We start from the raw sequence: 43,801 nt of genomic DNA on the forward strand, positions 1-43,801 counted from the left end.
GCAGGATTTATGTCCAGTGACACCACTGTCATCATAGGACGCAAGCTCCGTCAGTTCTGCTTTCAGGATCAGTTCTTCACTTGCTCCGGGCTTCAGTTCTTCCGTCTTGGCATAAGCTGCCAGCTGACGCAGCGGCTTTCCCAGCTTTCCCTGAGGAGCCTCCACATAGACCTGTATGGTCTCTCTGCCGGACATACTGCCAACATTTGTCACTTTCTCAATGACAGTTGCCTCGGTACCCTGCACTGCCAGTCCCATGCTCTCTGTCTGGAACCGGGTATAGGACAGTCCAAAGCCAAAGGGATATTTTACCTTGTCTCTGGCAAAGGTCTCAAAATAGCGATAACCTACATAGATGTCCTCGGTATAAAAATTCTCCACCGGATCCCCGAAATTCTCCGTGGAAGGATAATCCTCAATATCTTCCGCAATAGTATCGCTGAGCTTACCACCGGGATTCACTTTTCCTGTCAGGACATCTACTGTAGCTCTGCCGCCCTCCTGGCCGCCCTGCCATACATAGAGCACAGCCTGTGGCTGATACCGGTCGACCCACTTCATATCCATGATATTACCCACATTCAGCACAACGATCGTCCTGGCAAATGCATTGCAGACATTACGAAGAATTTCTTCCTCCGCAGCTGTCAGCAGATAACTGCCTTCCGCAGCACTATTATCCTTGTCTTCTCCTGCGGTTCGGCCGAGAACCACAAGCGCCAGATCCGACTGTTCCGCCGCCTGTCTCGCCAGTTCTTCGCTGACGGGCATTTCTTCCTGGTTCCAGGGCTCCATAGCCCATCCCTCTCCTATATCAAAAGGATGATCCTTCAGCCATTCCCGGTACTGTGCCTCCAGTACCTCATTCACCTGTACGGTGCCGTCTTCCTTGAGACTGTCTGTAATATTGGTCACATATGGAGCATTGACCATACCTCCGGAACCCGTACCGCTCTTATAATGCTCGAACTGGGTTCTGCCGAAGATCGACACCCTCTGCCCTTTTTGCAGAGGCAGCACACCGTCTTCATTTCGAAGCAGTACGCTTCCCTCCGCCGCCACACGTCTTGCCAGTTCCGCATATTTCTCATAATCCAATGTATATTTCATATATCTGTTTGCTCCCTTCCTGTTATATCTATATTTCTGTATCTTTTATCCTAATAATAGCATTAATTTCCCAATACATCCACAAGAAAAGCTCTTTCTCTGACAGAAAGAGCCTTAAAAACATTTTATTGATTTTACAAGATGATCATGACCACAAAATCCCCGTTCTCCATAAAGAACTGGTATTGTCCGTTCAGCTTTTCTACATAATATACGATGCTTCTGGCCCCCAGTCCATGCCCGGAGCGCTCCGTCACCGGGACACCGTCAATAAATACCGGGGCATTCTGCACAGTATTTTTCGCCATCAGAAGAAGATGTCCTGACTTTTCGGACAGAGCCAGCTGTATCAGCCGCTTTTCCTGCGGCAGTTCCTGTACGGCATGCATGGCATTTTCCAGTACGTTTGACAGGATCGCACAGAACATCATTTCAGAGCAGGGAAGTTTCTCTCCAATGCTGACCTGTATCTCCCATCGGATCCTCTGCTCCTCAAACCGCATATTATAGATGGACAGTACGGAATTCACCATCTCATTTCTACAATAGGTCTTGATCACTGTATCATCATAAGTCTGGCTGACCTCATTCAGATATTCCAGCGCCTTGTCGGTCTCTCCCTGTTGGATCAGTGTTCGCAGCACCGACAGATGATGCCTCGTATCATGCCGTAAAATGGACATCTTTTTCTCGCTTTTTCTCGTATTGGTCATTTCTGTCTGGAATGAATTCAGCTGCATCCGGATCAGTTCATTGTACTGCTCTGCCTTGTTCTTCATCTCGTACTCCCGGAAATATACCAGTAAAAAGAGCAGATACGTCAGACACATGGCAAACCCAAGGAATTCCGGAACCGCCTTATTTCCCGTATACAGCAGACTGGAAAATTTCGTGGTGGCATAATCAAAAATATAATATACCATGGGCAGACTTCCGATAATAAGAAGTTCCCTGTCTGTCTTGGCAAACAGCATTGCTGTCGTCTGACAGACATACCTGCACAAAATGACAAAAACGCCAATGGTCACCAGGATTCTGCAGACATAATAACACCACTCCTGCCCTGTCACAAATAATGCGAAAAGTCCCATCCAGTTACTGCACTGACAACATAGATATGCCGTGAAAATAGAAATCAGGGAAGGAAGAATACGGAATTTATAATGCAAAACCAGTACAAATAACAATGGGGCATGCACGATCAGTGGATAAATCTGATCTACTGTTTCTGTTCCAAAGAGAAGTACACACAGAACATATAGAATTCCTGAAACAACCGCCAATGACAACAATTGCAATATATTTTTCTTATCCTGCTTCACTCCCAGAAAAAATGCCGACAGGAAGATTCCAAACAGCATTGTCGTTATATGATGTGTATATGTTAATATCTGTAGTACCATTTTCTTCTCTCTTTCGTATTCTTACCATACATTTTTTACGGTATAAACCATTTCTGTTATATGACCCACCCCGATATGCGAATAGAGGGTAGGATTGTGGGAGTGCGTAGCACGGAACAATCCCGTAGGCATCAAAGCCGGGGGCTTTTGACCTCGACTTTATTATATAAGACTCTCAACGAGAAATCAATTTGTGGATGATTTGACTTTTTGCGTCACAAATGTCAGCATGTCTCGCCTGAGGGATTCAGTAGCTTCTACGCCTTTCGCCGGCGTCTGGTATCACTGGGACTGACACCATAAGCATTGCGGTAGGTTCTGGAAAAATGCACCAATGACGCAAATCCGGTCTTCTGCGCGATCTCCTGGATCGCCAGAGAAGATTCCACCAGAAGTCTTCCGGCTCTGGTCAGCCGGACATTGGTAAGATATTCCAGAACGGTGGCTCCGGTCACCTCGCGGAAAATACGGCAAAAATAGTATTTACTTAAATGGATCTGGGATGCGATGGTCTCCAGATCTATTTTTTCCGCATAATGGGCATTGATATAGGCGATGGCATCCAGAATCTCCTGTCTGGGAGCTGCGGAGAGCTCCGGCATCTGTGTCCGCTCCTGCCTCGTATAGTAGTCTCTGCACAGTAGCAGCAGTTCCAGACAATAGTTTTGCTTTAATTTCTCGGCCACAGCATCGTGGCGGTTATAATATTTCCGCAGCCGTTCGAAGACCTCTACCAGTTCTCCGGACTGTTCCGTTGTCAGATGCAGAATATCATTCTGCAGAACCTCCAGGAACCGCTGCTTCTCCGCAGGTTTCAACATTCCATCCAGATAATCCGGTGCAAAATTCAAGACATACCGGGCATAGAAATCCGAGGACAGACTCTGCATATAATGGGTCTGGTAGGGTTTGATCAGGATAATGTCTCCCGGATTCAGCACATGACAGACACCATCCAGGAAGATGTATCGTATCCCCTTCACCACAAAAAAAAGTTCGTAAGTATCGTGATAATGATTGGTCTGCATATCATTTTTTTTGGTTGTCTCTATGTATTCCAGAAACAGATCGGAATAAGGGTCAAAAATCGTACGAAGCATAGTTTTCCTTTCCCGGAATCATTCCGGCAAGATTCATTCGATTGCTTTTTATTACCGCAAGATATGTTAAACAATCTTAAAAATAAAAGATTATAATGGGATTATATAATAAATCTTGTGCCATGTGAAGTATATGGGAAGGAGATAACTTATGGAGAAAAGACCTTTAGACTATGCAAAAGCATCCATGGATACCATGATGCGCAAATGGGAAGCCCCCAAGCTTCCGCCCGAAGGAAGATTCCATTATCATCAGGGAGTATTCCTGTCCGGAATGTACAAAAGCTATGAACTTTGCAAAGAGGAAAAATATTTTGATTACATCAAATCCTGGGTGGATGCCGTCATCACCGAAGACGGTGTGATCAAACAGGCTGATATGGGGCAGTTCGACGATATGCAGCCGGGTATTCTGTTATATCCCCTCTATCATTGTACCGGTGATGCCAGATATAAGAAAGCCCTGGACTCTCTGATGGCTGCCATTGATTGTTATCCCACCACTCCCGAGGGCGGCTATTTCCACAAGGCCGATCTGCCGGAAGAAATGTGGCTGGACGGTCTGTACATGGAAGGTCCGCTGCGCGCGCAGTATGGCGCAGAATTCCATCACCCTGAATATTTTGATGAGGTTATCTTCCAGGCTCTGACCATGCAGAAACATACCCGTGACCCCAAGACCGGTCTTCTATATCATGCATGGTCCTATGACAGGAAAGTAGAATGGGCTGACAAAGAGACCGGCTGCTCCCCCGAATTCTGGGGCAGAGCCATGGGATGGGTGCCTGTAGCCCTCCTGGACGAACTGGATTTCATTCCCTCCGATCATCCGGACAGAGCAAAACTGGAAAAAATGGCAGTGGATCTGTTAAAGTCTCTGCTCGCATTCCAGTCTGAAGACGGCAGATGGTATCAGGTGGTCAACCGTGGCGATGATCCCGCCAACTGGCTGGAGAATTCCTGCAGCTGCCTGTATGTAGCGGCTCTGTGCAAAGCGATCCGCAAAGGTCTGCTAGATGCATCTTATCTGGAATATGCCCGCAAGGGTTATGAGGGTGTGATCCGCTCCCTGACCTGGGAAGGCGATGACCTCATTATCGGTAATGTCTGCATCGGAACCGGTGTCGGTGACTATGAGCACTACATTCACCGCCCCGTATCCGCCAACGATCTGCACGGTGTCGGAGCGTTCCTGCTGATGTGTGAAGAGTGCGAACAGGTATTTTAATATCTTGTAACTATTCAGAGCCATGCAAAACCAGGCTTACAGATCCTCGCTGCCGGGATTCCGGCGGCGGGCAGATCTGCTTATATTATTACTTTTTACAGCTTTACTTTTACAAAATCATGTTCCATGGCCGGAAGCACCTTTTCGATCAGATCCGCCGTCCGCATGCGGAGGCTGGAGGTATTGATGCAGGGGTGGCACCCGAAATATTCACTGTCCAGCACCTCTTCATCGATCAGCAGCTTCACCTGATGCTCCGTATCGTTCATCAGTCCCAACACACTGACAGAGCCGGGGGTGATATCCAGAAATTTCTCCATATATTCCGGCTTGGCAAAAGATAATCTCGCCGAGCCGATCTGTGCCGACAGATCCTTGGTATGGAACACCTTGGTATCCGGGATCATCAGCAGATAAAAGGCCGTCTCCTGACGGTTGCACAGAAACAGATTCTTACAGACCATGGACTCCAGGATCTCATCCACTTCCTTACAGTCCTCCATGGTCATGGCCGGAGCGTGATCCACACGGTCATATTCCACACCTAAGCTATCCAGCAGGTCATAGGTGCGTATCTCTTTGTCCAGTCTGCCGGTGGTATCGGCAGGTCTTCCTTTTTGCAATACTAATGTCATTGTCGTTTCCCCTTTGTTGTCTAATAACCAATGGTGTCGTTTACGAGGATCACATGGATCCTGTCCGTATGTCTGGAATATCTTGTGATCAGGAACTGACAGCAGATGGTATCCGGAGATTTGCAGTCGAAGCATTTTCCGGTCTCCTTGCAGGGAGTCTTGATGTCGAATCTCTGGGCGTTGATAGGTGCAGCCACGTTTCTCGCACGCTTCATGGCACTGTCCAGATCGGCACATACCTTATTGATGCCGACGATGAAGATTACCTTTCTCGGTCCCTGAGCAATGCAGGAAACACGGTTGGAATTGCCGTCGATATTGACCATAACACCGTCACTGGTGATGGCATTGGCACTGGACAGGAAAATATCCGCATCGTAAGCAGCCATCAGACCGGCTCTGGCATCCATCTTCGAGCGGTCGATATAGTGGTAATTGCCTGCTTCCAGAGCGGAGATCAGTCCGATCTCTCCGGCACTCATGCATCCGCCCATGGCAATGGTGCTTCCCTCCGGGATCAGCTCCAGTGCCTGTTTCAGCGCGGCTTCTTTATCCTCTGCGTAGTAGCCCGACATGTTGCGGGACTGTAAACCCTTGATGACTGTTTTTGCCAGTTGTTCATTTCTTTTTCTGATCATTTCGTTCATCTCTTAACCCTCTTGTCTTTCTGTAGCCTGCAAGCCTTCCGGTGCTTTAAACCTGTACTTCCGTACACTGTGCAGGCACAATTTGCGCGTGAAAAGTTTATACTGAAAAAATCCTTATTGATCCTATTTTATCACTTTTGTATCTCTCTGGAAATACTGATCCTATTCTTACTCTATTTCCTCTATCCGCTGCTGTTGTTCTTTTTTTACCGTTAAATATTCTCTGGCATAGTGTACCTCTTCATCGGTCGTCAGAATGGCTTCCTGTCCCTGCGGCATGTTGATATCCGTTGCCACAAGCAGGAGGGAATCCTCCTTCAACCAGTTTTCCAGCCCTGTGAAAAACTGCGGATCGTAATGCTCTGCCCCTTTCAGCTCGTTATGATATCTGTCAAAGGAATAGTCCAATGGAGACAGTACATTATAATCATAATAACAGACACCCTGCCCCGACCAAAGGCTTGTCGTTACCAGATAATCGTAGCCATCCTTTTGTGTGAGGAATATCTGTACGTTCCCCGCATGGGCAATGGCGAATTCCTGCGACCACAGAGGAATGATTCCATATTGTCCATCTCCCAGATATTCGTAGGCCTCTACCGTTCCCCAGTTTCCGGCCTTATACAATGCTTCTGTAAGATTTTCGTTTTCTTCCTCCAGATAGACCTTCGTTACAATCTTTTCCTTGTAACCGTTATGGGTCAGATCATAATATCCGGTATAGACCTCTGTCATATTCTGTTCTTCCCCGTCTGCGTTCTCCACGTTCACGTCATAAGGGTTGGTCCTTACCGAAAAATCGCCCAGAGAAAATTTCCCATTCTCTTGCATTGACACCGGTGCCGTTACACGAAAGCTGGAATCATATAGCGGAATTGCTATCTGATACAGCTGTATACCCACCACTACGCTTGCAAAAGGGGTTCCTCCTCGGAAATCAAACCGGATCTGGTCTCCCAGAACGGTACCCATATAAGTATTTCCTTCATATTCCCGTAGCAGGGAATCCAGACTCAGATCTATACTTTCCTCAGGATCTGACTCCCCGTTTTTATCCAGGAAATCCACATGAAGTGTGTGAAACTTCTCGTCTAACGTATCCGCCGCAAGGATCCTGCTTTCAAAATCTTCAACCACATTTGTATATTCGGAGACCTTCGGAGTTCCTTTCTGTACATCTACATAATACAGTCCTTCCACATGGACACCGGTTCCTGTCCCCTGTATGGTAGAAATATAGTACTCCTTGTCGCCATCCCCATCATAATCTGCGGCCTCTACCGCAGGTGGTGCCGAATACATGTTTTGCCAGGGGATCTCCACCCGGTATTCCTCGTCGCCGTCATGAATCACCAGGCAATCTTCTGCACCGTTGCCCCAGACACTGACTGTCTCATCATAGGAGTATGACAGCACACCATACTCTCCTTCCGACAGTTCCCGGGCAGCATCCACCGAGACTTGATCTGCCAGGGTTTTCTCCTGATATAGTCCGGTCTGGCAGGTAAGTTTCTCCGGCTCAGGTTCCGTTGTCGTCTCCGGGATTGTCTGTGAGATGGCTGGAGTGGCTGTAGCGGTTTCCTGACTGATTCCTTCTGCCTGAGCAGATTCGGTATCAGAAATTTCCAAAGCGTCCCTACTGCTGCCGCAGCCTGTCAGAGAAAATGCCACGATCAATACCAGTAATCCGCTGCTTATTTTATTGTGAAGTTTTCTTTTGTGCATACGCCCTCCCCTATAGCCGGTAAATACATTTTCTATCTTTATCATATCTAACGAATCTGGCAAAGTAAACCCCAAAAAGTGCCGACACCATGCTTTTCGGTATCGGCACCTTTTCTTTTTAAAATGCTGAAAATCACTCTGAAGACATTGTAACACCTAAAGCCAGCTTTAGATCAAGAATTATTGTTTTACATATCTCTGATTTTTACTATTTGGCTTTTCCGGCAATGTCATTTTTACTAATCCCAACTCTATGGCAGGCTTGATATAATTTTTTCGAAATGTTTCCTTGGATTTCAGATGCAGTGCCTCCATGATCGCATTAGCGGTATAGGGAACATCGTACTCCATTACTTCCAGCATTCGTTTTACATATTCTGACATACTTTCATTTGTCTTATTTACCTGTAGGATAACTTCATCTAATGCCTGATCTATCATACTCAACATAAATTCTATAAAAACATCTGAATTTCCATTCACATGACATTGTGCTATTGCATCATAATATTCTGCCTGAAATCTTTCAATCTGGCTTTCCAACGGAATATATTCAAACACATTTCTCCACCGGTATAGCATTACCATATGCCATAATCTGGCCATTCTTCCATTTCCGTCTGCAAAAGGATGTATAAACACAAATTCATAATGAAAAACAGCTGACATAATAAGCGGATGTATTGTCCCTTCACTGTTTTTAACCCATGAGAATAAATCCTTCATCAGTTCATTTACCATATTTGGCGGCGGTGCCACAAAAATACACCTATCTCCTGAAAAGACACCCTCTTCCCCTTTTCTGAATACACCGGATTCACCTACTGTTCTATAGGTCATTATTCCATGGATTTTTTTCAGATCTGACATGCTTTTGGGATTTATTTCCGAGATTTTTTCATATGCAGCATATGCATTTTTCACCTCTTGTATTTCCTTTTGATCTCCCAATACAAGATGACCATTGATGACGTCTCTCACTTCAGCCAGAGACAAGGAATTTGCTTCTATTTTTAAGGAAGAATGAATGGATCGGATTCGATTGTTTTTCCTTAAATGCGGTCTTGCCTCCAATTCCCTATGACTGCTTATTTTACCTACTTTTTCAGATATAGAAGAAACAAGCTCCAACATTTTATTTGAGATCGTATATGGCGGTTCATATTTTCCCATTTATGTCACTCCATCTTGCTTATTATCTTGCTTACTATCTTACTCGTTTTGGATATCATTAGCAATCTTTTTATTTTTCGCTTAAACATTTTCTTTCTCCTTTCCGCATTTTTTTCAACATATCTTGTAGTAATCAAGAAAAACAGCTATTAAATAAAAATAAGTATTCATGTATAATTTATGATATACTATTTAAAATTATCATTCTGAGAGAAAGGAATTCCGACTATGGGAATCAGATTAGTCTGCAGTGACCTCGATGGTACACTTTTACAATATGGAAAAAAAGAATTGGAAGGCGAGATTTTTGACCAGATCCGGGCACTTCATGACCGGGGGATCCTGTTTTGCCCGGCGTCTGGAAGACAGTATACCAGTCTGCGGAAGCTGTTCGCTCCGGTGGCGGATTGCTGTATTTTCTTATGTGAAAACGGTGGCGTGATCTACAAGGACGAGCTGTGCATTGCGAAAAATCCCATGCCCCGTGCCCTGGCGGAAGAGATTGCAGAAGATCTGTGGAGCCGGAGTGACGGGCAGGGCGAAGTCATGCTCTCCGGACAGAATACGGCTTATCTGATGGAACGTGGGCTGGGAATGCTGGACAGAATAAAGTTTATTGGCAACAACTATCAGGTCATTCAGGATCCCTCCGAAATTCCGGAAGACATCGTAAAGGTCTCCGTATATCTCCATGAAGGCGTAGCGGCTTATGCTGACCGCTTCGTCCCCCGCTGGGAGCAGGCGAACTGTGCGGTGGCGGGACCTTACTGGATCGATACCACCCTTGCCAACAAAGGCATCGGTGTGCAATCCATTTGTAAAATTCTTGGCTTTGACCTCGCGGATGTCATGGCCTTCGGTGACAATTATAACGATGTATCCATGCTGGATATCGTGGGACATCCCTATATTATGGACGGAGCTGCCGGTCCGTTGAGAGAAAAATATCCTCAGCACACTCCCCGGCCCGAGGATGTACTGCGGAGCCTTCTCTAGTCCTGAGCATCCGCAGTATCCGCAATGATGCCCAGCTCTATTTTCATTTTCAAAATACGCAGGACCGATTCGTTGAGGCGTTCCTCGGTAATCTCACCGGTTTCGACCGCCTTGATGACTGCGGGTACCTGTACTTCAAAATCGGTGCAGCACAGCATATCGTTTCCTGCCTGTACCGCCCGGACGGCAATCTCCGCATCCCCGGCGAACTGCCGTACTCCTTCCATGACCAGATCATCGGTAATGATCACGCCGTCAAACCCTAATTCATTACGCAAAATATTATGTACCGGTAGAGAAATAGATGCCGGTACCTGATCATCCATGCAGGAGACAACATTGTGGGCTACCAGCACCATATCCGCCCCTGCGTCGATGCCTGCCTGAAACGGCAGAAAATCAGAATTTACAAACCTCTCTATGGGACGTTCATCATAAGCGATCCCTGTGTGCGTGTCCGAGTTATTGCCATATCCCGGGAAATGCTTTAATACACTTCCCATCTGTTCCTGCGACATGGTCTGCACGACGGTCCTCACATACTCCGTCGTCTGTTCCGCATCCTGCCCGAAACTGCGGGCATAAATAAAATCCTGCGGATCCTGTGATACATCGCATACCGGAGCAAAATTCAGATTAATTCCCAGGCTCTGCAGTAATTGACATTTTTCCTGTGTGTCGCTCCGAATAAGATCCCATCCGCCCTGCGCATACAGTTCCTGAGGAGAGGCAAAAGGCGTTTCCCGCAAGTTCGCATTTTTGCTGACACGGTTTACCGTACCGCCTTCCTCATCCACACCAATCAGCAGGGGCACTTTTGCAGCATTCTGATAGCTTTGAATGGCTGCTGTTACTTCCTCTTTTGTTTTCCCGGTAAAATCCCGGGCAAATAAGATATATCCGCCGAGATGATACTGCGTCACTTTGGATGCTGCATCCGTCTCCGGGCACCGGGCGATGAACATCTGTCCGACTTTTTCCTCTAAGGTCATTCCTGCCAGGAGTTCTTCTGCCCTCTGCTCTACAGGATCTTCCGTTTCCACCGGTTCGCTTTCTTCTGTCTCCGGCAATTCCGTAGGATCTGCACTGTTCTCCGCACCGTTGCCGCTCACATCAGAATCCGATACACTCTGTTCCGACATAGGCTCCGGCTGAACTTCCGGTATTATTTCCTGTGCAGACTCCTCTGTACTTCTTAAATTCCACAACAAAAAAACCAGAATTCCAACACATATGACAGATAAAACGATCACTGCGATATTCCGTACCTTTTTCATTTCGCATTTCTCCATAACCATATTATTAAGATGCCAGGGTCAAAAGGTCTAAGCCCACATGAGCTTGCTCATAAGTGGGTGAAAGACCTTATGACCCGCCCCGATATGAGCATAAAAGTGGGATGATAATCCCACGATATGCGAATAGAGGGGCGGATTGTGAGAGTGCGTAGCACGGAACAATCCGTAGGCATCAAAGTCAGGGTCAAACGGCCCCGGTCTTCGGCTGATACTTCATACTCGATACATTATATACGGTAATAAACGCCTTGGGGTCCAGTTCATTGATGAATTTCATTAATTTCTGGTACTCACTTTTGTCCACAATGGTGATGATCTCGTTGTGTTTTTCAAAATGATAGGCACCGATGGCTTCATAGATCGTGGCACCGCTGTGCAGATCTCTTGTAATAAACTGGCGCAGTTCTTCCTCTTTCTTCGTAATAATGCAGACACGTCGCTTGATATTATTGTCAAAAATAAAATGATCCAGAATGATTCCGTTGAAATAGGTACCCAGGATACTCAGCACCACCGTTTTCTTATCATATACCAGTGCTGCGGACAGTGCCACACACATACCGGAGAGAGACATAGCCTTACCCAGTTCCATATGGAGATATTTATTCATGATCTTCGCCACAATATCCAGTCCTCCGGAAGATGCATTCCGGTTGAACAGAATGCTGAGTCCCACGCTGACCACCAGAATATAGCACAGTACATCCAGTTCCTGACTGTCCGTCAGTGATCCAAAGTTCGGAAACAGGAACTCAAAAATCCCTAAGAATACCGGCAGCATCACACTGGTATACACTGTCTTGACCCCGAACTCTTTCCCACAGGTGGCAAAGCCAATGAGCAGAAGCACCACATTCAGGATCATCGTAATGACCGATAGCGGAAGTGGTATAAAATTAGACAGCACGATGCCGAGACCGGAAATACTGCTGACCGACGCGTGACTTGGCACCAGGAAAAAGTAGACTGCTGCCGCGATGATGGCCACCGCCACAGTCAGGATCCCTGTCTCCTTCATTATTTCTGCATAATTTATTTTTTTCTTCATAATAACATTTTCTCCAACGATATATTTTAATTTGTTTCTATACTCTTCTCATCTTATTATTCTTAGAGTACTATTACAGCGGCATCAAGTCCCTCTATTTTTCCATCAAAGGGATTCTCTCTAAGTAAATCATATTTTTGCGCATACTCATTAAACATTCTTGCGCTGCTGCTGCAGTTGAAGATCAAAGCGAGTGTCTCTTCTCCATTTTTTCTGGTCAGGACGATCGTCTCTTCCTCGTCCCTTGCAGCTAGTTCCATCGGTTCACCCTCTACGATACATGCATGGTTTTTTCGCACCTTCAGCAGCTGCTTATACCATTCAAACATCTCTTTATCCTGGTATTCTTCATCCCAGTACATGCCACGTCTGCAATCCGGATCATTTGCTCCGGGCATCGCAAATTCATCTCCGTAATAAATCATGGGCATTCCCGGTAATAACAATTGAAAAGCTGCTGCCAAATGCTGCTTTTTCTTATTATCCTTACATAGATGTAAAAATCTTGCTGTATCATGGCTGTCGATCAGATTCCACATGAGAGGATAGCATTTTTTGTTTAAGCGCCCCTTCAAATATCCAAGATTCTGTATAAACTGGCTGACATTGATTTTTTCATCTGCAAGCAGATCTATGAGATTCAGGTAAAATGGATAATTCATGACCGTATCCCATTCATCTCCCTCAAGAAAATCTCCTGCATAATGCCAGATTTCTCCAATGATCAGCAGATCCTTTTTTACTGCCTTAACAGCCTTTCTAAATCGCTTCCAGAAGAAATGACTGATTTCGTCACCTACATCCATTCTCCATCCATCGATATCGCATTCCTTAATCCAATAACATGCAACATCTGTAACGAATTTTTCCACCTCCGGATTTTTCAGATTTAACTTTGGCATTCCATCATAATAACCAAAACATTTGAAGTTAGGAGTTTCTCCTTTTTCACCCTTCAGTGGAAATCTCTCGATAAAATACCAGTCCAGATATCTGGATTTTTCTTCTTTTTCTATAATATCCTTAAATGCAAAAAAATTTCTTCCTGTATGGTTGAATACCGCATCCATCACAATTTTCATTCCACACGCATGCGCTTTTTGCACCAATTCCTTAAGATCCTCTGTTGTTCCGAAGGAAGGATCAATCTGATAATAATCAGTGGTATCATATTTATGGCTGGAATCCGATTTAAAAATAGGTGTTAAATACATAACATCTATTCCCAGCTTCTGAATATGATCCAAATGATCCATAATTCCTCTGAGATCACCATGCAGATTATCCTTAGATGTGATGGGTGCTTTATACCACAGTTCCTTGTCTATTGGCTGTGATGCTGCAAAGCGAGATGGAAAAATCTGATACACGACCTTGTTTGCTGCCCACTCCGGCACCTCAAACATTTCTTCCTCACGAAGGTTTTGCGGACAGTCGAACATTCTGTCCCTGTTTGTAATGCATTCCCTGCTAAACTCATAGTTGCCGTAATATACCTTTTCTCCCTGCATATCCGTAAATTCAAAATAATAACGGAGGCATATTAAATGCATCTGAAGCTGTGCCTCATAATAATCATGAAACTGTGATGTGGCAACCTTCTTCATCGAAATCGTCTTTCGTGTATCCTTCCATCCCAATGGTATGTACTTGTCCTCATAATGAAGAATGATCTCTTTTATATCATCTTTTTTTACCTGCACACGTATCACAAATAAATCCTTATCGATTGCATAGCAGAATCTTTTATCCATATCATGAAGAATTGCCGAATATTCCATATTTTTTCCTTTCTATCGCTCGAAAAAAGCGTTTTTTCCTTCTTGATTATAATTCCTTTTTATTATGCTGCACAAGTCACAAAACGATAAAAAGGTCACCGTTTCTGCCTGTTCCGTTGGGGCAACGGAGGATTTCATTGCGCATTCTCCTTCTGAAATTTGTGTTCGTAACTGTCGAAATTTACAGAAATATGCATTTTATCAGTTATATCTTATAATTTTAGAAATATGTTGTCTCTTTGGATGAGTTCGACATGAGCAGAAACGGGATCAAGCACCGCAATATCTGCGATTTTCTGTTGGCAGAGGAATGGAATTAAAATCTCTGCGAATCTCCATCTGAAAGTCTCACTGTAATAGATTTTTTCTTCTTCAACTGTAAAAGGTGGGCGCTTACGCTCCCACCTTCACACTTTTATTCAATTACTATGTCAGATACTTATTCTTCTGAACCACTCTTTTTCCTTACATAGAATATGGCTCCAATAACAATCAGCATAATACAGATACCTATAATAATGATTGATTAATATTTCTATTAGATTACTACCATTATATCGTGTGATAGGTCGGATATCGATAAATTTTTGACCAAATTTTTTTTGCCGAACATCCATTATTACCAGTCAATCACATCGAAAAATTCTTCTATATTGCTACCCTTTTTATTAATAAAATTCACATCAAAAAAAGTATCTTTAATCACAATATCAAAATTTTTCTTTTTTATCTCATATTGATTGTACAGCAGCTTTTCTTTTCCTCTTAATGATTCCATCATTATCTGATATGACAATTCTCCTGAATTAAGGAAGTTATAAACATCTGCATTTCCTTTAAAAGCCGCAATACTTTTTGCTCCCAGAACAGATTCAATAAATTTATGTGGATCCTGTCCTCTATACTGAGGACTGTGTAAGCATGCCACATACTCAAAATCCGGATTGTCCATAATAATAAAATGTGGTGTATTTCCCTTTGCATTCTGAATCCTGCAGTACTCCAACAGTTTTTTAAATCCATCCAGTTCTCCCGGGACAGTAGCTATTCTATCTGCATCCATAATAATGAATTTTGCTAGATAGTTACTCTGTGACTCCGTTTTTATCTTCTGAAGGAAGTTTGAATAGCCCCCACCATGCATATTGATGGGTTTTAAAACCAGTTCTACGCCCTGATTCTTTCTCATCTTGTCTATATAATTATATTCTGTATCTCCCTCACAGAATACTGCAAACCTCTTCTGGAGGACTCTTGTTTTTCTACTCAAATGCCGTACCTCCCAATATCCCCTTCATATAAAACTCATATATCTTAGTGTTTTCATACCTCACTTCCGGAAAATCCGCCAAAGAATACAATTCTGATGTCAGTTCATCTTTACTTTTTGTAATAAAATAAATCTGTTCTTTCATGTATGTCTTCAAATTTAGGTGTAATACATTATGTGTAGAAAATACAAACTGTCCTCTGTGCTCCATACCGTTAATATACGCAATAACACGGTCTGACAAGATTGGATTAAGAACCCGGTCCATCTCATCTGCAAATACCACTTTATTTTCATATACTACGCGAAATATCTGTACAGCCCATGCAAAAAATTCTCTGACACCGGTTGAATCCTGTGATAATTCTCTCTTAAACTGCTTTCCCTGTGCATTCTTACGAATTACCAGAGTTTTAGAATAAGGCTTCTCATCATCCACTTCAATTCCGCAAATGCTGTAATCTACCATCTTAAAAATTTCTACATATCTTGGATCTTTCATAATTTCAAGATCCCGTTCCTGCCTGACAATGCTGTCTATATTGTCAGAGGGTATATTACCCGGATATAGGACATTTAACATCCATTCAACAGTTGCTGACGCATCCTTATTTCCGAGAAGAGCCAGTTTAACTACAAATAATCCGTTACTATTATTGCTATTCTTAAGAGCAGCTGTCACTTCCCTGGCTGTTCCTCTTCGTAATGTATATATATCCTCCTGATCCCGTAAAATATCAAACACTACATGCTCAGCTGATTTCCGCTGGCTGCTTCTGATAAGTTTTTCGCTATAGATTCCTTTTGTATCAACAATAGTTTCATACTCATAAATATAATGATTCCCCGCTAAGAATACTACATTAAATTTCTGTTTGGGATTATTACACTCCATCAAAGTATCTGTGTTAATATATGAATTAACAGACTGCACTTTCATGTTTGTATCAAACAATGATTTCAGATATTTTAATCCATTTATAAAGTTGGACTTACCACCTGCGTTCTCACCTACGATAACTGCTGTTTTCAGCAGGTCATATCCTGTTTCTGTTGTAGTATAGTTATCCGGAAAGCGCTTTTTTACTTTCCCGCCTGGTGCTTCTAATGAAAACTCGCACTCTTCCTTGAACGAACAAAAATTGTCAAACATATATCTTATGAGCATACTTCCACCGCCTTTCAATAATCATTATATACTAAAAAGAGCCTATGTAAACCAGTTTTTTGTTTTACATCGGCTCTTTTTATGGATATCATGTTAAAAAGCGAGCACCAAATATTAAATACATTCTTTTAGCTGTTTTTTGTTGATTTTGCTCTTTTTATTACTCCTATGAAATCATCATTATTTTTCTTCTGAACCACTCTTTTTCCTTACATAGAATACGGCTCCAATAACAATCAGCATAATACAGATACCTATAATAATGATTATCGTATTATTCCATGTATATTTTGAAGTGCTGTCATCTGTCTTAGACGCAGGAATGGTTTCATCAGCTTTGTTGTCTGCCTGACCGTTATCACTCATAATCTTGGTATCAACAACAATCGTGTAATCTGATGCATGGGTAAATACAAGTTCCACATTTCCATCCGGATCAATCTGTCCGGCACTGATAAATTCCAGTTCTCCGGTCTGTTCATTGTAGTAGAACAGGTTCGCATACAGTCCTGCATTCTTTGATTCCATGTTGACGGTCAGTGTGGCTGCAAATCCAAACTCTCCGTCATAAGCAAGAGTCAGATTCAAGGAAGAATGTTCCCCGGTCACGTTATTGATCACATCCACAGGAATGGATTTTCCGGCGTCGGCTCCGACTGTCACATCAAAATCAATATCTCCAGCTGCATCAGTAATATCCTTTCCAAAAATCTTCCAGGAAAGACCATTTCCCATATCCAGAACAAGTGTTGTATCCTTGCCCTTGATACTGTCAATTACATCCTTCGGTACTACAGTCGTTCCGTTCATGGCAACTGTTACCGTATCGCCTGACTTAGCTTCTTCAAGCTGTGGCTTGATAACATCCCAGCCTTCCTTGCCGCTGTCGTCCTTGATGTATGGCTTAATTGAAGTGCCGTTGTCCTTACCATTATCCGTATCAGGCTGTGGCTTCTGATTCTGATTACCATTGTCTGTGCCAGTCTGCGGTTTCCGGTTCTGACTGCCATTATCCTTGCTGCTGTCATCGGACTTGATCTTAGCGATCGGCTGTGTGTAACTGTGTCCGCACTTGGAGCAGGTATAGGTCATGATGCCTTCCTCTGTTGTCGTTGCAGCCTTCGTCACCTTTGATACATAGCTGTGTCCTGTTGCCGGAATATTCTCCGTGTAGCTGTCTCCACAGGAACAGGTGTATGTCCTTACCCCTGCCTCTGTACAGGTTGCCTCCTTCGTAATGCTTCCCGTATAGTTGTGAGTGTGCTGTTCCTCCGGCAGCTTCGCAATGCTCTCTGTGTAGCTGCTGCTGCATCTGGTGCAGGTGTAGGTTCTGACTCCTTCCTCGGTTGTCGTCGGCTGCTTTGTTACGGTTGCTTTATAATCATGTCCCAATGCTGCCAGCTCTTTTCCGGTACTCATAAGTTTATCGCAGTCCGTACAATAGGTATCTCCTGCGTATCCGGTCTGCGTGCAGGTCGCTTCCCGCTGATTCCGTATTTCAGTGTGCGTGTGATCACATTCTCTTCTTGTAATCGTAATGCTTACACTTTCTGTCTCATAATTTCCCTTGTCAGCTCCTATATAAACCGCAGTCGCCGTCACAGCCACACCATCTGCAAGCACCGTGTCCTTATCTGCCTCCTGCCAGCTCCATCCTTCCTGAAGTGTAATATTGCCAACCTTCTTTGTGCTGTGTGCCGGTGTCATTGCAGCTTCCGGCATGTTTGGAGCTTTCGCTGCCTTATTGACCGTAACTGTTATTGTTCTAGTTACTGTATTGTAGTTGTTTGTGTCATCAGGTGTAAATACTGCCTGATAGCCTTTGTTGTTTACAGTCGGAATGATGTTCGTTCCTGTAAAGCTCCATGTTCCGGCAAGTGAATTGCCATCTGCCCCTGTCACACTTCCGCCTGTTATATCTGAACCGGTAAGCGCAGCATCCGGATTGTATCCACGCTCTGCAACGGTTGGTACTGTTACAACTATCGGAGTTGCCTTGGCTACTGTGATGGCTGCTGTTCCGGTAAGTTCCGCGTAATACGTACTGTCTGCCGGCTTGAATACCCAGCCCGCCTGTGTGGTTCCGGCTGCCGGTATCTCGTCCGGATTGCTCCATGAAAGAATACCTTCTATCACATCATCTGTACCGGCTTCCACAAAAACGGTATTTCCAAGTGTCAGCTTTGAAACCTTTTCCCCATAGGTCAGCGCATTGCTTCCATCTACAGATACGGTGTTTCCGCTCTTAATCTCTACCGTCTTCTTATCTGTAATACTAATCGTCAGCGTGTATCCAGCATTCGCATAGTTCTCCATCGAAGCTGTTACCGTGATAATTGCTGTCTTTCCAACCTTGGACGCATCTACCTGATTTACTTTATAGGTCAGATTTCCGGCTGTATCGACTGTTACCTCACTTAAAAGCTTCTCTGTATCTGTCTTTGCAACCGCATATGCTGTAGTTCCCCTATCCGTCGGAAGCTTTCCTGCAATATTCACACCGATTGCCTTACCGTCTGAACCGGAAGCATACGCATAGGTCTTATTTTCCGTGATGCTGGAAACGGTGAGTGGGCGTTTGGTAATATTTACCCAGGCGGAGCCGGAAGCATCCGCATAGCCGAACTGGGAGACCTTATAAAATACGATCTTTGGACCATTCGTGAAGTTGGTGTAGGTCAGGCTGTCCTGTGTGCAGCTATCTGCGCTTTCGCCGTATTTTACGGTTGCGCCACTGGGCACGCCGGTGAGGGTGATTCCGTGCGCCTTACCGTCATACACACCATCATAAGCCTCAGGCGAAATGCCGCTGAAGTTCTTCTGCGTGAGTTTGACCTTGATCTGCGCCGTCACAGGCATGCCGGGCTGCTCCACCTCGTTAGCAATCGAAGTAAGATCTAATGTTCCGGTGAGCGTCTGCTCCTCCAGCGTATTCGGATTATAACCGCTCCATGTGACGGGGATCTTATCAAATGTTTTGCCGTCCTCCGTGGTGATCGTCACGGTTTCGGGTAGTCCCAGCTCTTCCAGCGCCGTTCCGTAGGGCTTGTCCGTAATGCCAGTCAGCGTATGGCAGCTCTTTACCGTACGCTTGACAACCGTTACGTTATAGTCCTGAGTCAGCTCCTTGTAATTATTGGTATCTGTGGGAGTAAACACAATCGTGGTGGTCTTGCTGCCTGCGCTGTCCCAAGATTTCGCAGCACCTGCCTTGAAAGCGAAGGTGCCTTCGCCGCTGCCGCCGGTGAGGGTCGCTTCACTGTTGACATAAACCGATGCAGAAAGCGTCGGCCATTCGGTCACCACCGGATTAGCCTTCTGAATGGTATACTCCACGCTGGCAGTGGCAGCCTTGTTACCCTCGCCCACCGTGATGCTGGCGGTGTACTCGCCCGCGTCGGTGGGGAGCGCGCCGTTTTCCAACATCTGTTGACCATACGTGCCCGTCTTTATGTAGCTGATGGTGATCCCACTCGCCGCCGGACCCTGCCAATCGCTGCTTGCAGTCACCGTGGCGGGTTTGCCTTCCCCGCTGTAGGTCAGCTCGGCGGGGGCCGCAATGGTCACGCTGCCGCCGTTTCCGTCGGTCAGATAGCAGCCCTCTGCCGTACACTTCGCGGTGATGGTCGCGCCGCTTGCCGTGTACGTCCAGCTATGCTGATGCTGGGTCACGGTGAACGGCTCGCTGTAGCAATTGTAGCCGTTGCTGCACTGGACGTAAATGTGGTACTGATAGCTCTTGTCTACGGGCAGCCCGGAGATTGTGAGCGTCTTGCTCTTCTCGCCGGTATGCGTTGCAGTATTAACTTTTTTGAAACTCGTGGTCCAGTCGTTTTCTGATTCGTTAAACAGCTCCCACCAGTAGTAGTAGGTGACGTTCTCCGTTTCGGGCTCGGACGCGATTACCGCAGTCAGCGTGATATTGCCGTCCGTCGCAAACGCCGAGCTTCCGGTGTAGTTCGTATCGCTATTCGGATAGATCTTTTCGACCGCGAAGGGGGCTTTTTCAACGGTGACTTTTGACGGGATTGAATTGGCGTTGGGGAGCCATTCATTATCCGTTGTTTTTTTGTAAGCGTACCCCTTCGCCAGCAGCGCGTAGGGCTTGACATAGCCGGCATCGCTCGTGATCGCGCCGTAGCTGCCGCCGCTGAGGCTGGCGCTGCTGCCGTCGTCCTTTACAGCCACACGGCTGAAGGTGCCGTTGCTCAGCGAAAGCTTTCCGCCGTTCTTCGCCGTGACAATGGCGAGCTTCGTATCCTTGTCCTTGACGGTCAATTCCGCGTCTTTGCCGTCCACCGTCACATAGAAGCCTCCGTTGCTGCCCGTGACCGTCAGAGAAATGCCCTTGGCGATGAGGTCCACACCATCGACCGTTTTCCCGCCGGTCGCCAGCGTCACCGGCCCGCGGGTCAGCTCATAGGTGGTCCGCTTCCCGTTGACAGTGTCATCCACATTCTGATACAGCGTGATGGTCTTTGCACCGTCCGCCGCGTTCGCCGCCTCAATGGCAGTGGCAAAGGCCGTGTACCAGCTCGTCTTGTCGCCGATGGTCAGCGACGCCGCCATCTGCTTCTTACAGACACTGCAAATGCCCTTGCCGTCCGTGCCGCCGTTGTGCGTATGCGACACGACCTTGACATTTTCCAGCGTATTCACTCTATCATTGGTCACAGCCTGATTATCACTTGCTCCGTAATACGCCGCGCCCTCCGCCAGCAGGTCGGCGAGTTTGCGGTCGCCGTTGGTTTTGATCATCGTAAATGTGCCGCCGGAGAGCTTGACTTTGGTGGTGTAAAAATCCGCGAAGGTAAACGTGCCGCCGGTGATCGTCCCCGTGACATTGTAGTCAAACGTAACGCCGCCATATTTCTTTTCATTATTAAAGCTGCCGCCGCTGATGTTCGCGATGCTGCTGCCGTTGAATTTGACATTACCAGTGAAGGTACCGCCCTTGGCGTTCAGCGTACCGTTCACCTCGACGGAGGCGTCGGTAAATGTGACGCCCTCCTTCACCGTCGCCGTGCCGTCGATGGTCGCACCTTTATAGCTGCCGCTGGCAAAGGTCACGTCCGCGTTTTTAGCGACCGTCACATTCTTGGCGGTGTGCGTTCCGCCCTTCAGCGTCAGCGTGCCGGTCAGCGGCATGGAGGTGCCGAAAGCATACATATCCCGCAGCAGGGTCAGCGTCGGCTCGGTGCAGCCCTCATTGCTCCAGCCGTTCAAGGTCTGGATGGCCTCTACATAGCCGTGTTCCAGCGCACTGTCTTCCGTGAAGTAGGCAGTCTTGGTCGTGCCGTCGGTGCTCTGGGCGGTAATTTTCGTATACAGGTCCTTGTGGCACACAGAGCACACGGGGTTGCTGTCATCGGCGCACTGATGGACGCACTCCGGGAACTGCACCTTGTACGTTGTATAGCCGGTCAAGTCCACAATTTTAGCGCTCTTATCAACGATGCTCCATGTACCGTCCTTTTCGCCGTACAGCTCGCACTTTGCATGGTTGGTTTTCAGCAGGTCTTGAACGGTGAGGCTCTTGCTCTTCGTGCTGTCCGTGATCTTGCCGATGGTGCAGGCGTTTGTATTGCCATTCCACAGCTTCAGATTGTAGCCCGTACTTGTGGAGCCAGCCGCAGCATTGCTTAATACCAACTCGCCGATTTCGCCGCCAAAGCGCTCCAATGCGCCGCCGGCCTGCAGCTCCACGCGCGAAATCTTGCCGGTGTAGGAGTCGCCGACTGCAAGCGTTCCGTTGGAGGAAACGTAAAACGTGACATCGAGCGCCTGCGTTCCGCCGCCTGTTCCGGAATCCTTGACCGTCAGAGTCCTGGGTTTGTTCCCACCTCCGACGCTAATGTAATAACGCTCGCTGCTGACAGTTTTGCCATTCAGATCCAGCGTCGCTGAGTAGGTGTAAGAAGAAGAGCAATTTCCTGCGAGTGTCACATCCCGCAGCAGCGTCACGGTGTTGCCTCTGGCTGCATCAAACGCCTTCGTCAGCGTCTGATAATAGGCGCTATCGCCCACGCGCGCGTCGAATTGCGTATGGCACTTCTTGCAGGTGTAGCCGGTATCGTCCATCTCGTGCGTGCAGGGCACAAGATAGACCTTGCCGTCATCGCCCAGGCTGGTCACGCAGTCGGCGGCGTCCGCCTTGAAGTTCTCGGCGCTGAGCGTCACGCCGCTTGCCGGTTCGGCGATGGCCCCAAGATTTATGCCTTCACGCACGCCCACACGGATGACCGAATCCTCTCTCAATGCGCCTGATACAAGAATGGGCAGCTTCCAAGCTTCATTGGCGTAATAACCGGCCTTCACCGAGCCGGAAATAGTGAGCTCAGGAGTGTTGCTTTCCCTTCCGTCGTAGTAAACGTCATATTGAGAGTTGTCGGTAACGGTAGCATCGGTGAGGGTAATAGCGCCCTTTCCATAGATGCCGCCGCCCTCAAAGGTACTGTTGTTTCCGGTGATCGTCACATTCTCGACGGTTACCCCTCTCTCCGAATAAATGCCGCCCCCGTGGCCATAACTTGTATTCCCCGTGGCGGACGCCTTGTTGCCGGTGATCGTGGCGTTGGAGATCGAAACTGTGCCGGCGTTAAAGTGGATATAGATCCCGCCGCCGTTGCCGGCGGTCGCCTTGTTGCCGGTGATGGCTCCGCCGTCCATGGTGAAGCTGCACTTCTCACCCACATATACGCCGCCGCCACCGCCGTCAGACGCACCCGCAGTGTTATCGGAAATGGTTCCGCCATGCATGGTGAATCTTGGCGGGTCGGTCTGATTCGTCGTGCCGACAAGGAACACACCGCCGCCGCTGCCTGCTTTATTACCGGTAATCTCTCCACCATACATGGTAAAGGACGAGCCGGTCTGATAGGCGCTGCCCTTTATACCGACCTGCACGCCGCCGGTGATCGTGCCGCTGTACAGTTCAAATTTGCCGCCGTTGACGGTCACTTCGCCTTGAACCCTGCCGCTGCCGATGGTGATTTTGCCGTTGATCGTCTGCCCGTTCAGGCAGAGGTTGACCTCGCCTTCTGGCACAGCCCAGCTCCCCGACACAGACCGCGTCAGATAATAGCTGCCCGCAGAATTAGGCAGGGAATCGGCTGCCGTCCATGCTGTGCTGTTGTTATGGGTATGACCGTTGTACCGCTGTCCTTGCCGCAGACACAGTGGGTATGCTCGCCGGACTGTGCGTCCGCCAACAGCGCGGTCTGGCTGTTGAACCAGCCGAGCAGCGCCTCGAAGTCTGCGCCGGTGATCTGCGCCTGCTGCTCTGCGTTCAGTGCTTCATAAGCATCATACGCCGCCTGAATGTCGTCATAAGCTGCGTCCAGCTCGTCGGCGGTCATGCCGTCCAACTCACTCACGATGGGCAGCGCATCGATCATCGTCTGCACAGCGGATACCGCCGCGTCCGCATTGTTCCCGGCGTTTTCATCCTCGCCGCTCTCCGGCGCATCTGCTTTACTGTCCTCAGCGCCACCGGCGTCAGGGGTACCGGTATTTTGCGGGTCACCCTCTGAACCGTTCTCTTCCTCATTCGTTCCAGCCTGTTCGGATACGGCGGGCGAAATTTCCTCCTGCCGCTCCTGCTGCACGATGGCGCCGCTCTCCGGCGTATCCTCCGCCGCTCGCACGGGTGCGGGCAGGAGCGTCAGACACAGCGCCAGCGCCATGAACATACTCAATACTCGTTTTTTCATAAGATTCTCCTTTAGGATATATGTATAAGGTTTATATTCAGCCCGTTCAAGCACAGGCTCAGCTTTTATAGATCATCCGGAATGAGCCACAGCTTTTTTGCGGCTGTCCTGGCTTCCGCCCGGCGCTTCACGTCCAGCTTGTCGAGAATGTGGCTGACGTGGGTCTTCACCGTGGGCAGCTTCACGTCCATGATCTGCGCAATCTCGGCGTTGGACTTGTCCGCGCAGATGAGATGCAGAATTTGTAGCTCCGTGGGCGTCAGCTCCTCGCCGGGGGCAAGGCGGGGTTCGAGGAAATGCGGGTAGAACGCCGCCTGCATCCGCACCGCCGCCATTAACTGCTTATACCACTTTTTGTCGCCATCCCATTCCAGTGCCCCCAGCAGCGGCAGCACTGCCGTGCCGTATACGCTGACGGTGCGGATGAATCGGTACTCTGCCGCCGCGCCCAGCGCCGCCGTCAATCGCTCGCGCCACCGCTCATCCTTCTTGCGGCGCAGGGCGATGGCAGTCAGGACATTCAGGTGAATGCCGTCGATGATGCGGGCGCAGTTTTGAATGTACGGCTCCATGGGTGAGAGCGTCAGCAAAGCGGCGTCCGGGCGGTTCTGCATAATTTCCACCATTGCCTGCGTGAGATACTGGTAGCGCCGCATGACATTCAGGTGCGTTGGTTCGCAAGGGGCTTTTTCCCGGTACCACGCATCCGCCGCATCAAGGTCGCCGGTGTGCATGTCAATACGGCAGAGCATGGCGTCCATATTGGGCAGAAAGCGAGTCAAACCGCGCTCGACAAAGCATTCATGGAGCACCTCGATGGTGCGCCGCGCGTCGGTGGGCTGCCCGTTTGCCAGCTGGCTGCGGGCCAGCAATCCGCTGACGGCGAACTCCATGTCCGACGTGCCGTGGTTGCGGACCTCGTTCATCTGCGGGAGAAGGGACAGCATCCGGCCGGCGACGTCCTCGCCCTTTTCAAACTTGCTCTCGGCAATGGCGCAGTCGGCAAGACACACACTGTCCCGCCCCAGTACTGCCTCCACGGGGAGACGGAGGGTTTTGTAGAGCAGGTCGTCCTTTTTGCTCCATTCGGAAAAGTCCTTGCCACCGTTCATGATGCTCGGCAGCGCGCTCGTGACGGAGAAGGACGGCAGCGCCACCTCTTTGTTCGTCAGAAGCCGGAACACGGCGGGGATGGTTTCCGTCAGACCCTTCACGCCCCGCTGGGGCAGGGAGATGTCCAGCCATGCAAGGCGGCCGCGCGCCTGCTTTCCGGCGGCGTCCTGCCTGCCGCAGTGTTCGACAAACTTTTGCAGTTCGCCATACCAGCGCTCCGAGCCTTCGTAATCCATGACCAGCGCGCAGAGCATGCTCATGCCCTGCATCAGAGAGGGGGATGCGAGAATTTCCGCCTCCGGCAGGCTGCGGTAGTATTTTTCCATCTCGGCATAGTGCCCCATGCCGGGGTGAAGTTCTGCATTACGCACTAGCAGCTCGGAAACCTTGGAATGGTCACCGCCGCTGGTGTAGCATTCTAGGGCGTGGGCGTAGTCTTCCTTCAGCTCATAGTACAGCCCGCCCCGGCCGATGAGCGCTTTGCGCTTTTCCTCGGTATACTCCCGTTCCATCTCCCAAAGGAGAAAAGCCCGGAAACCCGACCAGAAGTGGAAGCGCTGGCAGTCGTCGTAGCGCAGCATAGTAGTGTATCGAAAAATCCAGTCCAGCCGTTCGCCGGCACGGGGATCACCGCTGACCATCCGCGCCATTTCCAGGTCAAAACTTTCAAAGGGGGCTAGCTCCAACAAGAAGCGCCGCACCGGCAGGTCAAAGCGCCGGTAGATGGCGGTCTCAAAGTAGAGGAACACCTCGTAGAACACCCGCGCCACCAGCTCCGGCGTCCACGGCTTGTCCGGGGACATGCACCGCGCCGTGATGGCCACACCCAACGGATAGCCCACGGATTCTTTCAAAATTCCATCAATCTCGCTATCTGTTACGTTTACTCCCGAAAGCTGAAACAGCCGCCGCACATCGCCCTCATCAAAAAGCAGGTCGTCGGCCTCCAGCACTGTCATCAGCCCCGTATACTGAAACGCCGTCAGGCAGCCGGGCGGCACACCGCGCGAGAGCAGCACAAAACGGCGCTCCGGACTTGAGCGAATCAGTTCGCAAAGAGCCTGCTGCCCGGCTTCCTCCTGCATGAACTGAAGATCGTCAATCAGCAGAATGTCCCAATCCTGCGCTGACGGTGGGATTGCGCAGTCTGGGTCTGCTGCACTTTGCCGCAGCACGTTCCGACCGCGCAGCAGTGCGTCCGCCAGTACTGTCTTTCCAAAGCCGCAGGGTGCGCTGAAAAAAAGGACTCTGCCATGCGCCATGAAGCTGTCAAACCGTTTCTGAACGGAGGTCTTTATGATAATATTTTTGGTCATTTCTTTCCTCCCTTTGATACAGAGCGAGATTGCCATAAGTCTTTCGTAATCTGTCTCGAATTATATTATACGAGTCTGTTTCGAAATGTAAATCATCCCAAAGGATGAGACACGCTGCATAGCAAACTGCTATGCAGATCATTTTTGTTTGATTTTGATAGCATAGATGCAAATAAGCAGCCACACACCGAAGTGCATGACTGCTATGTAAAAAGTTCGGAAAGGATTTTTGCAATCTGACACAGTTTCCTGGCCCTGAATCTCCATCAACATAAAAATATCTCCATCATTTCAAAAGAGAATGACGGAGATATTTCGCCTTGTTTATTCTTGTAGCAGCCAATCGGCTATATCATGGATTTCGATTCCTTCATAGCTATATTTTGGATGTTTGGTTCTGGCAATAATCATTTTCGGATAAGCATCTCGGATCTGAAGCAGAGGAGAGCATTCTCTCTCAAATGTTTCCTGCCCGGAAATGTTGTCGCTGACCTGAATATAAATCTTCTCGCTGCCTCTCTGAGCAACAAAGTCGATCTCCTTTTGATAGAGCTTGCCGACATAGACATCGTATCCACGGCGAAGAAATTCAATGCAAACAATATTTTCATATACTCTGCCGTAATCCATATTTCTGCTTCCCAGTATTGCATATCGAATACCACTGTCACACAAATAGAACTTTTCAGAGCTTTCAAGGTATTTCTTGCCTCGGATGTCGTATCTCTTAATATCATAAAATACAAAAGCATTGCACAAATACTTAATGTACTTGCCGACGGTTACATGATTGGTTGGAGTCTCATTTGCTGTCAGCAGCTGACTGACCCTATTAGGAGACGTCAGGTTGCTGATATTATCCATAAGGAACTCGCTCAGACGTTGTAAAACCAAAGAGTCCGGGAGCGCATATTTTTGCACCAAATCCCTTGTAACAATCGTTTCGTAGACCTCTTTGATATAGTTTGTTCTGTCTTTTTCGGTTCTGTAAGCGTAAGAACCTGCTAAACCGCCCTTGATAGCGTAATCATCAAAGAGCTTATCTTTATCACTAACATCATCATAATATTGGCAATATTCCTGGAAGCTGAAAGGAAACACATGAATTTCAATATAGCGTCCGGTAAACAGAGTTGCCAGATCCGCACTCAACAGGAAAGCATTGGAGCCGGTTACATAGATGTCATATTTTCCCTTAGAGTACAGGCTGTTGATTGCCAACTCAAACTTGGGACACATCTGAACCTCGTCTACAAACAGGTAGTTCGTTTTACTTTCCTGATAATGTTCTTCCACATAAGCGTGTAAGGCATGGTATTCCTTGATTTCTTCATACGCCAAATCCATGAAGTCAATGAAGATAATATTGATATTTTCAAAATGGCTTTTCAGATACTCAATATACGCCTGCATCAGCTTGGACTTACCGGATCGACGAATGCCCGTGATAATCTTGATGTCAGGAGTACCATTCAGTTCAATGATTCTGTCGAGATACTTTGCTCTTGTAATTGTTTTCATATCGTCACCCACTTTCAAAAATCGAATATTTTTCATTTTTTGAAACTGCTTCGATGTATTTATTATACTGTCTGCTAATAGTATGTGCAAGACGTCGCTTTCAAAAACTCAATCAGAGTACTCAGACATTCTTTGCCATTGTTTTCTCCTTCTCTGTTCTGAATTGCCATGCGTATCATCCTCTCAAATGACTCGCTGAAATGTTCATCATCTTCTGGCGTCCGTTTCTTTGGCCCTTTTATATGATTTTTTCCAGAAGCCACAATTTTAAATTTTTTCTTAATTTGTGGCGTTATGATAAATTAATATCCTTCTTACCCAAAAGAAAATCAACAATATTGATATGTGCAATTCCATTTCTTGAATAATCAAATCTATCTAATGAAAACACATATTTCGGTGATGCATCACTAATTGGCTTAAAAGCACCAAACTCTCTTTCAATCGTTTCCTTGCCAGCCAAATAATATGCCACCTGAATAAAACATTTCTTTCTTCCATTTATTGCAACAAAATCAATTTCACCCTTATATGTTTTTCCTGTAAAGACTTCATAATCTCTTGCTTTTAGCTCGTTATAAATTATATTTTCAAGAAAAAAGGTATCCTCAAAATTTACTAAGTTTGTATTTATCATGCGAAAACCAGTATCTACCGCATATTGCTTCTCTATATACGACATTGCCTGTTTTCCTACAATATTAAATCTTTTTACACGATCAATTAGACAAGCCTTTTCCATTTTATCAAGATATCTGTATATCGTCTTTTTATCCAAAGTATCTGCATTTTGATGTATAAAATAGTTCTCTATATTTTTACTGGAAAATTCCTTTCCTGCATTTGCCATAATATATGTTGCTACTCTTTCAAAGTTTTGTCTATTAACCTTTGATCTGTCAGTAATAATATCCTTATCTAAGATACCTTCATATGTCTGCTCCAAATATCTCTTAATATCACTTTCTTTTGTAAACGAAAAACGCAAAGGGAAGCCACCCCAATTGATATAATCAATCATAAACTCATCCGGAGATATATTTCTTCCTATAGCTGTAGCATATTCGTAGCTTTCGGCAAAGGAAAATGGCATTATTCTAAATTCAACACATCTTCCAACCAACAATGTTGCCATCTTGCCGGATAGCAATTTCGAATTACTTCCAGTAATAAAAATTGAGCAATTTAATGTTGCCCGAAAGGAAGCTAAAACCTTTTCAAAGCTCCTGACATGCTGAATCTCATCTAAAAAAATCAAGTATTTGTCATGATCCTTGATTTGCTCATTCACATAGGAATTAAGTTTTTCTGCAGTTCTTATTTTTTCAAATTGCAAATCTTCAAAATTAATGGTAATAATATGCGCTCTATCAAACCCATTTTCAATAAATTCTTCTTTAATCTGCTCTAACAATATAGATTTTCCACATCTTCTAACACCTGTCAGAACCTTAATTAAATCCACATCATAAAATGGTCTTATTTTGCTTAGATATCTTTCACGCTTTATATACATAACATCATCTCCAAATCAAAATATATATTTATTATGCCACAAATCAAGATTTTTTCAAGATTTGTGGCACATATTTAGAAAATTTCCATTTCAATTTCTACCACTTTTTCATCCGTAACTCGTTCGTCTGTTTTTTTCTGCCATAGGCATTCTCTCCTTTTCCCTGAACTCACTCGCGTTACACGCTCGTTGTCGCGGCATTCGGTGCTCGTAAGCACCTATAAATAAAAAAAAGCAACAATGAATTGTGGTCATCATTGTTGCAAAATTTGACTGTTCCCAGGGGGAATCGAACCCTCAACTAGTGCTTAGGAGCTCGAGTCCACACTGGGAACAACGATTATTTTAAGTAAATATGAGTCAAGGAAAGCCTTGATTTTCCTGACTATTTTGTAAATCTCTGTCAAAATAAGAAAACGGAAAATCACCTGAGAAAAATGGTTTTCGCTGTCAAATCGCTGACATTGTCACCCTGAGGGTTCAGCCATTCCGTTCCAATGATTTTTTCATAAATATGGCTACCATTCCATCTGTAGCAGTAATGATAACACTGTTTTCTTATTAGATTATCTATATTATAGCGTGTAGAGCAAGGGATGTCGATGTTTTTTGATCAAATTATTTTGGCAACCTATTAAATGTAGGGACAGCAAAAACCACGGCTGCTCTGTACGGGGCGGCCGCCGTTTTCCCTATATCATACGCTGCTTTTCAGTACCGCAAGGATGGGTGTCCTGTTATCGTCGTATTCTGATTTCTTTTAGGGCATTTCAGGACTATCCACAAGGGATACGCTGAACTCCTGTGCGGTTGCGCCCTCCGGCAGCAGCTTTGCCATGACCACCAGCCGCTGATTACCGCTGTTGGCCTTGTCATACTTCCGGCAGCAGGTGGAGAGGGTCAGAACAGTATCTTCCTCGGAGAAAGTCACGCCATCAAAGTCAAGCCAGTTTTTCCGCGCAATCGTCTCAAAGAAGCTGGTCAGATCATCTCCCGTGGGATCAGGCTCAATATAGTCAAAGCCAATATCCGTGACGAACAGCGCGGTGATCTGGAAAATCATGTCCTCACCATCCACAGAGAGATAGATATACGGATGCTCCTTTACAAAGTCTACGTCCATATAACGGTAGAGCTTGGTGAACCGCACACCGTCCGGGTCGCAGTTGCTGGCGGAGTGGCCGAAAATGGTGGTGTTTTTGTCCAGCTTATCCCTGCCGCCGATTTTGTTTTCACAATGGGCATAATAGCAGCCCCACATGGCGTACTCACCGTTTTCATCCAGCTTTAGGTAATAGCCGTTGTCCTCCGCCTGCATCACAGGGTCGTCCACCTCCGCACCTGGGATATACAGCCATGCCACGGTGTCGGGATTCTTCGCTCTGGCTTCCGCCAACTCTGTCTGCCTGTCCACCGAGGGGATAACTTCGCCCGCGAGAGGCGCTGATGGCTGAGGCGCAGATGTGCCGGGAATGTCGATAGGCTCTGTCTCTCTCTGATAGCAGCCCCTGACTGCCGTGGTCATAGCAACGAGAAGGACAACTATGCAGATGATCGGACGAATGATTCTTGTGATTCTTTTCATAATGCTATCTCCTTGCCGCGCTTGGATAGCGGCGCAGCTCAAAATGTCATTGATTTGTTTCTTGTAGCGAAAAGAGAACAGCCCAATCCACAGCGTCCTCATAATAGCTGCCGGTGGCTACATCCACAAACACGCCGGTCTGAGGGTTGCCGTTGGCTTTCATAAAGATAACCTCGATGGTATGGGTTCTGCTGACATTCTCAAAGGTGTAGGACTTCGCCGCGCCAATGCTCTTGCCGTCAATCTTGACGTTGGCGACAGCATAGCCCTTATCCGGAGTGATGGTGAAGGTCTGATCTCTGCCCTCACGGACGCTGACATTGCCGGAGGGAGAAATGGAGCCGCCAGCCCCGGCAGTTGCCTTGATGGTGTAGTAGCTGTAGCCGCTTCCGCCGCCACTGCCGCTTCCGCCTTCATTGCCGCCTGTGCCGCTATTGCCTTCATTGCCGCCTGTGCCGCTATTGCGCAGAATCGTCAGCGTGTAGGTTTTAGCACCGATTCTCACGACAATGTCGGTTGTGCCGCTGTTGGGGATGGCAACGGTTGCGCTGCCGCCGGTGGACAGAGCCTGTCCGTTGATGTTCACGGGCTCGCCGTTTCCAGACACCGCTGTGACTAGCGTAGATGTTGCTCCGCTATCATTTTGCAGCGTATAGGTATAGTTTGTTCCGTTGGCGGTAAAATCGCCGAGCCCCACTGCCAGACCTTCAAAGGTCAGAAGGTCTTTACCGGGCACTGCGGCTCGCACCACTACGCGGGTGCCAAGCCGGGAGAAGGTGACGGTTTCTGTCTGGAAGGTTTCCCCGGAGATGGCACCGCCAATACTGGTCTTTTTCGTTTCCAGAACGGTCCCGGCAGCATCCAGCAGCGTGGCCACCAGCTCTGCGCCAGTCTGAGACTGCAGGCAGTTGTTGCGCAGGGTAATGGCGGCGGTGCTGTGACCGTTGCCGTCGTTCCCCTGTGTCACATCCATCGTCAGCTGCTCTCCGGTGCGAGCCAGTGCGCCGGTCATATGGACGCTGGCCTCGCTGTCACTGCCGTTATACTCCGGCAGGCGCTGATTGCTTCCCGTTCCACCGACCTTGCCTTCCGCCCACGCCTCGGCGTACAGATAGGTACCCACATTGGGGATCTCGGTTTTGCCAATGAATGTCATATACTCACCCAGATCATAGGTCAGATCCAGTGTAAAGGTTCCCTGATCAATGCGGGCGAGGACGCTGTCTTCGGAAATGGTGATTTCATTACCGTTAACCGATACGCCGTTTGTGGTGCAGGCTACCTCTGCAGGTTCGGTATGCAGATCATCCGCATAGAACGCAAGCTTCACCTCGCGGCTCTTTCCGCCGGCCAGCGCGGCGGCAGCGGAATTATAGAGGGTCATGCGCACCGTGCGCTTGCCGGCGCTCTCCGCAATCACTTCCATTTGTGAGATTCCAATGTCGGGATAATCCAGATACACTGTGCCGTTTTCGTGGATGCCGCCGGCGGCGGTGATGGTATAGCCCGGGTCGGTCACGCGGTCCTTCACATGGTGCCAGACGGTAAGGGTGGTGCTTTCATTGGGCAGCAGTTTTTCCGTAAGGGTAGCGGTTTCCCCGCTGCCAAGGCTGACCGTTAGGTTTGTCACATCGTTCAGCCCGGTGTTGCGGATGGTAAAGTGAATGGGTGTCAGGCTGTTCAACGCCAGCGTTGCATAATCCACACCGATCTGTTCCACTGCCACCGCATCGGTGACAAAATCAGAAGTAGCGGTATAGAGGATCGTTTCCTCACCCGGAACGGTCACGCCGCCGATTACCTGCGGGTTTTCATCGTCATACCGGGTGGCCTGAATGGCGGCCTGCACCTGATTGGTGCCGCTGACATAGGCATCAAAGTGGTCAGCCAGCGTGCGATCCGGCAGCTCTGCCAGTTCCAATGGTGCGGACAGAGTGTAGGTATTTGTGGCATAGCGCAGCTTGGCCGCCTTCAAAATGCCGTGATCTACCGCGCCGTTGGCGTTATTGACAGTCTCATTCCAGACGATGGTAAGATCATTGCGGCTGCGATGATCCCCGCTGAGGGAAGCGAAGCGGAAGTCTCCGCCCACGACGGCGTTGCCGCTGCTGGTCAGGGTCGACAGAGAGCCGGGGAAACTGTTGGACATGGTGCCGCTGCCGTCCACAGCCAACAGCTGAATATCGCTGCTGCCGTCTCGGACACTGTGCCAACCGATGACAAATCGGTCATCCCCGCTGCCGAAGTTGGCTGCAACGACCTGGGGGTTTTCGTCAAGATTGCTGTCACAGGTCGCCAACATGGCTGTACCGGGAGTTCCGTCAGCAGCCACGGTACAATAGGCGATCTCGTAGGCGGAGGTATCTCCGGTTCCGCTGCGGTCCAGCGAGTAAACCGCCATAGCGGTTCCGTCGGGCAGCATGGCCGCCTGCAGTGCCTTCACGCTGCCAGTAGCACCGTTATAAAGCATTTTTGCCTTGCTCCAGGTGCCGTTAGTGCTGTCATAGCAACTGTACATGATACAATCTCTGGTCGTGAAGTTCAGCAGGTTGTTGCTGCCCTGCGTACCGGGATCGGGGGTGTAGACGTTGCGCCAGAACACGATGGCTTTGCCGTCGCCGCCCACTGCCGTGGCTGGGGCCAGATCCGGCGTGCCGTCGTTGGTTAGGCGGGTGGATGTCCAGGTTGAGCCGTTACAGACGGACACTACGATCTCCGTGCTGTTCATCAGCAGGTTTTGCTCTTCCAATGTCACGGCATCACCGGCATTTTTACCCGGCAGGTCGGTGCCCATGCGAACCCAAGCCGCCGCCGCAAAGCTGCCAGTGCCGGACAAAGAAACGCTCGTGTCGCCGTAGCCGGGGAACCCTGTGGGAGCGTCAATTTCACTGGAGGGAGTATAGACGCCGCCATTGAGGGTGGAAAAATGCGCCCGGCTGTCGTAAATACTGCTGCTGTTGCCGTCGTTGATGTAGGTCAATACCTTCCCGTCATCGCTGAGCTGTGGATAGGATGTGGGGTTGGCATTGGTCTGGATGTTTTCCAGCCCACTGGTGGAGTTCAGAGAGAACAGCATCATCCGCTGCTGGGGCTGGCCCCAGGTACGGGCATATTGCTCCAGATAGTCCCGGCTTTGGAGCGTTGCACTGCCAGAAGCCACCTGCATTCCGCTCTGGGCCGCTGCCATCCGCAGCGAAGCAAGGCTCAGCCCACTGGTGGCGCTATTCCAGTAGTCGTCGATTGTTTTCCAGTCATTAAAAGTCCTGGTGGCTCCAAGGGTTCCGGAGGCGATCACCGCCTCGTAGGAGATAAACAGGAAGGTTGCCACAAATTTGATTCCCACTTCGCTTTGGATCCCCAGAGCCTGACCATTGATCTGGCGCTTTGTCTCGTCGGCAAGATAGGTGCGGGAAAGGAACTTATTCTGACTGTCCACATCCAAATTGCCGAATAGGCCGATCTTCAGCGCCACGACCGAATAGTCAAAGCCAATACCGCCAAACGCGTGGACATAGGCGTTGATACGCAGCGTGGTCAAAAAGTCATTCACTGCCGTGGCCGTGGGATCGCTCCAGGCAAGCTCTGTACCCTCGCCCTGCCGGCCGTAGCGCACTGCGGTACGGAAATCCAGCTGAATGGCACCACCCAGCTCAAAGGTTGCTGTCAACGGCACAGGACCAGCCATGGCGTTCACGCTGAAGGAGAAGCCCACACCAACGCCGGTGGTAAATCCGCCGCCTACGGTGAAAACCTCCCACTCCTTCTTTTCGGTGTTATAGCGGATTTCCGCTTCGTAAAAGCCCTCCAACTGCAAGTTGAGATCCGTGCTGGTGACATTGTCGGCTATGGAGTTGGTTTTGTAGTCCCCCTTGGGATCATAGGTGCCCTGGGCCATCTGGCTCAGATCCCCGGTCCCGGGCACACCCACTTCCAGGTTCTGCGTCAGCACATTCGCACCCAACGCCACGCCGTCCTCGGAATAGTCCATGTCCTCCATCTCCAGCGTATTGTACCCGGCCCAAATCATGGCACGGAACACGGAGGGATCTTCGCTGGGGGTGATAATCATTTTGAACACGGAAGTGTCCACCGGACCGCTCAGATCATCCAGCCGTCCGGTCAGCACCTTGAGAATGTTACTATCGCCCACTCCGCCAAAGTCGACTTGATTCACTCCACTGGAGGATCCCATCGTCGCCAGAATACCGGTGACGCGGTCATCCTCTGTCACCTTGGGCACTCGGGTCAGATCAACGACCCGGAAGGGCATTATTTTCTCCTGTAGCAGGCTGCCGTTCAGGCGCAGCTGCGTTTTTATACCCACATCCTTGCCGTCAGCGATCCATCCAGAGGTAGTCATGGTGGTCTCGGTGAGAGTCAGATCGTTTTCCGCTACGGGGATGGATGAGAAGGGATACTGCTTGGTACTGCTGCTCTGGGCGGCAGGAATAACGCCGTATTCGTCCGCCAGCTTGAGACTGTAATTCCGCGCGTTGGCAATCTTCTCGCCCCAGAGGAACATGGTGGTGTGCAGTCTTGCTGTTTTAAAGCTGCTGTTAGGTCCAATCTTCCCAGTCGAGCTGCGGACATCCACCTTCTGACCGTTGGCAAGACCGTAATCAACACTTTGCGCCACAATGAAGGGTTTGTTTTCCTCCCCCGCCGGCACGCGCTCCAGAGAGACAACGCCCTCTGCGGTGCGCATTACATCGTCCACGCCCAGCTTGCCGTTGACGGTCAGCAGCAGCGGATAGTACTTGTCGCCGTCAATTGCGCTGATCTCCAGAATGTACTCCAGCTGATCCATAGCGGAAAGCGCCGTGGTGTTGCTCTCGCCCTTTTCGGCCGACCAGAACTGGGTGGAATCCAGATAGACGGTTATATTTCCCGCCGCATCCGTGGTATAGGTGTCGCCGGTGATGCCGCTGACAAGTGCTCCTGCCCTGGAGCCCAGCAGAGCTGTCTCGCAGTAGCCTCCGTTTTTATAAACGCCGCCACGAACGGTCACCGTCTTGTTCGCCAGCGGATCGCCGCCCGGCGTGATGAGCGTCACAGATGCCCGGGCGACTCGCCGAAGGCTGAAGGTATTCAAGGGATAAAACTGCAGTTTTGTGGCATCCCGCTCGCCGGAACGCAGATTTTCTTTATAGATGGTGCCCAGATAAATATCCGCGCCGGAGCCGGACCGCAGAGACACCTCACTGGCGATTCCGTTGGGTTCGTAAAGCGCCAGCACGCCTTCACTGTTGGTCGTGACCGTTTTGGGCACACCTTTGCCGTCGGTGTATTGCAGCGTAGTTTCCGCTGCAGGCGTCAGCTGGAAGAGATAGAACTTATTTTGCAGCGTTTTCGCTGTCACCTGTACGGCGGCACGCATACCCGTGGCGGCATGGGTAGCCGTGACGGTTGCGGTGCCGTTGGCCAAGCCGGACAGCGCCATTTTGGTTTCGGGAAGGTAGGAATCAAAGGAGAAGTTTCTGATGTCCTCATACAGTCCGCCCTGCTTGTAGTTGACGGAAATGGCATTGTTGTTGCTGGAGAGCCACCGGATGCCGTCTTTAAAGGAGTTCCATCCGTACTCGTCATAGTTGATGCCTATGTACTCGATCAGCCCCAACTCCTGGCGCAGCTGCAAAATTTCAGCTGTAACGGTGGGCAGGCTGCCGCTGACCTTGGAGGTATTGTCCATGGTCAGCTTAGAAATCGTTTCTCCTTTGTCGTTCTGCACCTTCAGTGCGTCGGCATCGTAGACATACAGGGGGAAGGAGTCGGTGCTGGGAGATTCCTCACCAGGATTCTCCACGCTCAAAACCACTTGATAGGTGTCCTTCAGATTGCCGGCTTTCACACTCTGTAATGACAGGGGGAAGCTCCCGGAGGTGCCGGATAGGCGCTCACTGTCCACCACTTTGGTGGTGGTGTTGTCCTCTGTGACCCGGGTGATGGTCAGCGTGGGCTGCAAAGGGGCGCCCTCAGTAGTGTTTTCCACCGACCAGTCGATATTGACGGCACCGTCGGTATCCTTGAGGTAAATGCTCTGGGGCGGTGTCAGCTTGGCTGTGGCAGGCGGTGCCTGCACGATGATCCAGGCAAGTGCCGACAGGCGGACGTCCTCACCGCCGGCGTTGGGGTGCGGCATGGAGACCAATACCGTGTAGGCAGGGGTATTGCCGTTGGAGAGCTTGGAGAGCACATTCTCCCCGATCCGCACGCTGTTTTTATCCTTGCCGACGGTATAAGTCGCAATGGGCTTGCGGCCGCTCAGCGCCGCCTCATTCGCGTAGTTGCCCTCATACAGGTCGATCCTGTAATTGAACTCTTTGTTCGGCGCCATCAGCGCGGCGTTGGAGCTCCACAGCACGGTGGCGGGCTGATTTACCCGCGTCACGATGGACGCGCCGCCGGGAATCACCAGTGCCAGGGAATCGCCTGCCGTCACGGTATAGGACTTTGACTTGCCCGTCACATCATCGGCAGTGTCCTCAGTCCCGTTGTCCGCCGTAAAGGTAAAGGTGACGGTTCCCACCTTGGTTCCTGTGGTGGCAACAACGCCGGTATCCTCGTTGATGGTGGCAATGAGCGTGTCACTGCTGCTCCATTTGCCGGTGGTGTAGCTGGCCGTCTCACCGCCTGCCCCCAAAACCTCTGCCTTAAGCGTGGGGCGGGTGGTTTTGCCGAGGGAAATCGTATAGTCGGCGTCATTCGCTTCCGGGACGACCTTCACCGTGTGCGCGGAAACTTTCTTTGCCACCGTAAACTGCCGGGTCAGGGGAAGAACATTCACCCAGTCAGGAGCGTCTTTCGTGCCCTCGTTGGCCTGCAGCGTCACCGTATAGGTGCGGTCGAAAGCAGAGGGTGCGATTGCATAGTCGCTAATGGTGAAGGCTTCCTTCTCTGTGTCCAGATAGACCTGCAGATAGATTGGTTCAACCGCGGAGTCGTACCTCAGCTCGAGGCGGAACGGGGCTTCCCTCGGCTCTGTGCCTGCCGGGGTGTGATAATTGCTGTATACGGTCTTGTAGGCCTGCTCCATGTTGGCGTTCATCGTGAACGATGCCTTGCCGTTGTCGTAGTCGGCGGTCAGTGCGGTGGGAGCGTTACGCATCAAGACGCTCTTCAGCGTAACGTCGGCAATCGAGTTGCTTGGATAGAGTGAGGTATCCAGCGTATGACCGAAAACATCTTCCACACCGGTCATACCATTGACGGTGACCGTGGTGTCATCCGCATCCTGCACTGGGTACCAGAGCATTGCCGTGACGCCGTAGTTGTTCATGGAAAGCTCAGCGGCGCTATACACTTTGCCATTGATGGTCACGGTGGCGTTGCTAAGATTCACGAACTCGTTAAAGGTAACTGTGATGGGCACGTGCTGTCCGCTGGCATAGGTTCCCTCCGGGGCCGTGACGCTTTGAATGGTGGGATTGTCCGTGTCCACCAGCATGGCTGTAACATTGCTGTTCTTGGTGGTGGCCCAGGAATTTTGGATTTCGCCCTGTACACTTTTCATATACAGTCGGAAGGGCAGCCAGTACCGTTGATTCCCTCTGTTTTGCGTGGTAGACTGCAGGGAGATGTTGACCGTTTCGCCCTTGTTAATCGTACAGTTCAGCGCTCTCGTTTTGTCGCTGCTGAGCTCCAGAGATGTTCCATTGAACATGTACTCCGTCAGATAGAACGGGGCATGGGGTTGTGTGTCACTATTATAGCCATACGGCGCAAAGCCATTATAGGTCTCTACATCGGTACTCCAGTTAAACTCGATGCTGGCATCGATTTTGTATGGCTGATAAAATGGGTCGGAGTCGACGGGAAGCACCGAGTTGCGGGCACCCTCCAAAATTCTGATGGTATCGCTTAGCGCAACGAAGTCCTGATTGTTGGCACCTTCGCCGATATTGTATTCATTTGCCAGCAAAGGAATATACATATCCCCCTGTATTGTTTCTGTACTTTCGTATCTTTCCTCATAGTTCGGCGCGCTCACTGATGTTTGTATTGTGGGGGCGTCAACCGTCTTTTTTAGCTTGAGCTGACAGTGGTCGGCATAAGCGGCACCGTCATAGAACACCAGATTTTCCGCATCGTAAAATTCAATCATCCCCAGCAGGTCGCCATAGGAATAAGAACCCTCGAGCCAGTCTGGGTTCCCTCCTTTGGTTGTAACCTTGACAGTGATTTTACAACCATCTAAACTGAAAGTCGAGCCTACGTCATAGGTCAGCTTGTAGGACCCGTCGCCTTGGGCGACCCCACTCGTCTCGCCTATCGAGACCTCCACACCGGTGATATACTCGCTGAGCTGGCCTTTTTGAATGCGGTAGGAAAAGCCGACCGGTTTTCCGCCATATACAGTAAAAGTCCCGGAGCTCCAGCTGTTGGTTGCGAGTTCCCCCAGCGTTTGGCTCATCATGCCGCTCATATCCACCGTCTCAACGCCCTCAGGCTTTGTGGCAGAGGCGGAATACTGCAAACTGATGCCCTGCAGCTCCAACTGCTCCATCAGGTTATTGAGATTCTCCAGAGCTTCCCCGGTAAACTCCCTGCCGGAGAAATAGGTGTCCTTGATCCGCTGCAACTCCTGTTCGATTTGGATCATGGTCTTCAAATCGCCCAGCGCCACCGGAGTCCCATCCACGTCGGCTATACGGGTGAGATCCGTGGCGGGATTTTCCAGCAGCTCCATGACAGCCGCCAGTGTCAACACCTGACCGTCCAGCGTGATGGTTTGATCCACCTTGAAATTGCCGTCTTCATCCAGCAGCCCCAAAGCGTTCAGCATGGAAAGCACCTGGTCGCTGCTATCGCCGGTCAGGGCAGAGACCTGCTCCAAAATCGCCTGATTTTCCTCGGGTGTGTTGCCTAGCGAATCGCTCACCGCTGCAAACGCCGTAGTTGGCAGCAGCGTGAGCGTCATGCACAGGCTCAGCAGCGCCGCTAAAAATCTTTTCTTCATGTTTCCTCATCCTCCTTGGTTTGTTCCTGCTGTTTATTGTTTTTTCTCAATCGTGTGCAAAACACGGTAACGACCACCGCCGCTGCAAAGGAGACGACGGCCACCAGCACATAGCCGCCCACGTCCTCCCGTAGCAGCATCGCGCCGAACACGCCCCATGCGGCTGTCTGCTCCTGCACTGCAAACACATCCGCCGCCTGCATCATCACCGCGAACAGCAGCATACACGCTGCGCTCAACCCATATATACCGCGCCGCTGCCTCCGGCGGGTGTTTTCCCGCACCCGCTGCTTGACGAGTACGACTCGTTTTGCGGTATCGTACATTTCGTTTGAACCTTCTCTCTGGATTTATTGAAATGCGGCTTAAAAAACCCTTCACTTATATAGGTACAAAAAATCGAAAAAACTCTCACCCAAAACGCAAAATTTTTCAAAGACATTTTCAAACAAACGCAAAACGACGATACCACATGGATTTCTCTTTCCATACAGTACCGTCCTATATCAATCATTATCACTTCATTGTCTTCGCCAGGGAAGTAAGCAATGCTGCCATTTCCGGATTTGCCAGTACCTTCATCAAAAGCTCTGCATCCACTCCGTCTGGCACTTCAATCTTCCTGCTGTCTCCTTTGTCTTCCTTCATTTTCGGATTCAGATTTTCCTTATTATAAAAAGCATTCTCCATCATCTCTGCATTTTTTCTTCTATCCTCGTCTATGATATGACCATATACTTCTGTTACCATATCTGCCTGTGCATGTCCGGAATCTCCCTGAACTGCCTTGATATCTCCACCACTCAATTTCAGCTTGTACGTTACACTGGTATGACGCAGACTGTGAAACACTACATCCGGCAGTCCCAGTTCATCTATAATATCCTGCATTTTGTTTCTCAGATAGCTGTCTCCGATCGGCAGTCCGAAGGTAGTTGCCATTACAAGGTTGTAATCATGATACTCATTTCCCAGGGCAGCCTTTATTTCATCCTGTTCCTGCTTCAATTCTATCAGATATTGTGCAACAGATCTTGGGATGAATACTTTTCGCGCACTGCTTTCTGTCTTTGGCGTCTTCAAGACCCTTACTGTCTTATTGTTCTTTTTCTGGGAAGGAAAGGTAAGAATTATTTCCTTTGAATTCAATGCCTCTACAGCATCTTTGGAAACTCTTTCCACCTGCTTGTTTATAATGATATAGGCCCGGTTTCCTGCAATCGCTTCTTCTGAAATATCCATCTCATCCCAGGTCAGTCCTAACAGTTCACCTATACGGAGCGTGGCTGTAAATGCCAGATCAACCGCTATAACTAATCCTATTCTTTTATTATCGATACACTCTAATAAATCAGGTATTAACTCTGTTAATCTAATATATCTTTGAATACTCCTTGCACTATCTCCTACTTGTAATGCTAACTCCTGATCCGACCTTAAATGTGTGCCATTGTGGCACGCATTTTCTTTGGTTGGTCTTCCCGCTGTCCTTTTCATTGCATCAAGCTTCATTTTATATGCAAATGCCGCTTTTCCCTTTGGATCATAGGAATAGATACTTCCGCCCTCGACACTGACTTCCGATGCCCTGACTGACATTGGAATTTCTGTTCCGAATACCTTGATAGATGCTGAATAGGTATCATACACCATTAATGAAATATCTCTGGCATAATTTATCCTGTTATCTACCATTGTCAAAAGTGGTGCGGTTCGTGTATACCGTCTATGAATGAGAATCAGACCTTTACAGCATCTTTTGGTCGAAATAAATGGCTGGTATGGGGTGCAGCTGGTGGAAAAGACGGTTCTGTAAATTATTTCCAGTTTATTGATGCAGATGGAACCGTAAGCGACCAATGGGAATTGCAGCACGCCGTGTTATGAATACCAATGATGTTATGCGTATGGTTACAGCAACTGGTGGTGGATATGGTAATCCGTTTAAGCGTCCTGCTGAAAAAGTAGCTATGGATGTTAAGAATGAATATATCACTGTGGAACAGGCCAAGGCTGACTATGGTGTTTTGGTTGATCCTGAAACATTCAAAGTGCTTGGATTGACAGAAGAACGTCAGAAAGCTGAAAAATAATATCATATTCAATGTATAAAGTAGATGCCGCAAAATCACTGAGATAAGGAATTTTGCGGCACTTCTTGTTTAGGAGATTTTTTTGTACTTTTTGAAAATATACTGATATTCTCAATACCTTTGGTCTCATAATAAGTAACCAATATCTTTTTGAATTCTACGACATAATCTGCTGGGATTGCTAAAAATCTTGTTCAGGCGTAATATGATAAATATATTGTAAAATAGATATGCAGTTTATAGTTGGAGCTTCAGGAGAAATCCTGGAGCTTTTTTGCGTCTAATTTCAATTTCGGATTAGAGCAAAGCATGTCCCACATAATTTACGAAGGGTGAGGAGCCCTATTAAGTCGAAAGGAAAATGAGTAATGTTGCGACAGAACCGAAAAGGTCGGCAATATTTACAATAGTTTGTATGAGCAAAAGCACTTGAATAGTTTCAGATAATAATCTTCTTTGAGAAGGTATTTAACTATTAAGCATGACAAGAGCCTGCAAAACGGAGTCCAGCAGGAAGATATTTTTACATCTTTTTATTTACTCTATTACGTACGTATCTTTTCCGTTTTTCTTCGCCTGATAAAGCAGACCATCCGCTATTATGACGCATTCATTTAATTTTTTCCTGCTCCTTTTACTTGATAAATTCCAATGCTGCAATGCACATTCTGCTCTCTTTCTACAGCTTTATCGTGAACCTCTTTTCTGAATTTTTCAATACGCGTAGTTAATTCATCCAAATTCCCGATATTTTGCAGGAAAAAGATGTACTCATCGCCGCCATATCTGCATGCAATATCTGACGAATCACATATTTTCTGAAGTGCTGCGGCTATTTCACATATCCAAAAATCACCAATTTCATGTCCATATGTGTCATTGACAGATTTGAAATTATCGATATCCACAAATCCTAATGCTGCCACATCACTTTCTGACATATTTTCTAAACAATTTTTAACCTTATCTCTCCCACTGGTTTTATTCCATAGCCCCGTCATAATATCGTGGCTGGCTCTGTATTCGGAAAACAATAATTCTTTTTTTGTTTCCAGCCACTGATCCGAAACCTGTGTCATATGATCTATAGAAATAATCATAGACGAAAAGAAAATCACCATATTCTGCAGATACCAGGTATCAATAATATAATCCAAAAAAGCAGTGGCTACCAGAAGGAAAACATATACCAGATACAAATAAAATGTTTTTTTACTATATTGTTTCTTCTCCAACAGCAGGGCAATTAATAATACCAAAATGTCTAAAACAAGCTACAAGATTATCGCACAAAAAAGCAATCGTAAAAAAATACGATTGCCTCAGACTGTAGACAAAACGCTTTTGGTCAGCACTCCAGAAGCGTTTTTCTTGTTTTGGGTTCAAAAAGTGTGTACTTGATCAATA

General features: G+C 48.2%; 26 protein-coding genes and 1 pseudogene (1 of these 27 running past the window's edge). 3 read left to right on the top strand and 24 right to left on the bottom strand.

The annotated features are described in order from the left end of the window. From OCV96_RS15175 to OCV96_RS15185, 3 genes are all read right to left on the bottom strand, one after another. A protein-coding gene (locus OCV96_RS15175) for a glycoside hydrolase family 3 protein (RefSeq protein WP_262594839.1) crosses the window boundary here: on the bottom strand, positions 1–1,110 show its beginning. Its footprint begins 1,704 nt before the window's first position; the window shows 1,110 of its 2,814 coding nt (coding positions 1–1,110); the start codon lies at positions 1,108–1,110; the stop codon falls past the left edge of the window. Between the two features lie 134 nt (positions 1,111–1,244). Beyond that, complete coding sequence (locus tag OCV96_RS15180; RefSeq protein WP_262594840.1) at positions 1,245–2,513, bottom strand: sensor histidine kinase; 1,269 nt, start codon at positions 2,511–2,513, stop codon at positions 1,245–1,247. A gap of 257 nt (positions 2,514–2,770) precedes the next feature. Then, a complete protein-coding gene (locus OCV96_RS15185; protein WP_022313546.1) occupies positions 2,771–3,613 on the bottom strand; it encodes an AraC family transcriptional regulator in 843 nt (280 codons plus the stop codon). Positions 3,614–3,764: 151 nt separating this feature from the next. Between OCV96_RS15185 and OCV96_RS15190 the strand changes: the two genes are divergently transcribed. Continuing rightward, positions 3,765–4,841: a glycoside hydrolase family 88/105 protein gene (locus tag OCV96_RS15190; protein WP_262594841.1), complete on the top strand. Its 1,077-nt coding sequence runs from the start codon at positions 3,765–3,767 to the stop codon at positions 4,839–4,841. Between the two features lie 95 nt (positions 4,842–4,936). Here OCV96_RS15190 and OCV96_RS15195 read toward each other — a convergent pair whose 3' ends face one another. The 4 genes from OCV96_RS15195 to OCV96_RS15210 all read right to left on the bottom strand — a co-directional run bounded on the left by OCV96_RS15195 (position 4,937) and on the right by OCV96_RS15210 (position 9,021). Next, the gene (locus OCV96_RS15195; protein WP_262594842.1) at positions 4,937–5,476 is read right to left on the bottom strand and encodes a prolyl-tRNA synthetase associated domain-containing protein; all 540 of its coding nucleotides are present in this window, start codon (positions 5,474–5,476) and stop codon (positions 4,937–4,939) included. A 20-nt stretch (positions 5,477–5,496) separates the two neighbouring features. After that, positions 5,497–6,123 (bottom strand): lactate utilization protein, encoded by a 627-nt coding sequence (locus OCV96_RS15200; RefSeq protein WP_117465391.1) that lies wholly within the window; start codon positions 6,121–6,123, stop codon positions 5,497–5,499. A 168-nt stretch (positions 6,124–6,291) separates the two neighbouring features. Further along, entirely contained in the window at positions 6,292–7,848 is a 1,557-nt protein-coding gene (locus OCV96_RS15205) for a hypothetical protein (RefSeq protein ID WP_262594844.1), read from the bottom strand. A 180-nt stretch (positions 7,849–8,028) separates the two neighbouring features. Further along, positions 8,029–9,021, bottom strand: a complete 993-nt coding sequence (locus tag OCV96_RS15210; RefSeq protein WP_262594845.1) for a Fic family protein — start codon at positions 9,019–9,021, stop codon at positions 8,029–8,031. Positions 9,022–9,249: 228 nt separating this feature from the next. Between OCV96_RS15210 and OCV96_RS15215 the strand changes: the two genes are divergently transcribed. Next, a complete protein-coding gene (locus OCV96_RS15215) occupies positions 9,250–10,017 on the top strand; it encodes an HAD hydrolase family protein (protein ID WP_118503067.1) in 768 nt (255 codons plus the stop codon). Here the strand turns inward: OCV96_RS15215 and OCV96_RS15220 are convergent. The 16 genes and pseudogenes from OCV96_RS15220 to OCV96_RS15300 all read right to left on the bottom strand — a co-directional run bounded on the left by OCV96_RS15220 (position 10,014) and on the right by OCV96_RS15300 (position 41,996). Next, positions 10,014–11,294 (bottom strand): glycoside hydrolase family 3 protein, encoded by a 1,281-nt coding sequence (locus OCV96_RS15220; RefSeq protein ID WP_262594847.1) that lies wholly within the window; start codon positions 11,292–11,294, stop codon positions 10,014–10,016. The genes OCV96_RS15215 and OCV96_RS15220 overlap by 4 nt on opposite strands. Before the next feature lie 48 nt (positions 11,295–11,342). After that, on the bottom strand, positions 11,343–11,525 hold the full coding sequence (locus OCV96_RS19650; protein WP_118669195.1) for a hypothetical protein: 183 nt from the start codon (positions 11,523–11,525) through the stop codon (positions 11,343–11,345). Continuing rightward, positions 11,500–12,363 carry a YitT family protein gene (locus OCV96_RS15230; RefSeq protein WP_227062653.1) on the bottom strand — a complete coding sequence of 288 codons (864 nt, stop codon included), beginning with the start codon at positions 12,361–12,363 and terminating at the stop codon, positions 11,500–11,502. Before OCV96_RS15230 ends, OCV96_RS19650 begins: the two co-directional genes overlap by 26 nt. 62 nt (positions 12,364–12,425) lie before the next feature. After that, positions 12,426–14,144: a glycoside hydrolase family 13 protein gene (locus OCV96_RS15235; RefSeq protein WP_262594848.1), complete on the bottom strand. Its 1,719-nt coding sequence runs from the start codon at positions 14,142–14,144 to the stop codon at positions 12,426–12,428. Between the two features lie 619 nt (positions 14,145–14,763). After that, a complete protein-coding gene (locus OCV96_RS15245; protein ID WP_227062656.1) occupies positions 14,764–15,414 on the bottom strand; it encodes a hypothetical protein in 651 nt (216 codons plus the stop codon). Further along, positions 15,407–16,582, bottom strand: a complete 1,176-nt coding sequence (locus OCV96_RS15250; protein ID WP_118669198.1) for an AAA family ATPase — start codon at positions 16,580–16,582, stop codon at positions 15,407–15,409. The genes OCV96_RS15245 and OCV96_RS15250 overlap by 8 nt, the downstream gene beginning before the upstream one ends. 180 nt (positions 16,583–16,762) lie before the next feature. Beyond that, entirely contained in the window at positions 16,763–23,629 is a 6,867-nt protein-coding gene (locus tag OCV96_RS15255; RefSeq protein WP_262594850.1) for a right-handed parallel beta-helix repeat-containing protein, read from the bottom strand. Positions 23,630–23,655: 26 nt separating this feature from the next. Continuing rightward, positions 23,656–24,348, bottom strand: a complete 693-nt coding sequence (locus tag OCV96_RS15260; protein ID WP_145985632.1) for an ICP22 family protein — start codon at positions 24,346–24,348, stop codon at positions 23,656–23,658. Positions 24,349–24,359: 11 nt separating this feature from the next. Continuing rightward, positions 24,360–26,723: a helix-turn-helix transcriptional regulator gene (locus OCV96_RS15265; RefSeq protein ID WP_172594833.1), complete on the bottom strand. Its 2,364-nt coding sequence runs from the start codon at positions 26,721–26,723 to the stop codon at positions 24,360–24,362. Between the two features lie 324 nt (positions 26,724–27,047). Next, positions 27,048–28,280: an ATP-binding protein gene (locus OCV96_RS15270; protein WP_262594851.1), complete on the bottom strand. Its 1,233-nt coding sequence runs from the start codon at positions 28,278–28,280 to the stop codon at positions 27,048–27,050. 38 nt (positions 28,281–28,318) lie between these two features. Continuing rightward, positions 28,319–28,504: pseudogene (locus OCV96_RS19750) on the bottom strand (hypothetical protein); the annotation flags it as partial. 32 nt (positions 28,505–28,536) lie between these two features. Beyond that, a complete protein-coding gene (locus tag OCV96_RS15280) occupies positions 28,537–29,760 on the bottom strand; it encodes an ATP-binding protein (protein ID WP_119624241.1) in 1,224 nt (407 codons plus the stop codon). Positions 29,761–30,520: 760 nt separating this feature from the next. Further along, positions 30,521–31,345 (bottom strand): class B sortase, encoded by an 825-nt coding sequence (locus OCV96_RS15285; RefSeq protein ID WP_172594834.1) that lies wholly within the window; start codon positions 31,343–31,345, stop codon positions 30,521–30,523. A gap of 46 nt (positions 31,346–31,391) precedes the next feature. Beyond that, positions 31,392–40,301 carry a cell wall anchor protein gene (locus tag OCV96_RS15290; protein WP_262594852.1) on the bottom strand — a complete coding sequence of 2,970 codons (8,910 nt, stop codon included), beginning with the start codon at positions 40,299–40,301 and terminating at the stop codon, positions 31,392–31,394. After that, complete coding sequence (locus OCV96_RS15295; RefSeq protein ID WP_118501494.1) at positions 40,298–40,627, bottom strand: glycosyltransferase; 330 nt, start codon at positions 40,625–40,627, stop codon at positions 40,298–40,300. Before OCV96_RS15295 ends, OCV96_RS15290 begins: the two co-directional genes overlap by 4 nt. A gap of 190 nt (positions 40,628–40,817) precedes the next feature. Continuing rightward, positions 40,818–41,996 (bottom strand): site-specific integrase, encoded by a 1,179-nt coding sequence (locus tag OCV96_RS15300; RefSeq protein ID WP_330672238.1) that lies wholly within the window; start codon positions 41,994–41,996, stop codon positions 40,818–40,820. A gap of 164 nt (positions 41,997–42,160) precedes the next feature. On the opposite strand from OCV96_RS15300, the gene OCV96_RS15305 reads away from it, so the two are divergent. After that, the gene (locus OCV96_RS15305; protein ID WP_262594854.1) at positions 42,161–42,394 is read left to right on the top strand and encodes a hypothetical protein; all 234 of its coding nucleotides are present in this window, start codon (positions 42,161–42,163) and stop codon (positions 42,392–42,394) included. Between the two features lie 614 nt (positions 42,395–43,008). Here OCV96_RS15305 and OCV96_RS15310 read toward each other — a convergent pair. Further along, a complete protein-coding gene (locus tag OCV96_RS15310) occupies positions 43,009–43,653 on the bottom strand; it encodes a GGDEF domain-containing protein (protein ID WP_262594855.1) in 645 nt (214 codons plus the stop codon). Positions 43,654–43,801 lie beyond the last annotated feature (148 nt).

It is taken from the genome of Waltera acetigignens (assembly GCF_025567015.1).
Taxonomy (GTDB): domain Bacteria; phylum Bacillota; class Clostridia; order Lachnospirales; family Lachnospiraceae; genus Acetatifactor; species Acetatifactor acetigignens.

Coding starts and splice junctions, on each gene's coding strand:
- OCV96_RS15180 (WP_262594840.1), bottom strand. CDS start 2,513: ATGGTACTACAGATATTAACATATACACATCATATAACGACAATGCTG.
- OCV96_RS15185 (WP_022313546.1), bottom strand. CDS start 3,613: ATGCTTCGTACGATTTTTGACCCTTATTCCGATCTGTTTCTGGAATAC.
- OCV96_RS15190 (WP_262594841.1), top strand. CDS start 3,765: ATGGAGAAAAGACCTTTAGACTATGCAAAAGCATCCATGGATACCATG.
- OCV96_RS15195 (WP_262594842.1), bottom strand. CDS start 5,476: ATGACATTAGTATTGCAAAAAGGAAGACCTGCCGATACCACCGGCAGA.
- OCV96_RS15200 (WP_117465391.1), bottom strand. CDS start 6,123: ATGAACGAAATGATCAGAAAAAGAAATGAACAACTGGCAAAAACAGTC.
- OCV96_RS15205 (WP_262594844.1), bottom strand. CDS start 7,848: ATGCACAAAAGAAAACTTCACAATAAAATAAGCAGCGGATTACTGGTA.
- OCV96_RS15210 (WP_262594845.1), bottom strand. CDS start 9,021: ATGGGAAAATATGAACCGCCATATACGATCTCAAATAAAATGTTGGAG.
- OCV96_RS15215 (WP_118503067.1), top strand. CDS start 9,250: ATGGGAATCAGATTAGTCTGCAGTGACCTCGATGGTACACTTTTACAA.
- OCV96_RS15220 (WP_262594847.1), bottom strand. CDS start 11,294: ATGAAAAAGGTACGGAATATCGCAGTGATCGTTTTATCTGTCATATGT.
- OCV96_RS15230 (WP_227062653.1), bottom strand. CDS start 12,363: ATGAAGAAAAAAATAAATTATGCAGAAATAATGAAGGAGACAGGGATC.
- OCV96_RS15235 (WP_262594848.1), bottom strand. CDS start 14,144: ATGGAATATTCGGCAATTCTTCATGATATGGATAAAAGATTCTGCTAT.
- OCV96_RS15250 (WP_118669198.1), bottom strand. CDS start 16,582: ATGCTCATAAGATATATGTTTGACAATTTTTGTTCGTTCAAGGAAGAG.
- OCV96_RS15265 (WP_172594833.1), bottom strand. CDS start 26,723: ATGACCAAAAATATTATCATAAAGACCTCCGTTCAGAAACGGTTTGAC.
- OCV96_RS15270 (WP_262594851.1), bottom strand. CDS start 28,280: ATGAAAAATATTCGATTTTTGAAAGTGGGTGACGATATGAAAACAATT.
- OCV96_RS15280 (WP_119624241.1), bottom strand. CDS start 29,760: ATGTATATAAAGCGTGAAAGATATCTAAGCAAAATAAGACCATTTTAT.
- OCV96_RS15285 (WP_172594834.1), bottom strand. CDS start 31,345: ATGAAAAGAATCACAAGAATCATTCGTCCGATCATCTGCATAGTTGTC.
- OCV96_RS15290 (WP_262594852.1), bottom strand. CDS start 40,301: ATGAAGAAAAGATTTTTAGCGGCGCTGCTGAGCCTGTGCATGACGCTC.
- OCV96_RS15295 (WP_118501494.1), bottom strand. CDS start 40,627: ATGTACGATACCGCAAAACGAGTCGTACTCGTCAAGCAGCGGGTGCGG.
- OCV96_RS15300 (WP_330672238.1), bottom strand. CDS start 41,996: ATGGTAGATAACAGGATAAATTATGCCAGAGATATTTCATTAATGGTG.
- OCV96_RS15305 (WP_262594854.1), top strand. CDS start 42,161: ATGGGAATTGCAGCACGCCGTGTTATGAATACCAATGATGTTATGCGT.